This window comes from Pseudomonas sp. EA_65y_Pfl2_P78, from assembly GCF_963970495.1.
Taxonomy (GTDB): Bacteria; Pseudomonadota; Gammaproteobacteria; order Pseudomonadales; family Pseudomonadaceae; genus Aquipseudomonas; species Aquipseudomonas baetica_A.
Genome location: NZ_CAXAON010000001.1, coordinates 341,787 through 392,042, shown reverse-complemented (window position 1 = coordinate 392,042; position 50,256 = coordinate 341,787). Strand labels below are relative to the sequence as shown.

At 56.9% G+C, this 50,256-nt stretch carries 49 protein-coding genes and 2 pseudogenes (1 of these 51 cut by a window edge); 26 read left to right on the top strand and 25 right to left on the bottom strand.

Annotation, left to right across the window (positions count from 1 at the left end):
* The 3 genes from AACY02_RS01810 to AACY02_RS01800 all read left to right on the top strand — a co-directional run.
* Positions 1-695: hypothetical protein (locus AACY02_RS01810; protein ID WP_339430494.1), on the top strand; the 695-nt coding region annotated here is incomplete at its 5' end.
* 374 nt (positions 696-1,069) lie between these two features.
* Positions 1,070-1,513 (top strand): hypothetical protein, encoded by a 444-nt coding sequence (locus tag AACY02_RS01805; RefSeq protein ID WP_339430493.1) that lies wholly within the window; start codon positions 1,070-1,072, stop codon positions 1,511-1,513.
* Between the two features lie 91 nt (positions 1,514-1,604).
* Complete coding sequence (locus AACY02_RS01800; RefSeq protein WP_339430492.1) at positions 1,605-1,841, top strand: hypothetical protein; 237 nt, start codon at positions 1,605-1,607, stop codon at positions 1,839-1,841.
* A 92-nt stretch (positions 1,842-1,933) separates the two neighbouring features.
* Here AACY02_RS01800 and AACY02_RS01795 read toward each other — a convergent pair whose 3' ends face one another.
* Both AACY02_RS01795 and AACY02_RS01790 read right to left on the bottom strand, forming a co-directional pair.
* Positions 1,934-3,535, bottom strand: coding sequence for a hypothetical protein (locus AACY02_RS01795; RefSeq protein WP_339430491.1), 1,602 nt, complete (start codon positions 3,533-3,535; stop codon positions 1,934-1,936).
* A gap of 493 nt (positions 3,536-4,028) precedes the next feature.
* A complete protein-coding gene (locus AACY02_RS01790; RefSeq protein WP_339430490.1) occupies positions 4,029-5,450 on the bottom strand; it encodes a hypothetical protein in 1,422 nt (473 codons plus the stop codon).
* Positions 5,451-5,728: 278 nt separating this feature from the next.
* On the opposite strand from AACY02_RS01790, the gene AACY02_RS01785 reads away from it, so the two are divergent.
* Positions 5,729-6,988 carry an abortive infection family protein gene (locus tag AACY02_RS01785; protein ID WP_339430489.1) on the top strand — a complete coding sequence of 420 codons (1,260 nt, stop codon included), beginning with the start codon at positions 5,729-5,731 and terminating at the stop codon, positions 6,986-6,988.
* 970 nt (positions 6,989-7,958) lie between these two features.
* On the opposite strand, the gene AACY02_RS01780 is transcribed toward AACY02_RS01785, so the two are convergent.
* Genes AACY02_RS01780 through AACY02_RS01760 form a run of 5 tightly spaced genes read right to left on the bottom strand, consistent with a single transcriptional unit; the run spans position 7,959 to position 15,061 of the window.
* Positions 7,959-9,014 (bottom strand): ComEC/Rec2 family competence protein, encoded by a 1,056-nt coding sequence (locus AACY02_RS01780; protein ID WP_339430488.1) that lies wholly within the window; start codon positions 9,012-9,014, stop codon positions 7,959-7,961.
* A gap of 15 nt (positions 9,015-9,029) precedes the next feature.
* Complete coding sequence (locus tag AACY02_RS01775) at positions 9,030-10,316, bottom strand: hypothetical protein (protein WP_339430487.1); 1,287 nt, start codon at positions 10,314-10,316, stop codon at positions 9,030-9,032.
* Entirely contained in the window at positions 10,313-11,440 is a 1,128-nt protein-coding gene (locus tag AACY02_RS01770) for a caspase family protein (RefSeq protein ID WP_339430486.1), read from the bottom strand. The genes AACY02_RS01775 and AACY02_RS01770 overlap by 4 nt, the downstream gene beginning before the upstream one ends.
* Positions 11,437-13,854, bottom strand: a complete 2,418-nt coding sequence (locus tag AACY02_RS01765; protein ID WP_339430485.1) for a S8 family peptidase — start codon at positions 13,852-13,854, stop codon at positions 11,437-11,439. The genes AACY02_RS01770 and AACY02_RS01765 overlap by 4 nt, the downstream gene beginning before the upstream one ends.
* 16 nt (positions 13,855-13,870) lie before the next feature.
* Complete coding sequence (locus AACY02_RS01760; protein WP_339430484.1) at positions 13,871-15,061, bottom strand: AAA family ATPase; 1,191 nt, start codon at positions 15,059-15,061, stop codon at positions 13,871-13,873.
* A 1,101-nt stretch (positions 15,062-16,162) separates the two neighbouring features.
* On the opposite strand from AACY02_RS01760, the gene AACY02_RS01755 reads away from it, so the two are divergent.
* A complete protein-coding gene (locus AACY02_RS01755; RefSeq protein ID WP_339430483.1) occupies positions 16,163-16,792 on the top strand; it encodes a hypothetical protein in 630 nt (209 codons plus the stop codon).
* 455 nt (positions 16,793-17,247) lie between these two features.
* On the opposite strand, the pseudogene AACY02_RS01750 reads toward AACY02_RS01755, so the two are convergent.
* A pseudogene (locus AACY02_RS01750) lies at positions 17,248-18,099 on the bottom strand (YifB family Mg chelatase-like AAA ATPase); the annotation flags it as partial.
* A 291-nt stretch (positions 18,100-18,390) separates the two neighbouring features.
* Here AACY02_RS01750 and AACY02_RS01745 point away from each other — a divergent pair.
* Positions 18,391-18,897 (top strand): nucleotidyltransferase family protein, encoded by a 507-nt coding sequence (locus AACY02_RS01745; protein WP_221730928.1) that lies wholly within the window; start codon positions 18,391-18,393, stop codon positions 18,895-18,897.
* A gap of 434 nt (positions 18,898-19,331) precedes the next feature.
* Here the strand turns inward: AACY02_RS01745 and AACY02_RS01740 are convergent, their stop codons facing one another.
* Positions 19,332-19,592, bottom strand: a complete 261-nt coding sequence (locus AACY02_RS01740) for an accessory factor UbiK family protein (RefSeq protein ID WP_016772581.1) — start codon at positions 19,590-19,592, stop codon at positions 19,332-19,334.
* A gap of 413 nt (positions 19,593-20,005) precedes the next feature.
* Between AACY02_RS01740 and glnK the strand changes: the two genes are divergently transcribed.
* The 4 genes from glnK to sutA all read left to right on the top strand — a co-directional run bounded on the left by glnK (position 20,006) and on the right by sutA (position 22,787).
* Complete coding sequence (glnK, locus tag AACY02_RS01735) at positions 20,006-20,344, top strand: P-II family nitrogen regulator (RefSeq protein ID WP_002555808.1); 339 nt, start codon at positions 20,006-20,008, stop codon at positions 20,342-20,344.
* Between the two features lie 36 nt (positions 20,345-20,380).
* Positions 20,381-21,718, top strand: coding sequence for an ammonium transporter (locus AACY02_RS01730; protein WP_221730843.1), 1,338 nt, complete (start codon positions 20,381-20,383; stop codon positions 21,716-21,718).
* 215 nt (positions 21,719-21,933) lie between these two features.
* The gene (locus AACY02_RS01725) at positions 21,934-22,359 is read left to right on the top strand and encodes a secondary thiamine-phosphate synthase enzyme YjbQ (protein WP_221730842.1); all 426 of its coding nucleotides are present in this window, start codon (positions 21,934-21,936) and stop codon (positions 22,357-22,359) included.
* A 101-nt stretch (positions 22,360-22,460) separates the two neighbouring features.
* Positions 22,461-22,787, top strand: a complete 327-nt coding sequence (gene sutA / locus AACY02_RS01720) for a transcriptional regulator SutA (protein WP_007920420.1) — start codon at positions 22,461-22,463, stop codon at positions 22,785-22,787.
* A 122-nt stretch (positions 22,788-22,909) separates the two neighbouring features.
* On the opposite strand, the gene AACY02_RS01715 is transcribed toward sutA, so the two are convergent.
* The 6 genes from AACY02_RS01715 to lptM are packed head-to-tail and all read right to left on the bottom strand — an operon-like array spanning position 22,910 to position 27,519.
* Entirely contained in the window at positions 22,910-23,617 is a 708-nt protein-coding gene (locus AACY02_RS01715; RefSeq protein ID WP_339430482.1) for an HAD family hydrolase, read from the bottom strand.
* A complete protein-coding gene (gene xerC / locus AACY02_RS01710) occupies positions 23,614-24,513 on the bottom strand; it encodes a tyrosine recombinase XerC (protein ID WP_339430481.1) in 900 nt (299 codons plus the stop codon). The genes AACY02_RS01715 and xerC overlap by 4 nt, the downstream gene beginning before the upstream one ends.
* A gap of 2 nt (positions 24,514-24,515) precedes the next feature.
* Entirely contained in the window at positions 24,516-25,241 is a 726-nt protein-coding gene (locus AACY02_RS01705; RefSeq protein ID WP_221730839.1) for a DUF484 family protein, read from the bottom strand.
* 13 nt (positions 25,242-25,254) lie between these two features.
* A complete protein-coding gene (dapF, locus tag AACY02_RS01700) occupies positions 25,255-26,085 on the bottom strand; it encodes a diaminopimelate epimerase (protein WP_339430480.1) in 831 nt (276 codons plus the stop codon).
* Positions 26,086-26,088: 3 nt separating this feature from the next.
* The gene (lysA, locus tag AACY02_RS01695) at positions 26,089-27,336 is read right to left on the bottom strand and encodes a diaminopimelate decarboxylase (protein WP_339430479.1); all 1,248 of its coding nucleotides are present in this window, start codon (positions 27,334-27,336) and stop codon (positions 26,089-26,091) included.
* A gap of 9 nt (positions 27,337-27,345) precedes the next feature.
* A complete protein-coding gene (gene lptM, locus AACY02_RS01690) occupies positions 27,346-27,519 on the bottom strand; it encodes an LPS translocon maturation chaperone LptM (protein ID WP_007911098.1) in 174 nt (57 codons plus the stop codon).
* Between the two features lie 302 nt (positions 27,520-27,821).
* On the opposite strand from lptM, the gene cyaY reads away from it, so the two are divergent.
* The 3 genes from cyaY to rnk all read left to right on the top strand — a co-directional run bounded on the left by cyaY (position 27,822) and on the right by rnk (position 28,920).
* Positions 27,822-28,154 carry an iron donor protein CyaY gene (gene cyaY, locus AACY02_RS01685; protein WP_339430478.1) on the top strand — a complete coding sequence of 111 codons (333 nt, stop codon included), beginning with the start codon at positions 27,822-27,824 and terminating at the stop codon, positions 28,152-28,154.
* Positions 28,155-28,158: 4 nt separating this feature from the next.
* Positions 28,159-28,380: a DUF1289 domain-containing protein gene (locus AACY02_RS01680; protein ID WP_339430477.1), complete on the top strand. Its 222-nt coding sequence runs from the start codon at positions 28,159-28,161 to the stop codon at positions 28,378-28,380.
* Between the two features lie 129 nt (positions 28,381-28,509).
* Complete coding sequence (rnk, locus tag AACY02_RS01675; RefSeq protein ID WP_221730835.1) at positions 28,510-28,920, top strand: nucleoside diphosphate kinase regulator; 411 nt, start codon at positions 28,510-28,512, stop codon at positions 28,918-28,920.
* Between the two features lie 7 nt (positions 28,921-28,927).
* On the opposite strand, the gene AACY02_RS01670 is transcribed toward rnk, so the two are convergent.
* The 3 genes from AACY02_RS01670 to AACY02_RS01660 all read right to left on the bottom strand — a co-directional run bounded on the left by AACY02_RS01670 (position 28,928) and on the right by AACY02_RS01660 (position 32,752).
* On the bottom strand, positions 28,928-31,771 hold the full coding sequence (locus AACY02_RS01670; RefSeq protein WP_339430476.1) for a class I adenylate cyclase: 2,844 nt from the start codon (positions 31,769-31,771) through the stop codon (positions 28,928-28,930).
* Positions 31,772-31,965: 194 nt separating this feature from the next.
* On the bottom strand, positions 31,966-32,211 hold the full coding sequence (locus AACY02_RS01665) for a TIGR02647 family protein (RefSeq protein ID WP_003229392.1): 246 nt from the start codon (positions 32,209-32,211) through the stop codon (positions 31,966-31,968).
* A gap of 253 nt (positions 32,212-32,464) precedes the next feature.
* Positions 32,465-32,752 carry a hypothetical protein gene (locus AACY02_RS01660; RefSeq protein WP_339430475.1) on the bottom strand — a complete coding sequence of 96 codons (288 nt, stop codon included), beginning with the start codon at positions 32,750-32,752 and terminating at the stop codon, positions 32,465-32,467.
* Positions 32,753-32,879: 127 nt separating this feature from the next.
* Between AACY02_RS01660 and AACY02_RS01655 the strand changes: the two genes are divergently transcribed.
* On the top strand, positions 32,880-33,539 hold the full coding sequence (locus AACY02_RS01655; protein WP_339430474.1) for a glutathione S-transferase family protein: 660 nt from the start codon (positions 32,880-32,882) through the stop codon (positions 33,537-33,539).
* A gap of 105 nt (positions 33,540-33,644) precedes the next feature.
* On the opposite strand, the gene argH is transcribed toward AACY02_RS01655, so the two are convergent.
* A complete protein-coding gene (argH, locus tag AACY02_RS01650) occupies positions 33,645-35,048 on the bottom strand; it encodes an argininosuccinate lyase (protein WP_339430473.1) in 1,404 nt (467 codons plus the stop codon).
* A 332-nt stretch (positions 35,049-35,380) separates the two neighbouring features.
* Here argH and AACY02_RS25920 point away from each other — a divergent pair.
* The 8 genes and pseudogenes from AACY02_RS25920 to rsd form a co-directional block, all read left to right on the top strand.
* A pseudogene (locus AACY02_RS25920) lies at positions 35,381-35,521 on the top strand (sensor histidine kinase); the annotation flags it as partial.
* Complete coding sequence (locus AACY02_RS01645; protein ID WP_339430472.1) at positions 35,518-36,264, top strand: LytR/AlgR family response regulator transcription factor; 747 nt, start codon at positions 35,518-35,520, stop codon at positions 36,262-36,264. The pseudogene AACY02_RS25920 and the gene AACY02_RS01645, both read left to right, overlap by 4 nt.
* Before the next feature lie 138 nt (positions 36,265-36,402).
* Positions 36,403-37,344 carry a hydroxymethylbilane synthase gene (gene hemC, locus AACY02_RS01640; protein WP_339430471.1) on the top strand — a complete coding sequence of 314 codons (942 nt, stop codon included), beginning with the start codon at positions 36,403-36,405 and terminating at the stop codon, positions 37,342-37,344.
* Positions 37,341-38,108: a uroporphyrinogen-III synthase gene (locus AACY02_RS01635; protein WP_339430470.1), complete on the top strand. Its 768-nt coding sequence runs from the start codon at positions 37,341-37,343 to the stop codon at positions 38,106-38,108. The genes hemC and AACY02_RS01635 overlap by 4 nt, the downstream gene beginning before the upstream one ends.
* Positions 38,109-38,124: 16 nt before the next feature.
* A complete protein-coding gene (locus tag AACY02_RS01630) occupies positions 38,125-39,267 on the top strand; it encodes a uroporphyrinogen-III C-methyltransferase (RefSeq protein WP_339430469.1) in 1,143 nt (380 codons plus the stop codon).
* On the top strand, positions 39,264-40,502 hold the full coding sequence (locus AACY02_RS01625; protein ID WP_339430468.1) for a heme biosynthesis protein HemY: 1,239 nt from the start codon (positions 39,264-39,266) through the stop codon (positions 40,500-40,502). Before AACY02_RS01630 ends, AACY02_RS01625 begins: the two co-directional genes overlap by 4 nt.
* Before the next feature lie 218 nt (positions 40,503-40,720).
* Positions 40,721-41,272: a disulfide bond formation protein B gene (locus tag AACY02_RS01620; RefSeq protein WP_339430467.1), complete on the top strand. Its 552-nt coding sequence runs from the start codon at positions 40,721-40,723 to the stop codon at positions 41,270-41,272.
* A 183-nt stretch (positions 41,273-41,455) separates the two neighbouring features.
* The gene (rsd, locus tag AACY02_RS01615; RefSeq protein ID WP_339430466.1) at positions 41,456-41,914 is read left to right on the top strand and encodes a sigma D regulator; all 459 of its coding nucleotides are present in this window, start codon (positions 41,456-41,458) and stop codon (positions 41,912-41,914) included.
* 56 nt (positions 41,915-41,970) lie between these two features.
* Here rsd and AACY02_RS01610 read toward each other — a convergent pair whose 3' ends face one another.
* Positions 41,971-42,636 carry an FKBP-type peptidyl-prolyl cis-trans isomerase gene (locus AACY02_RS01610; protein WP_339430465.1) on the bottom strand — a complete coding sequence of 222 codons (666 nt, stop codon included), beginning with the start codon at positions 42,634-42,636 and terminating at the stop codon, positions 41,971-41,973.
* A 192-nt stretch (positions 42,637-42,828) separates the two neighbouring features.
* Here AACY02_RS01610 and AACY02_RS01605 point away from each other — a divergent pair, with 192 nt between their 5' ends.
* Positions 42,829-43,890, top strand: a complete 1,062-nt coding sequence (locus AACY02_RS01605; protein ID WP_339430464.1) for an AlgP family protein — start codon at positions 42,829-42,831, stop codon at positions 43,888-43,890.
* On the opposite strand, the gene AACY02_RS01600 is transcribed toward AACY02_RS01605, so the two are convergent.
* Positions 43,887-44,351, bottom strand: coding sequence for a TIGR02444 family protein (locus AACY02_RS01600; RefSeq protein ID WP_339430463.1), 465 nt, complete (start codon positions 44,349-44,351; stop codon positions 43,887-43,889). The genes AACY02_RS01605 and AACY02_RS01600 overlap by 4 nt on opposite strands.
* Positions 44,352-44,401: 50 nt before the next feature.
* Between AACY02_RS01600 and AACY02_RS01595 the strand changes: the two genes are divergently transcribed.
* The 3 genes from AACY02_RS01595 to AACY02_RS01585 all read left to right on the top strand — a co-directional run bounded on the left by AACY02_RS01595 (position 44,402) and on the right by AACY02_RS01585 (position 47,634).
* A complete protein-coding gene (locus tag AACY02_RS01595) occupies positions 44,402-46,312 on the top strand; it encodes an ATP-binding cassette domain-containing protein (RefSeq protein WP_339430462.1) in 1,911 nt (636 codons plus the stop codon).
* Positions 46,312-46,893 carry a mechanosensitive ion channel family protein gene (locus AACY02_RS01590; RefSeq protein ID WP_339430461.1) on the top strand — a complete coding sequence of 194 codons (582 nt, stop codon included), beginning with the start codon at positions 46,312-46,314 and terminating at the stop codon, positions 46,891-46,893. The genes AACY02_RS01595 and AACY02_RS01590 overlap by 1 nt, the downstream gene beginning before the upstream one ends.
* Positions 46,894-47,001: 108 nt before the next feature.
* On the top strand, positions 47,002-47,634 hold the full coding sequence (locus AACY02_RS01585; protein WP_221730819.1) for a LysE family transporter: 633 nt from the start codon (positions 47,002-47,004) through the stop codon (positions 47,632-47,634).
* A 63-nt stretch (positions 47,635-47,697) separates the two neighbouring features.
* On the opposite strand, the gene AACY02_RS01580 is transcribed toward AACY02_RS01585, so the two are convergent.
* The 4 genes in view from AACY02_RS01580 to AACY02_RS01565 are tightly spaced (at most 36 nt apart) and all read right to left on the bottom strand, a layout consistent with a single transcriptional unit that may run on beyond the window.
* Positions 47,698-48,441 (bottom strand): penicillin-binding protein activator LpoB, encoded by a 744-nt coding sequence (locus AACY02_RS01580; protein WP_339430460.1) that lies wholly within the window; start codon positions 48,439-48,441, stop codon positions 47,698-47,700.
* Between the two features lie 3 nt (positions 48,442-48,444).
* Positions 48,445-49,032, bottom strand: coding sequence for a penicillin-binding protein activator LpoB (gene lpoB, locus AACY02_RS01575; protein WP_039757415.1), 588 nt, complete (start codon positions 49,030-49,032; stop codon positions 48,445-48,447).
* Between the two features lie 36 nt (positions 49,033-49,068).
* Positions 49,069-49,443: a YcfL family protein gene (locus tag AACY02_RS01570; protein ID WP_339430459.1), complete on the bottom strand. Its 375-nt coding sequence runs from the start codon at positions 49,441-49,443 to the stop codon at positions 49,069-49,071.
* Positions 49,444-49,458: 15 nt separating this feature from the next.
* Positions 49,459-50,256, bottom strand: the 3' portion of a protein-coding gene (locus tag AACY02_RS01565; protein ID WP_339430458.1) for a COG3014 family protein. The gene runs 597 nt beyond the window's last position; 798 of the gene's 1,395 nt are visible here — the last part of the coding sequence; its start codon lies off the right edge, out of view; the stop codon is at positions 49,459-49,461.

Below are 50,256 nucleotides of genomic sequence, written 5' to 3'. Positions count from 1 at the left end.
TGGAAGACAGCAATGAATCAGTTTGCGATTCTTTATGGAGATCGATTTACCAGGTTGAACTGGTGAAAAAAGGGCTTGCCTTACGGCAGGCCGTTACCGGCCCGCACACAAAAAATCTGACACTCCCGCTTTCTCAGGTATCGGGGCCCTGGGCCAATGACTTGTTGGCCAAATATCACCGTTACTTGATCGCCAAATTGAACCTACAAGACATCGAGTTACGATCTGTTCGATTGTCCATTCGTTCGGTTGTAAATCTTTTGAACCATGCGAAGCTCGCCAGCGGTGAGCTACCCGATCAGAGCGTTCTTGAGGCATTTTGGCGACATTCGCCTGGTCAGGTGGCCGCAGTGACGGGCTTTATCAACTTTCTTAACAAGACTCACAATTTGAAGCTCAACCCACGCCCGAGCGAACGCTGGTTGAAAGCCGCTAGGCGCGTGAAGGCGGAAAGAGAACTGGTTGACCTGTTCAAAGACCGCCAAGACGTCAAAGATTTCGAAGGCAAGTGGATCGTGAAGGGGCTCGCTTACTTCCATGGGATTCGGCGGGCAAACCGCAAATCACTTATTTATCAACAGGCCTCTTTCCATGAAGTAGATGGATTCGATGTGGAGATCGGCGGTAATTACCTCTGGATTCCGTCTGCAGACAGCTACACAGTGACTCATTCGTCGAGTAAGGCTGGGAAGTGACGCGATCAGTCTCATCAATGGTCGCTCCGTATTTGGTGCAACATGTTGTTGTAGCGGGCAAGGCTCGTCTCCGCCATTACGCCAGCGGCGTTGGCAAATTTCTCGAAGCTCCTTGCCTTCCGAAATGGAGAGCCACCCTCCTGAGGCGTTGCTGCTGCGGAGTGAGGCGTTGATTCAAGCGTGGCCGCAGCGCCGGCCGCTGATGGGGGCATCCCCGAGAGCGTTGATTCAGCGTTGGTTTCAAAGACGGCATAGGAATTGATGAGCATGCGTTCCAGGTATTTGAGTTGCCCTTTAAAACGTTGCGTCTGCGTAGATATTGAACTTAGTTGTTAATTAGGTCTCGCCGTTCTCGCATTCATTGAGGTTGATTTATGTTTAAGGATATTCTTGATGCATTGGGAAAAATAAAGTCCCGTTCGCTAACAGTTGTATTTTCAGCGCTAGCACTTTCTACCTTTTTCGAAGAGGGGGGAGCAATTGCTCACCCTTTTTCTGTGAGTAGCTTAATGCTGCCTTTACTGGTCATGGCGGCCACGGTTTTCTTGCTCGCTTGGGTCCGATTAATTAATCGACTCAATAGCTATCTGGCCGATCATGACCAAGCGAGCTGGGGGCCGCTATTTGGAGGGGGAATCTTGGCATTTTGTTTGGCTGTCACTTTTTGGTATGTGTCCAGCGTGCCTGATCCATTAAACCTCAAACTCCTGGGCGCGCCGAGTTTCATCCGTATGTTTGCCCTCTACCTGATCGCTATCGAAACCATCAATATTGAGCGCTGCTTTGTTCGAGATACGAGAGCCGCGGAACTTAATTGAGTCAGGGTAGGTAGAACTCTGTAGTGTGTTCTCTTGTGAGGCCGGAGGCACGCTTAAATACTATTTTATGTATACGAACAGGAGATGCTAAATGCTCAGTTGGCTTAAAAGTCTTTCAAATGCTGATATACAAACAATTGTTTCCATTTTAAACACCCAAGGTCGAGTGACGGATGAATATGGAACAGGCATCAGTTCAACCGTTGTGGAGAGGTGGGATGAGAGCTGTACTTCCTATTTACGGTCGCATGGCTATACGGGTGGTGAATTAAGGCGGACTGTCGCGAAAGCAGAAGACGGCAGTATTATTTACATCCTTCAGTCATAGGCCGTTGCAGATTCGAGCTCGGCACTTGTGAAAGCAAGGCCGGTTAGATCTGAGGCGAGCTTAGCAAACCAAAGTTAAGTATGGGGGGGCAGTTATTTCAACGTAACGCCCAGCCCTTTAAAAGCGGTTATTAACGATTGTCTGTATAGAACTTCACTCGTCCCCTTGCGATGATATATAAAATTAGTATCGATTGGGAATAGCCTAAAGATTTTTTTGAATCGACCTGCCTTATACCGAATCTCCAAGCAAATCTGCTCGATAAAAGATCCAAGGTCATCAATGTTGCCTACATGTGATTTGAATACCACTCCGGCATAAGACTCTGGACTCTTTGAAGTCGAGTCCTCTTTATGTTGCACTTCGATTCCAAAGTAGTTGCATTTGTTAATCGTAATGCAGAATACCAAGAGGCCTCGCGTCTCTCCGGTTTTTTTGTCAAGAATACACCAGTTTTTCGCTTCCGAATCCGTCGTCGATTCCTCGTCTAAAGGAGGAAGCTTAATGATTTTTGGAGTGCCGGATGATATCAAACCTTCGGTTGGGGTATACCAACGCAAAGCGGTAACACCGTCTTTGTTTGATTTAGCGATGTGATTTAAAGCGCGCCAAATATCGCGTAGAAAGCCTTGGCTTTCGAGAACGGCATCTGAAATAAACTCAAGCTTGGCAGTGTCTTTTCCACTGCCGATACCTTCACCCGTTGAATGAGTGGAAGACTTCGTCGGTGTTGGACCACGTCGTCCAGTATTGGCCTTTATTGTTCGACGTGTCTTATTCACCCGCCGGTGGGGATTTAGTTCATTGAATGGTGCGGCGTTGACTAGGAGCGTTTCTGAGTGATGATCAGGATCTATGTCGTCGGCGGCGGCGACAAATTCGTCGGCTATGGCAGTTCTAATAGGCCTCGGCATCACCGTTCGCCCAGTGCCGTCCACTCCATCGTCTGTATCAAATTTAAGCCGTTGCCATTCAATGGTTTGCCCCTTTGGAGAGCTGTACCCGCATAGGTCTAAGCACAAAAATGTGTTCCCATCGTTGATCCAATAACCACGTACTTCTATTTCCGCAGGACCTTGAAACCAGGGCGCTACCTTTATTAAAACCTGCTGATTTGGGTCGCTGGACTGTAGTTGGGAATTGATGAATTTTGCTTGGTACGCTGTATATTTGTCATAGAGGAGGTGCGCTAAAAAAATGGCATCTGCATCTCGCATTAGCCGAGTAGGTCTAACCAGCCAATGACTCTCAGCTGGCTTGGGAACCTCATAGAAAACAGACAACGCATCTTCCCAAGGGAGTGAAGTTAAAGCTCTAGGTATTTCAGAGTTTCTTGCGTAGCCGCGTACAAGAAACTCAGTGCAAGGTATAAGGACATTTCGTTCACCCGGCAGCTTGAAATCCAAAAGCCAACATTTGTCATTTTGAGCTCTTGGAAGAGGGTAGTCAGTGTTCGGAAATGATTCAGGTAGTTTTTGTTGTCCCGCGAAATATCTCGAAGTGTGCGACCATCCACTCTCAGAGAAGTTAATCCTAAAGATTTTGGTTTCTTGGAATTTTGAATTTGAAATGCGTTTCCCGTTTCGCCAAATGCTTCCGATTCGGTAATGGAGTAAGTGGCTTAGCGCAATTTTTATCGTAATGAACGTTGATGGAACATCTCTAGCGTCCAATTTTCTGAATACAACACTCACGAGTGGTATTGTTCTTGTTCGGGGGTTTTGCTGAAGTGGTCCATACCACCACACGATAGCATCGCCTGATATTCGTTTTACTTCTGTGTTTTCTCTAACGTCTGCACAAGTGTATGAAAACGGTATTCGGGTGATGGGCTCTAGCAAATTAAACTCCAGACCGGCGCAAGGGTGCACGTCTGCCGCTCAAGGTCATTTTTGGATCCAAGCGGCACATGACGGGCATATTGCCATCTTTTTAGAGAGTGTTGCAGACGTTTGATGAGCTTGGATTCGGCTCCTTGGAAAATTGGTGTCTCCCAGTCCATCGCCCTGATTTTTGGATGTGACCAGGGATTGAGGACATGGGGCCTCTTCCGGCCTCTCAAGTATGCCGTGTGAGTTCTTGTGGGTTTTCTTGGACGGCTGCGTAGGGACGATCCAGCAAAGTCCAGAGCTGTCACCTCAGTGTGTGGCAAGAGTTCGACGTTTGCCTCTCAGCTTCGCTGCTCCATCAGTTGGGCGGAGCGGGAGCCGGGATATCACGAAAGACGGTGTGACCATCCTTACCCTCATAGTGGTGTAAACGTAGCGCGCATTGAATGAGAGCGATGCGTGCCAGGTCTTCACCTACAGAGCGGATTTCTGCAAAGGATTGCAGCCTGTCAAATACGTTGCCATGGAGGATTTTGGAACGACCGTGGTCGTATAGCTCCTTTACCAACCATCGAAGTGAGCGAGGATAGGGGCCGACTTGAAACTCTTTTTCCTCAGTCCACCCGGTTAGGTGGGTCAGCATGTCCAGAATTTTTCCAAACTTCCCCCCCTCCGTTAGGACATCCAAGCTAGTGCCGATTTTCGCGAGGGCGATAGCTTCGTTTATCTCGCGTGTACCTTCTGCAAGCCAATCTAGGGCTGTTGCCCAGCGCATGGTCAGCAATGGATGGGGATGTGAGTTGGGCGAAACGAGACCATCCAAAATGTTTGCAAGCGCAGCTCTAGCCTTGCGAGCGCCTTCTCGATCAAGTTCTTTCTTCACCCCATGGCCGGTCAAAAAGGGAATCTGTGGTGTTAGACCAAAGCCTGGTGTGAGCAAGAACCCGTCCTGCTCAATGATCGTATGAGTAGAAACGGGAACCATCCTCTCATCGGCAAGGGCCTGAATGTGAAAATGGGCTTTGCCACCTAGGATCAATGACAATCCATCCAGCGCCGTTTTACAGATATGTCGAGCCGCTTTTGATGACAGCGAACGCTCATAACCAGACAGTTTGACTCGCAGTATAGAGCGGCCGGTTTTTAGCGGACTGTACATCAAGGCAGCCAGCGACGGCATCGGCTCATAATTGGGAGTTGCAGACTCCTTTCGCCGGGATAGTTCACTGAGCAAGGCTGTCTTCCAGTCTTGATTAGCCTTTTCCCCGTCTAAGGTGTCCTGTTTGGATTGGCTACTGAAATCGACGGTATCGAGCCATTGCTTTCGCGTCATGATGGTGACTGGCCCAATGACAAATGGCTCAACGCATTCCATCTCAGCTGTGCGGGCCGGGAATGAGTGGGTGAAGTCTGTTGTAGTCTGTTTGAGGATTTGCTGAATGTAGTCGTCGATCGCTTGCAAGTTCTTCGAAGCATCCTCAATCAGTTTGCCGTCGGCATGAAAGTCAGCCACCGTTTGGCGCAACAAAGTCACCAGCTCCTTGATCTCTACCCTGATCGAAAGCCGTGGTACCTCTTTCTGCCAGGCGAGCGCCAATGCCAATAAGGCTCGCTTGGCTGCAGAGTTGAAATGCCGTTGACGGCCATTTCGAGCAGTAACGAAATCGAAGGCACCAGCCTCTCTTTCCTTGAGCCCATCATCTGATTGGGCTTTCAAGTGAAGCCGATCTAATTCCTCGACCAGCTTCGCCAAGGCATTCTTTCTGTTCAGTTCATTCATCGTCTTGGATATCAAAGAGTTGATGTGGAAGACCGCTGTCTAGGTTGTTCATGGCAAAGGGTCCGAGTTGGGGGGCGATGGCCGAAGCTTTTCCCTATCGCGAGCAGAGAGCAAAGAGCAGATCAGCGAAGGACCTTATCTCAAATACGCCCCCTTTGACGTCAGCAATAGTAATGGCGCTTTCAATACGCCATACGTCATCCATAATTTGTACTGCACCCGAACAAGGGCGATGCACGGGGGTGTGGAATTCTGCGGCTTAATTGGAAGGGGGTGGCATGGAAAATCAGGAAAAGCTTGAGCCGATCCTAGCGACGGTACATACACTCCTTCGTTCTGAGGGAGCCGACGACGCTGCGGCCATCGTGCGTGAATATCCCGCGCAAGCAGAGCTGACTGGCCATGACAACTGGAATGGTGGTACGGATATCTGGGAAATTCAGTTCAAGATTCCTGCTCCAGAATTCGCTCGACTTGGGGTTAGGCGTAGTCAGATTGAGGAGCAAATTACCGCAAGGCTGAGGATAATACTTGAGCATGAGACTCAGAATTGGTATTCAGCAACCCTAGTACCGGCAAAGGAGTTTCGCGCCGATTGGCGATCGGACAAGTCAGAGCTATCGAAGAGTGTCCGCCAAAACATCCTGGATGGCCTTCGCCTAGATAACGTAAATTGGTATGGTCAATTGGACGATATCGAATTCCTAGGCCGACTCTATGACCTTCAGAAGCTTCCTTCTACAGACAATCGTTACAAAGATGCGGCGGGCGATATCTATCAGCATCGATTCAACAACAACGATTGGGAAAACGATTGGGTCTACAAAGACAGCCGCTTCCAGTTAGTTGACGGTAGCGCTGAACAATTTCTTCGTTTTCTCTGTGAGACCGTTCATCCTGTGGTTCGCCCAATAAGGGACGAAGCACTCAAGCTAGTACTTCACTACAACGACCAACTTCGGGTATCAGGCTGGGAGCTGTTTGAGGAGGAGCTGATTGCCGGTCGGCCTCGCTTCGCCTTTCGCCCTCTTTATAACAATTCGGCCAGAGCAGTACTACGAGCAAAAACCGTTGCGGAAGCACTCAACGCGGGGTGGATGGCCAAGGAAATAGAAAGGTTGGAAAACGCTGTCGAACGCGATCCTGCGCTGGCCATCGGCACAGCGAAAGAGTTGGTCGAAACTTGCTGTAAATCGATACTCACTAAGCGTGAAATTCCGTTTACCAAGACGGATGACCTAGGGGATTTGACCAAAAAAGTCGCTAAGGCACTTCAGCTTGTTCCAGAAGGCATCAGTGAAACCGCCAAAGGTGCAGAGAACATCAAAATGATCCTGCGCAATTTAACTCAGCTCACAAGCAATCTGGCTCAGTTGCGTGGCTTGTATGGCACCGGGCATGGCAGAGACGGGCAACATCGAGGTCTCCAACCAAGACATGCCAGGCTTGCCGTTGCGTCTGCTGTTGCTTTCATCGATTTTGTCTCCGAGACCTATCGGTACCGTGAAAGCATGAGTGGCGGCGAAGCTTCGAAATAGCATGTGGATAAACGTCACGCCATTTTAACTGAGAAGCCGTGGCACGGTGTGGTCATCTAAGTAGCCCTTCAAGCAGCTTAAACATTCTGAAAAGTGGTGCTTGGGTGAGCTGTGGTTGACCCTGGCAGTAAGGAGAGCTCAAAGCCAGTATTCTGATTAATTTCGAAAACCGACAAAATCCGGGGTGATTCAGTGTGGGAGCTTTTCTTTAAAGCGGAGCGCGCTGGGTTAGCTGAAAATTTTGGGTGGCTACAGACCACCAGCCCCCGCGAGATTCGCCCTATTACCGTCTTAGCTCCCTGGTTGTGATGGCGAAGGACCGGAACCGATGTCTCAAGGGGATTTCGTAAAGGGTCCAGCGTGTGGTATACAGAACCTAGAGTTGACCAGAGGTGAAAAGGATGAATGCCCATATTTTTGAAGCATGCCTTCGAGGCGAAGCGCCAGAGATCTCGCACCTTCCTATATTGACGACGGCATTCAATGCGCTTCCCATAATGGAACTATTCAATATAAGCATTAAGTACAGATTGCATCCATTGGTAGCCAAGATAATCAACAAAATCATTGGGGAAAAAGTAGCCAAGGCAAATTTAAACAACGCCCTGGATAGTATTTTGGCCCGGTACCAAGCTTCTCGCAGAACACTGAAATATTAAACTTTGTCAATCGAAGAGTTCGGAGGCGATTAACTTTAAAGTACAGCGGTAGAAAATTCTTCTCGCCTCTTTATCAGCCGGCTCCGTGCAAATTTCTTCGTGGCATGATTAATATACTTTTAATCTTTGGAGGGAAAAGTCCCATTTGCGGAGTTTTCCTATTAACCCGATATCCCCATTCGCCTGACTTTTTAGAAATAACAGCTTAATCCTATAACACAACAAGCGTATCGTTTGGCGAGCAAACGGTAAAATTGCCTAGCTGGTGCAGGCGAAGCATTTCAGATCGCGCGGTAGTGAATGCAGCTTAGTCACACGGGAGTAGTAATTTCACCATCTACACCATAGTCCGTTGAATACTTGAATAGTGATTTTAGGATGGGATTATCCCACATCTCGGAGTGTGGGGATCTGTAGTTGAACAGTAGTAGAGGCTTTGTGCTGTACTTGATAATGCGAGATACAGCTGGCTTTGATGGATGTTTATAAATTGAGCCGTTCGAGCTAATTAAGTATTTCTGGCATTCAAGAGACTCTATAAGCTCTCTGGATACGTTGTTCTCGCTGCCGTGATGCGGTACTTTTACAAGGTCAAATTTGTAAGGTGGGGGGCCTGCTATTTGTCTTAGCGATTGAAGTATCCTCGACGGATAGGCATCGGCACCAAAAAGGATACGCTTCCCTTTGTATTCAAAAATAAATGCAATGCTGCTGCCATTGGCTTCGCTGGAGTCTTCTAGAAATATTTGGCTGGCCATGGCATTAATGTCTAGTGTGACGGGGCCGAACGCTTCCAGGCCTTCTTTGCCAAAAAACTCTGTTTGAGCGAGCATGTCAGCGTAAAGGTCAGCTTCTCCACAAACCTTTACCCAGTTGGCCCGCAAGCGCTTTAGTTGATCAGTATCCGGGGAGAGAAGCGTGATTCGGGATCCGCCCGGGAGTTCGAATGTCGGGCAATGATCAGGAGAGACAAAAATTCCGCCGTTTTTTTGCTCTACATTCCACGGGGTTTTCTTCTCCAGAAGCAAGTTGGTTAAACGCTCCCCTTGCTTCTCGCCAAACGCTTCGAGACCCTCAGGTGCAGGGAGGTGTCGAAACCCGTTGAACCATACGTCGCGCACTGGGACCCCATAGAAGTCATTTTGAAGCAGTGTCAGCATGCCACCTATGTGATCCCGGTCGACATGAGTCACCACAACCAGTTCAAGATGGCCTCCTTTGGCTGCCAATTGCTGTAAGCGGGACTTGAGGGGCTCTGGCGCAGACAGTCCCGCATCTATGAGTATCACGCTGGGATCCGTTTCTGCCCCGTATTCTAGCCACAAGCAATCACCATATAGGGCAGGTAGTGCGGTCAATTTCATCATTGGCAGCTCCACGTGCTAGGGGCGTTTAATGGGTAAACCGAGATATTTGGGAATCTGCAAAGTTGTAAAAGGTTCTGTTCTGACGCACGCAACATCGGCTGCTTTTGCTGCCGCAAGCATCCCTAGAACTTCCTGATCATCAGGGTCGACTTGGGAAAGTAAAGTCAAAGCATCAACTAAAATATGCAGTCCTATTGTGTAGTACGGCAGACCACGAGAGCAGGCAAGCGAAAAAAGTTCTCTGGCCTTTTGCCAAGCTAGCACATCATTGTCGCCGTCGTAGAGTGTCTTCCAACCTAGTGCGATTGCACTATCAGGAAGCCAGTCATGCCTTTCGCTGAGATTGCTCATCCATGTTTTGTGGGCGGAGTCTTCGTTGCCGTCTAGTGCGAAAATATAAGCGGCAGCGGCTGCAGAGAAGGGGTTTTTCTCTTTCTTGTATAAAGCGGTGACGGCCCTGCCTCGTTCGCTTTCTGATATGAGACGTGATGAAAAAATATCGCGCCGGGTCAAGTGTTCCACCATGGAGCCATATATCGGATCCATTAGCTTGAGGGAGGTTGTCCACCTACAGGTGTCATGTCGCTCTTTGTTCTTATATCTTATCAAAAACTTGAAGGAAACATTGCTGCCACTGCTCCAGCCCTCGGGGTACGCAACCAGGGTTTGCGATCTACCTTTCGAGCGCATCATTATCCACTTGCGTTTGGGGTGGAAGTCGGGTGGCATGGAGTACTCCCACCATGGGAATCGCAAATTTATTTCGTGGACTAATTCATCGGTGTTATTTCGTTCGAATATATTATTATCGTCTTGTGTCTTTACTGTGTCGGTAAGAAAGTCGTACAAGCCGCTGAGAGGGATGTTTTTGTCTTGAGTAATAATGTTGACTTCTAGCTCGTTTTTTTTCTTAGTGCTGCGTTTTGCAGCCGCGCTTATAACTTTAGGCAGCCAGCTGAGATCGTGTTCTTTTTTGGGTGTTGGGGGCATTGCTCTTCTTTTTTGTGTACCCAACACTAGCCGATAAGGCTGGCCAGATTTTACTGAAATTGTGGTCCGCTGCGATTGTCCATTTGGGTACCCAATGTCTATGAGGTACGAGCCTTCAGCGGGTAGCGTCAATATGGAGTCTGTCTCATCGCTTGTAGGTTCCCCGATGAGCATCATGTGGTTTGAAAAGACGGGATCACCAATTTTCAGATCACCACCGTCCATCGATACCGGCCATACCGAGCAGAGGAGTTCGCGCGGGGCACGAGACAGTTCTTTGGAGTTCGCTTCTATGATTATGGTCGGATTCATACAACCTCCAGGGTGATATTCTGGAATGGAGGAACCAAAAAAATATCCTGTGGTTCAGAAGTCAGCTTGGTTTCTGGTTGAAATAGCGCCGCAACTGAGCACTGGCCGTGTGGTACGAATGTTCGCCAAGGATGTGATAAGTCAGGTCGTACCTTTCGCAAGCTTGTAGAGGTATAACTTATCTCGGCCGAGTGATGTACATCTTCATTATTGAGGCGCACGTGGATCAGCACCTCTGGCACAGTTTTCAGGACATGAATGGGGAAGCCAATTCCTGATAGGCCATCGGCAGGGCAGGCGGGGCCGTCGGTTGACTCGTCCATGATCGCTGCGATTGCTTGCTGTAACTGCAGGGGTGCGACCGCCCAGCGTTGATTATTGACTCGAAAAACAGCGCACCTATTGAGCCCATCCAGTAGAGCTGCAGTGAAGATGCTAACTTGTCCTGGGGCGCCATACGCTTGCTTATCCATCTGTGCTGCGTAAAGGACAGGGTTCGTTCCTTTGAACACGGTCAGCACGGTTGGTCTCTGCAAGCCAGACTGACTGATGTCATTAGGGTCCAGCACCACGGCGAGGTCTAGCGTTCGGCAGGCATCGATAAGGTATAACTGATTCAGTGCCCGGCAATCTCTCATTGATAGCCTGAGCGCATTGACTTGGAAAGCGTCTCTGAGCAAGTTCGCCGTATGCCCAGCATCTTCTGTCAAAAGATACGTATTAACACCATTCCCTAGCCCGTGCCCACAGAAGTAGAAGATAGCGACGTTTTTTGGGTCGGAGCTAGCTCGAGTCTTCCAAGCCTGGACTGACGCTTCGTAATTACCCCAGGTTGCAGGATCGATCTGCTGGCTTAAGCCATCCGCATCTGTGTATTCGGCTTGGCCGACTTGTGAAATCAATACTTCAATCGATTTCAGAGGAGCGTCAGGGTTGTATAGCGTGGTATCGACCCAGTTGAGCATGGCCATCGCGGATACAGGAGGAGACGTCAGTTGCCCCATCTCGCGGTGGTCGGGCGATGTTCTTCCTGACCCATCCTTGAGGTAGGGATAATCTCCCACTCCAATGATGAAAACGTGCGTACCTGGACCTTCTGTCTCTTGATGTCTGAAAGTGGTCATCGAGCGCGTGCTCTTGCTTGAGTTCGTACATCACGCAAGCTTACGCCTCTGGCCATGAGTGACCTCCTAGCGCTCGAGAAGACTGCGGCTTCTTTGTCCGGGTCTGAAATTGTCAGGATGACCGCAAATTGAACACCTGAGGATGGGTAGTCTGTGCCGGCGCGCGTGAGCGATTCCACTACTAAGCGCCAGTTGCTAGTACCTTCCAATCGCGTGAAGGTTCGACTGTAGCGTTTGACCGGCCACCACTTTGCACCATGCGCAATCAGGTGTTTTTCATGAATCCCAGGATGGTCGGGTTTGAGTCGACCGGCATAGGAGAATTTCTTGGTTTTCTTGTTCATGGTCTCCTGACGCAGATATGCATCTAGATTGACCCGAGAAAATTCAGCTTGGTGTCGGCGGTCAAAGGGTGGTGAGTAGACAATGGTGAGCTCAACGGCGCCTCGTGTTGCTCCGTTTTCGACTAAAACCGATGGCCATTCAAAGTCGAACGATAGCTCTAGTCGATCCTTGAGTACGTCTTGGAAAACAAGCGTGATCGAAGAGTCATCGGTTGCAAGCATGTCGTCGACGGCTGCGGGGATACCAAACCCCGCGAAGTCTTTGCTGACGTCATTGAGCAGCTTGTCATTAAGCAGCGCGGGCATTCTCGCAAAATGGTACATCAGTGCCATCAGCACATCCCGAGGTTGTTCCCCCTCTATGCGATGATCGAGTAAAGCGATTGTTTTGGCCACGAGAGGGGCTGCGAAACTCGTTCCCTCGTCCGGAATCAATGACCCGGAATGATCGATCGAATTGAGTGGATTATTGGTGGCTAGGCACCCGCCTACATGGGCGAAGTCGGGTTTGATGCCTGCCGATGTAGCCGGCCCCCGTCTCGAATAGCGTGCTGGCCTGGTTTTTCCAGAGCCATCCAAAGGCTCCAGTGCTCCAACGGTAATGTTTCTGGCCGTTTCGCCAGGTACGTAGATGCGGTCGGCTCCAAGCTGTCTATACGTGGCGAGCTGTTGCAGCGCGGGTGTAGCGCTGTCGGGCCAACGGCTTCGTGTTTGCGCACCGTCCAAGTTGCCGGCTGAGATCACGAAGATCACGTCATGCCTGTCAGCAATCTCATCAAGAATCGCTGCATACGGGCTGTAGCCATTTTGATCGGTCATGGTCTCGGGGTTGAGGCTGAGGTTAATCACTCTCATCCCCACGGGGTGGTGGTTTTTCAGCTCAAGGTCCAGTTGGCGCATCATGTCGATGAAGCCATGCTGAAAATTGTCTTCAAATTTCTCTTCGTCCTCCGTGAAGAGGTCGTAATCGAAGAACATGCACGGGTCTTGCTCGATGGGTTGCGACGGGTTGAGAGTTGCGCCGTTGATCAACAAGCCGGCAATGAAAGTACCGTGATCCCTATCGACATCTGCCTCTCGCATGAAATCCACAGTTCCTGCGGACCATGCTGAAATTGAGCTGTCTCGGCTGATGCCGGCGTCAATTACGCCGATAATTGGGTAGTCCAATTCCGGCTGCGGTTGGGGTAAAACAACCTTCGCGGAACTTACGGTAGCGTTGGATGCGCGTGCAGTTTGCTGGCCGCGGGTGACAACCGCCCCTAGCGCATAACGGCGAACAAGGGGAGAGCGATCCAGGAAACCCATCACGGACACGAGCGTTTCTGCGAACCCAGCGCTTTTGACGATGGCAGCGGGAATCTGCACGGTTGTGATGTGCAGGGCTTGCCACTCATCGCCAGATGCCCAAATTTTTAGTTCCGGTGAGAACGCCTCAATCCCTTTTCTAAATTTTCGAAGCTCACTCTGCGCTGCAGATCGCGATTTGGCTGCCCCCGGAAGAGATTTTTCATCCACGAACAGTTCTACCGTGAAGTAGCGAGCTCCCGGCCATTTTTCAAAATGGTTTGAAGCCTGCTCTAGGCTAAACGCACGTTTATCTTGCGAAGAGGGTAAGACGATCTCTTCGATCGCCCCGGTTTCTGATCGAGCGGGACTCGCCTTTGGCTTATTTTTGTTGTCACGCTTGGTGACCGTCTCCTCAGCTCCGCTAATGGCCTCCGCTACCGAGCCCAAGGTCTCTGCTGTCACTTCGAAATAAAGCTCACCCAGCGCACCTGAACCCACCAGCGGCAGGCTCTTAGGCTTGAAGAGCGCGTCTACAGGTCTATGAGATTTCGCCAGTGCGTTAGACTGGAGTCTGACCTTGACGTAGCCAACTTGATGGTCCCCCGCTCGGGACAAAACAGTGCGAATGGATTCGACTTGCTTGAGGAGTTGCTGCTTGTGGCGCTTGAACTCTTCGTCGCGGTCTTCGTAAAAATCCTTTGCGCCACCGCCGCCGCCACCTTCTGGTAGCTTCATGTATTGGTCGGTCTGAAGGACGACCTGAACGGGGTTGTTAGCCATACTAAATTCCTTTTAGCTAGGCTCGCTCAGCAGACTTTAGCAGCCGGCTTACCTTCGATTGGGTTGACTGGATCGCGTCAGCGATATCCGCTTGAACGATTTTTATATCCTTGTAAGTCAGGACCTGGCTCATCCACGTGTTTTCACCTCGAGAAATGGCATCTCTGGCTGGGGATGGGTCGCTGGTTGCAGAAAGATCCAGAAAAAGTTGTACCGAATCTATCACTGATGGCTTATTGCTTGCACGTAGAGTCATGTGTCTTTTTAAAAAGTCGCACATGGTTTCGATATCCGAACCACTGTAACCATCAGTTAGCCAAGCCAGAACTTTCACTGCCCCAGGCTTGATGCCAAAACCTTCTGTGTAGCGTTCAATGATTGCCACACGACTCTCCGCATCGGGCATGCCAATCTCAATCCGCGCATCGAAACGCCGCCATACCGCTGGATCTAGCAGCGTTTCATGGTTGGTGATGGCAATAGTTAGTCCGAGTGGAGAGCGCGCATCGATAGCCTGCAGCACAGCATTGACTACTCGCTTCACCTCTCCCAGCTCTTGAGGGTCATCACGCAGCTTTGCAATGCCATCGAATTCGTCCAGCAGCAGCAGGCACTGGTAGCGATTCGCAAAGTCAAAGAGCGCTCGAATGTTCCTAGCGGTGGTGCCTAAATACGAGCTCATCAAGCCATCTAGGCGCGCAAGGACTACCGGTAAATCCAGCTTTGAGGCGGCCCATAAGGCAAGCCGAGTTTTGCCAGTGCCGGGAGGTCCGAAGAACAGCGCTGTACGCGGAATCTTGATGCCAGCCGCTTGGAGCTCGGCGGCACCAATCCATTGCTCCTGTAGATGCTCAGTGGCGCGAACAAGTCGCTCGTTCAGGATTGGAGCTGTGAGTTCCGCGAGCTGCTCAGGGAAAAAAATCTCAGCAAGAGGCGTGCTGGTTTCCTTGTCCACCGGGAGGGCCGTGTTCGGTGTGATCATCTCGCCAGCGGACACGACTCGGGACTTAATGACGCGCGATGGAACGAGTTTGCCTTCGCTTGTCTTGCGTGTACTGCTCAGGACTTCGCTCAGTGCTTGAGCTTGGTCTGAAGCGCCAGCTTTCTGAAGTGCCTCAAGCAAGCGTTCTGCGTGCTGAATGACAGCGCTGGATTTGTCCCGGATGGATGCTCTCAAGAGAGCCAGGACGATAGGGAAGTTCTCCATTATGGAATCTCTGATGGGTATGCTGTTTAATGGTTATTATATATGGTTTTCGGATTTTTCGATGCGAATTTGTCCATATAAATGCATAAATATTAATTTAATATGCATTTCTTGTGTTTTTTACGCTTTTTTCTTGCCCTTACTCATTTTTAGCTCAGAGTTGGCGCCGATTCGAGGGCCCTTGCGTTGGTCGATGCTGACTGGGGCTGCGGTGCTATTTCGCATAACCAGAGAGGTTGAGGCAGGTAGCCCTCTGATCTCTATAGGCGTGATCACACCAATCGAGTCCAGGTAAGGCGTGAAGTGAGGCGTCGCGTCTCCAATGCAGCGATTCTTAGTCGATCCGATGGGTATGCGCGCTGGCACGGATATCGGCTTAGCGCATTCGGATAGACCGACCGCCCAGACCTAAAGCCAAAGCGGCATTAGAAGCGCAAGCCCGCCTCGAAACTGAAAATGAACAAGTAAAAACCTAGCCATCAGCCTCGTCAGTGGGGGGGGGGCTACGCTATGAAGATGCTCTGTGAAAGGAAAAGTTGCGTGTGCCCATTTCAGTTGCGGATGGCTTTAAATTGTGTACAGTGTGCGCACTGTGCGAAATTTGTTCGCGAATGGGTTCTCTGCTAAACCCACCTTGAGGAGTCTGAGATGACACCATCTGATGCTGAAGTTTTACGATCTGTTCGGTTGAGCCACAGGTTGACCACCACCCAAGCCGGGCGACTCGTGGGAGTTACCAAGCGAGCTTGGGAGCATTGGGAAAGTGGAGCTCGCCGTGTTCCCCACTCATCTTACGAACTCTTTATGGCTAAGTGTCGAGGAGTTATTCCTCCCGAGATGAGTCCAGAATCTGATCGTGGACTGTACGTAGTGACCAATGCTAATGGCGAGCCGGTTATTGTGTTGGGGCGAGGGAGTTGGATCGACGTAAAGGGCGTAGATATACCCAACAAGGTTATAGTGAGCTCGTTTGTCGTGGATTTCGCAGCCGGGAGACGAGATCAGATACAGACTCTGGTGGACTTAAAGTTTAACCCCAATTTGCTGGATACCTTGAGTCGTTGGAAGTCTCTGGACAAAGACTTGGATGAAGAGTGAAAAATGGATATTGAACCGCATCACAGGGAGCGAGCGAGGACGCTGGCACAGCACGAGATAGGGCATTACGTTGTCGCAAAAGTGATGGGCTTTGGGACCGGCGAAGTCACAGTGGAACTTACAGAGTCCGGAGGCCATAAAGCCGGAGCTGAAGTTTTCCTAGACCTTCCCATCACTGACATTGGTGCAGTAGTCAGCTATTTGGAGAGGCGGGTCGTTGTCTTGTTTGCTGGAGCGTTGGCGGAGACTCTACCTCCGTGCCACGAGATGCAAAATCGAGGCGTGAATAACGAAAAGGCTTGCGAAATATTTCATTCTCCAATTATGGGCGCTTTTCAAGACAGCGTTAGAACTAGCGAGGCCTTGATCATGTTGCGCAGCGTACTGAACCAAGCGCCGTGCTCTCTCGATGAGGTTGATCGACAGATTTCAGCGATTGGCAACCGCCTTTGGGCTCGAACCACTAACCTTGTGGAGCAGTTCGAAGATGTGATCGTCGGAGTTGCGGGTCGTCTCACCCAAGAGCTTAAAGTTTCCGGTTCCATCTTCAATCCGATTATCCGCGCTTCCTTGAGCCTGGAAACATTGTCCAACATTCCGGATCTACAAACGTTGCCCCTGCTTGATCCCTGATGAAAAATAAGTCTGTCAAGCAAGCGCTGGGTATTGGAGCAGGATGGGGCAAGGTCATTCCAACGGATAACTTCTGCTACCGATTTCAGCCGATTTCTGGCGGAGTAATTGGTTGGCAAGCGGAGCATTGGATTTGTTGGCCGTCCATTATTGGGTGCCAACGCTTCTCCTTACACAGGGCGTGTGATGTCGCTTCGTAGGCGATGAGTCTCAGTCGCATCTAATTTGAAGGACCACACAGCCAGCCTCATCCCGAGACTTACAATCCAGGCGATCAACCACGTAGCGTTCTACCTCAGAACCGGCTTGTAGTTGGGTTTGTGCATGCACCGCACAGAGCTTTGTCGTCTTCGAGCCTTGCCTCAATCAAGGCGTTCTTCTGCCGGATTCATCGTGAATGGGGGCTGCCGTCAGTAATCGCATTAATTTCGAAAAAATCTCATTTATTTCGAAAACCGACAGCTGCCACCGACCAGTGCCGGGCCGGACGCTGAGTGATGGGGTTGGCGAAACGGTCGCTGTGGCCAATGGGTCAACGGGATGCCGCTGGCCACCGACTGAATCGCTGCCACTTCCAGCGCTTCGCATTCAGACAGCGGCGGCAGCAGCCCCGGCAAGCGACTCGCCAGCAAGGTCTTGCCCGTCCCCGGTGGCCCGCTGAACAACAGGTTGTGCGCGCCCGCCGCTGCAATCAGCAGGGCGCGTTTGGCCGACAATTGTCCCTGCACTTCATTGAGGTCGGGGTAGGGTTTGGCGGCATGGATCAAACCGTCAGAAACGTAAGGCTCGACCGGCGTATGCCCATTGAAATGGGCGACTGCCTCCAGCAAATGATCCACCGCAAACACCTTCAACCCTGAAGCGAGACACGCCTCCTCGGCATTTGCCCGTGGCACCACCAGCGCCCGCCCGGCCTTGCGCGCCGCCAGCGCTGCCGGCAACACTCCTCGCACTGGCCGCACGGCGCCGGACAATGCCAGCTCACCGAGACACTCCACATCGTCCAGCGTGAGACACGGCACCTGCACACTCGCTGACAGAATCCCCAAGGCAATCGCCAGATCAAACCGCCCGCCATCCTTGGGCAGATCCGCCGGCGCCAGATTCAAAGTGATCCGCCGCGCCGGAAACTGCAGTCCGGAATTGATGATCGCGCTGCGCACGCGATCCTTGCTCTCCTTCACCGCCGCCTCGGGCAGGCCGACCATGGTCAGCGACGGCAGACCGTTGGCCAGATGGACTTCGACGGTAACGGCGGGAGCATCCACGCCAATTTGGGCGCGACTGTGGACGATGGAGAGGGACATGGTCGTTCCTTGAGCTGAATCGGGAGCCGCTTCCTGCGGGCTTTTTTAAGGGTAGTAGGGGGCGGGAGAGTTGGAGGGGGGGGGGCGTGGGTAAACTTTCACGGGATGTTGCGAACGTATGGCTCTGGTCGCAACCGGGAAATGACTATTGGATGTCGTCTTGTGGCCGCCAGCCTTGAACCTGCGGTGGTTACACTGGCCTGTGTCGAAATCGTGAAGAGTTGAAACGTGACAACGGCCGTGAAACAGATAGAGCAAATCCAAGTGCTAATCGAGGCGGATCCAGTGCGTATGCGGATATTGCGTCTGGTGCAGAGCCTTGGATTACCTGATTGCTGGATAGGGGCGGGATTTCTGCGTAGCGCCGTATGGGATCGATTACACCAGCGCGTTTATTCGCCATTGCCATCGGACATTGATGTCATCTGGTTCGATCAAGAGCGGGCCACTGCTGAATCAGACACTGAACTGGAGGCTTGCTTACGGAATATTGACGCCTCATACAACTGGTCAGTGAAGAACCAGGCGCGTATGCATCTGCGAAATGCTGATGCGCCTTATGCGAGCGCAATTGATGCCATCAGGTTCTGGCCGGAAACAGCGACGGCAATTGCCATAAGGCTCGGTACGCAGGGCGTTCTGGAGGTCGCAGCACCGCTTGGTCTGGATGACCTCTTCGATCTCGTTGTTCGGCCTACTGCGAGATTCCAAACCGAGAAGCATGCAGTTTACCTGGATCGTTTACGTACCAAGGATTGGCTGGGTGTATGGCCAAACCTGAAGGTTATCGACTACTGACAATTGTTTGCAGGCCTCAACCATCAGGGCGGGTGAAGCTGTAAGGCGTTAGGTAAGTGTCATCTTGATTCATCGAACAGCTCCTCTTGCTTTAGGGCTGCCCTCGATCGTCGCCAAACGATCGGGTGGCAGTTGTACGCGGGTTGGCGAGCCGGAGCAAAAGGAACCCGGCAGACCCGAAGATCTCCCACGCACAACCGCCATAACTCGATGAGGCGTTACATCTAGCCGCCATCAGATGGTGGTCGTGCGCCTTAAGCTTTCCAGGTCGCCAAACTCAGTGCTGAATATTCAGCATAGGGTGAGCTTAGGAACCGGGGCTTTTCGGCGCAATCGGACGGCGGTCACTCAGGTTGTAGGACGTTGCCGAGATCATTGAAGGGCTGAAGATCAAAAGATCGCAGCCTTCGGCAGCTCCTACAGGGGGAGCAGGGTTACTCGGCTGGCGGATTCAGCTTCGCTTCCATCTCGGCCACCTTCGCTTCGAGGCTCTCAAGGCGAGCGCGAGTGCGCGCCAGCACAACCATCTGGCTATCGAACTCTTCACGGCTGACCAGATCGAGTTTGCTGAAGGCACTTTGCAACAGCATCTTGAACTGGCTTTCGATTTCGGCTTTCGGCAGCGGGGTGTCGCCGCTGAACAGGCGAGAAGCGGTGCCGCTCAGGGCGTCGAGGAAGTCTTTGGGCGCGAGCATGGGAAGTGTCCTGGAAACAATGGCCGGCAGTGTATCACGCAGTGTCTATAGTCAATCTCGCAGGCCGGGATGCACGCTTTTCGCGCAAGAGCATGGGCGGCAGCGCACCGTTGTTGTGCGTAACCGGATGGCCTTTTGCACGAAGGTGCTTGCGACAGCGGCCAAGCGATTGAAATCAGTGGGTTTTGGCGAGATGGCAAGGTTTCTGCTTAGTGACCTGTGACCCATGCACTGATGCAGTCGCTGTGACGAATGCAGTGCGGCAGGCGGAACGGGGAGTTTCGTCTGATGCGGTTAGCTGGCGTCAGTCGGGCAGTCAAGGCCGACGATGCGTTACAAAGCCAGGCACTGCGCTTAGACTTGAGTCGGGTTTGTTTTCCTGGGGCAAGTCCACCAATTCGGGAGAAAGTTTCATGAAGCTAGTCACTGCCATCATCAAGCCGTTCAAGTTGGACGACGTGCGCGAGTCGCTGTCCGAAATCGGCGTGCAGGGCATTACCGTTACTGAAGTCAAAGGCTTCGGCCGGCAGAAGGGTCACACCGAGCTGTATCGCGGCGCGGAATATGTGGTCGATTTTCTGCCCAAGGTGAAAATCGACGTGGCCATCGACGACAAGGATCTGGATCGCGTTATCGAGGCGATAACCAAGGCGGCCAACACCGGCAAGATCGGTGACGGCAAGATCTTCGTGGTCAATCTGGAACAGGCGATTCGTATCCGTACCGGCGAAACCGATACCGACGCGATTTAAGCCGCCACAAACCCCAACGCCCCAGGAGAAAACAATATGACTCTGCGTAAATTCGCAGGGCTAGGAGCCCTGTTGTCCATCGTAATGCCAAGCCTTGCAATGGCGGCAGACGAAGTGGCGGCCCCAGTCCTCAATTCCGGCGACACGGCCTGGATGCTCACCTCGACAGCCCTCGTGCTGTTCATGACCATCCCGGGCCTGGCGCTGTTCTACGGCGGCATGGTTCGCTCCAAAAACATTCTTTCCGTGATGATGCAGTGCTTCGCCATTACCGGTCTGATCAGCATCCTGTGGGTCATTTATGGCTACAGCATTGCGTTCGACACCACCGGCATGGAGCAGGGCGTCGTCAACTTCAACTCGTTCTTCGGCGGCATGGGCAAAGCGTTCCTCGCTGGCGTTACACCTGACAGCCTGACCGGCCCGGCCGCGCTGTTCCCTGAGGCGGTGTTCATCACCTTCCAGATGACCTTCGCAATCATCACCCCGGCGCTGATCGTCGGTGCGTTCGCCGAGCGGATGAAGTTCTCCGCGATGCTGATCTTCATGGGCGTGTGGTTCACCCTCGTTTATGCGCCGATCGCACATATGGTCTGGTCCGGTAACGGCGGCCTGCTGTGGGACTGGGGCGTACTCGACTTCGCTGGCGGCACCGTTGTGCATATCAACGCCGGTATCGCAGGTCTCGTGGCGTGCCTGGTGCTGGGCAAGCGCAAAGGCTTCCCGACCACTCCAATGGCTCCGCACAACCTCGGTTACACCCTGATGGGCGCGGCGATGCTGTGGTTCGGCTGGTTCGGCTTCAACGCCGGTTCCGCTGCGGCGGCCAACGGCACCGCCGGTATGGCGATGCTGGTCACTCAGATCGCTACCGCTGCGGCGGCGCTGGGCTGGATGTTCGCCGAGTGGATCACCCACGGCAAACCTAGCGCATTGGGCATTGCCTCGGGTGTGGTGGCCGGTCTGGTTGCGATCACTCCGGCTGCCGGCACCGTGGGCCCGATGGGCGCACTGGTCATTGGTCTGGCGGCGGGTGTGGTGTGCTTCTTCTGCGCCACCACCCTGAAACGCAAACTCGGTTATGACGACTCCCTGGATGCGTTCGGCGTACACGGTATCGGCGGTATTCTCGGCGCGATCCTCACCGGTGTGTTCGCTGCACCGTCGCTGGGTGGCTTCGGCACTGTCACCGACATCGCCGCTCAAGTATGGATTCAGTGCAAAGGCGTCGGCTTCACGGTGATCTACACCGCGATCGTCACTTACATCATCCTCAAGGTACTGGACGCCGTGATGGGGCTGCGTGTGACTGACGAAGAAGAGTCGGTGGGCCTGGATCTGGCACAACACAACGAACGCGGCTACAACCTGTAAGTACGCGCACTCAAGAATTTGCCCGGTTCGCCGGGCATTTTTTTGTCTGGGATTTGTCATTGAAGGACAAGCTGAAAGGATTTTTCGTACGGCTTTTGTCGTGTTTATGAAGGGTGTTTTTCTGCGGGCAATGGCTTACACCATTGCAGGAATATTAGGGCCTTTGTTTTTTCCCAGAGCGCGCTAGAATGCGCCCCGAACGTGCGGAGAACTGTATGTGGCAGCAGACTCTGATAACCCTGCGGGCGCGACCCCGGGGCTTTCATCTGGTAACGGACGAGTTGATCAATGGCCTGCCTGAACTCAAGGCGTGCCGGGTCGGTCTTTTGCATCTGTGGCTGCAACATACCTCGGCGTCGTTGACCATCAACGAGAACGCCGATCCGGCGGTCCGTCGCGACTTCGAACGATTTTTCAATCGTCTGATCCCACAAGGAACAGACGGCTATGAGCATAACGACGAAGGCCTGGACGACCTCCCGGCGCACTTCAAGGCCAGCGTGCTGGGTTGCCAGATCAGTCTGCCGGTTTCGGCAGGTCGACTGGCACTGGGCACCTGGCAAGGCGTTTATCTGGGCGAGCACCGTGATCATGGCGGTGCCCGTAAAGTCCTTGCCACCTTGCACGGTGAAGGGGCATAGCCGCTGATCAGCAGCGGCGAATGATTTTTTAACGGCGACTTTCGACAGTTGCCAAAGCTGGTCTATAACTAATCTGCTTTTCGCAAGTCATGAGGTAGAACATGAGCGACGATGATCTGGAAAACGACGACCTCGAAGTAGGCGACGAAGACGAGGCCGAGGAAGGCCTGGAAGCAGCAGCGGAAGACGTTGCTGACGACGATGGCGGTGACGATACGCCGGCCCCGGCTGCCAAAGGCAAAGCCAAGGCTGCGGTGTCGGTTGACGAGTTGCCGAGCATTGAAGCCAAGAACAAGGAGCGCGACGCCCTGGCCAAGGCCATGGAAGAGTTCCTGTCGCGAGGCGGAAAAGTGCAGGAAGTGGAGGCCAATGTGGTCGCCGATCCGCCCAAGAAGCCGGACAACAAGTACGGCAGCCGCCCTATCTGAGGCGTGCCGCTTGCTTGCTGAAAAAGCCCGCCGTCGCTGCGGGCTTTTTCATGTCTGAAATAAAGTTTTTTGGGTGCGCCGCTATCCCTCGCGGGAGCGGGCTTGCTCGCGAATGCGGTGTGTCAATTTGAGGAAGCATTCCAGCGTGCGAGCACCGCCGGCAAATCAGTCAGGCTGCGAATTTCGGCATCCGGCAAATGCTCCGCTTCCCAGACTTTGCCCGCCGGGTTGAACCATACCGCGCGTAATCCCGCTTGCTGCGCCCCGGCGATGTCGTCGCCTGGATGATCGCCAATGTGTACGGCCACCTCAGCGCTCACGCCACCACGCTGCAAGGCTTCGTGAAACAGCCGCGCATCTGGTTTGGCAATGCCGATGTCCTCGGCGCACAGCGCGAACTTGAAGTAATCCGCCAGCCCTAAACGACGCACATCGGCATTGCCGTTGGTGACCACGCCGAGGGCGTAATGGTTGGCGAGAATCTCCAGCACCGGCTCGACCTCGGGAAACACTTCGATCTGATGCCGTGCATGCAGAAACACTTCAAAACTCTTGTCCGCCAGAACCGAGGCTTCGCCGTGGGTGTATCCCGCTTCTTCCAGGGCATGGAACAGCACTCGCCGACGCAGCGCGCTGATGCGGTGTTTGAGGCCCGGTTCATTGGCCAGCACCCGCTCGCGGATCGACCACAAGTGTTCCACCGGCAGCGCGCCCAGATTCGGTGCGTGTTCGCTCAACCATTCGCGTAAAACCGCTTCGGCGCTGGCGATCACCGGAGCGGTATCCCACAGGGTGTCGTCGAGGTCGAAGGTGATCAACTGAATGCTCATGAATCATCGCCTTTCATGCGTTTGGCCCGTGGATGGGCGCTGTCGTAGACCGCCGCCAGGTGCTGGAAGTCCAGATGGGTGTAGATCTGCGTGGTCTTGATGTCCGAGTGGCCGAGCAGTTCCTGCACCGCGCGCAGATCCTGCGAGGATTCCAGCAAGTGGCTGGCGAAGGAGTGCCGCAGCATGTGCGGATGCAGGTTCTGCCCCAGTTCGCGTTCGCCGGCGAGTTTGACCCGCACCTGAATCGCTCGCGGGCCAAGGCGCCGGCCTTGCTGGCTGACGAACACGGCGTCGTCAGCGGGGTTGGTCATCGCCCGCAACGGCAGCCAGTGCTCCAGTGCTTCGCGGGCCTTTTTACCCACCGGCAGCAAACGGGTTTTGCTGCCCTTGCCGCGCACTTGGACCATGCCGTCGGCGAGGTCGAGCTGATCGAGATTGAGCCCGGTCAGCTCGGAAAGGCGCAGGCCGGAGGAATAGAACAACTCCAGAATCGCCTGATCACGCCGTGCCAGAAAATCATCCTCAACGGCGCCTTCAAGCAGTTGCAGTGCGCGGTCGGTGTCGAGGGTTTTCGGCAGGCGGCGTTCGCCTTTCGGGGGCGCCAGACCGGTGGCCGGGTCGTGGTCGCAAAGGCCTTCGCGATTGAGATAGTGATAGAGCCCGCGCACTGCCGACAACAAGCGGGCGAGACTGCGCGAAGACTGGCCCTGTGAATGCAGGCGAGCGACCAGGCTGCGCAGGCGCTGGATGTCCAGTGCGCTCCAACTGGCGATGTTCTGCTTGATGCACCAGCCGAGCACTTTATCGAGGTCGCGGCGGTAGGCCGACAGCGTGTGCGGCGACACCTGTCGCTCACTGCGCAGGTGTTCGCAGTAAGCGTCCAGTTGCCGTTCCATGCTCAGCGTACCGAGCGCAGGGAGCTGTTGACCCGTGGCAGCACGCGGCCCATGACTTCGGCGATGTAGCTTAAGAACAGCGTGCCGACCGAACTCTTGTAATGCTGCGGGTCGCGGCTGGCGATGGCCAGAATCCCGTGGATACCTTGATGGCTGACGGCGACCACGGCGGTGGAGCCGATCTGCTTGCGCTGTTCTTCGCCAAACAGGAAGTCCAGCTCATGTTCACGCAGGGTGCCGCTGACACTTTTGCCTTCGGTGAGCAAGCCGCCGATGGCGGTTTGCGCGTCGGCGTGGCTGACCCAGCGGCCGACCGGGGCCGGGTTGTCGCCAAGCAGGATGAGGCTGACAAAAGGCACCTGAAAGTCCTGGCGCAGGCTATCTTCGACGCAGATGACCACGTCTTCGAGGCTGCTGGCGTCCATCAGGGCGAGGATCAGGCGGCGGGTCTTGTCAAACAGCCGGTCGTTGTCGCGGGCGACGTCCATCAACTGCGAAAGGCGATGACGCATCTCGATGTTGCGGTCGCGCAGAATGGTCATCTGGCGTTCGACCAGCGACACGGTGTCACCGCGTTGGTGGGGAATGCGCATCGCCGGCAGCAGTTCCTGGTGTTCGACGAAGAAGTCCGGATGAGCCTCAAGGTATGCGGCAACCGCTGCCGCCTCCAGGCTCTCGGACGCTGATTCGTCGGACTGTCGGGCGGGTACCTGAGGCTTATCGGTCATGGCTTCTGCTCACTCAAAGACGCACTTGTCCTTCGTATACACGTACTGCCGGACCGGTCATCAGCACCGGTTGGCCAGGGCCTGCCCATTCAATGGACAGACGCCCGCCGGGCAAGTCGATCAACAGCGGCGAATCCATCCACCCCTGACTGATTGCAGCAACCGCCGCGGCACAAGCGCCGGTGCCGCAGGCCTGGGTTTCCCCGGCGCCACGTTCCCAGACGCGCAACTGCGCGCGGTGGCGGTCGATGACCTGGAGGAAACCGACATTGACCCGCGCCGGGAAGCGCGGGTGGTGTTCGATTTTCGGCCCCAGTTCATGCACCGGTGCATTGTTGATGTCCTGCACACGCAGCACGGCGTGTGGGTTACCCATCGACACGGCGGCCAGTTCGACCGTGGTGCCGTCGACTTCGAGCTGATAGCTGATAGCCTGCGCCGGTGCTTCGAACGGAATGTCCGCCGGCACCAGGCGTGGAGCGCCCATGTTCACACCGATCTGGCCGTCGTTACGCACGTCCAGTTCGATGATGCCGCCCTTGGTCTCGACGCGGATCTGGCGTTTGGCGGTCAGGCGCTTGTCGAGCACGAAGCGGGCGAAGCAGCGCGCACCGTTGCCGCACTGCTCAACTTCGGAGCCATCGGAATTGAAGATCCGGTAGCGGAAATCCACGTCCGGATTGCTCGGTGCTTCGACGATCAGCAACTGGTCGAAACCGATGCCGGTGTGCCTGTCGCCCCACTGCTTGGCGTGTTTGGGCTGAATGTGCGCGTGCTGGCTGACCAGGTCGAGAACCATGAAGTCATTGCCCAGGCCGTGCATTTTGGTAAAACGCAGCAGCATGGGTTACTCCGGCAGCAGGCTTTCGCCGGCAAACAGCTCGGCCACGGTTTCGCGGCGGCGCACTTCAAATACCTTGTCACCGTCTACCAACACTTCGGCGGCACGGCCACGGGTGTTGTAGTTGGAGCTCATCACGAAGCCGTAGGCACCGGCCGAATGCACGGTCAGCAAGTCGCCTTCTTCCAGCGCGAGCTCACGGTCCTTGGCGAGGAAGTCGCCGGTTTCGCAAATCGGGCCGACGATGTCGTACTTGCGCGCGGCCGTGTCGCGTGGTTTGACGGCGGTGACGTCCATCCAGGCCTGATACAGCGCCGGGCGGATCAGGTCGTTCATGGCCGCGTCGACGATGGCGAAGTCTTTGTGTTCGGTATGCTTGAGGTATTCGACCTGCGTCAGCAGCACGCCAGCGTTGGCGACGATGAAACGGCCCGGCTCGAACACCAGCGCCAGATCGCGACCGTCCAGGCGCTCGCGCACGGCTTTGATGTAGTCAGCGGCCAATGGCGGCTCTTCATCGCGATAACGCACACCCAAACCACCACCGAGATCGATGTGGCGCAGGTGAATGCCGCAATCGCCGAGACGGTCGACCAGAGCCAGCAAGCGATCGAGCGCGTCGATGAAGGGCGGCAGCGTCGTCAGTTGCGAGCCGATGTGGCAATCGACACCGATCACTTCCAGGTTCGGCAGATGCGCGGCGCGCACGTACACGTCTTCGGCGTCGGCAATGGCGATGCCGAACTTGTTCTCTTTGAGACCGGTGGAAATGTACGGGTGGGTGCCGGCGTCGACGTCCGGGTTCACACGCAATGAAACCGGGGCGCGAACGCCCAGCTCGGCGGCGACGACTTGCAGGCGTTCGAGTTCGTCAGTGGATTCGACGTTGAAGCAGTGCACGCCGACTTCCAGGGCACGACGCATGTCGTCACGGGTTTTGCCAACGCCGGAGAACACGATCTTGTCGGGGCTGCCGCCAGCGGCGAGTACGCGCTCCAGTTCCCCACGCGAAACGATGTCGAAACCGGCGCCGAGGCGGGCCAGGACATTCAGAACGCCGAGGTTGGAGTTGGCTTTGACGGCAAAGCAAACCAGGTGCGGCATGCCGGCCAGCGCATCGGCGAAGGCCAGATACTGGGCTTCGATGTGTGCGCGCGAATAAACGTAGGTGGGCGTACCGAAACGGTCGGCGATGGCGGACAGCGCCACACCTTCCGCGAACAGCTCCCCGCCACGGTAGTTAAAAGCGTCCATGGCGATCCCTTATTGGTAAACGTCGTGCTTGTGTGCTTTGGACGGCTGCTTTTGCGAAGACTGGGCTTGCTCGGCCGGGTCCTGATCGTCATCCGGCAGGTACAGCGGGCCTTTTTGACCACAGGCCGAAACGAGGCAGGCAACCGCGACGAGCGCAGCAAGGGAAGAGATCAGGCGCTTCATGGCGAAATCCTTGAAAATGCGTTAATTGCGCCGGAGTATACCGGCCACCCGGCAGCTTGCCTATGCGACGGGGTTCCCGTCCGGCGGGGGCACGGATACGCATCATGCCCTGTGGGAGTGGGCTCGCTCGCAAAAGCGGTGTGTCAGGCCGAGAACAGGTTGAACTTGCCGGCCTCTTCGCGAGCAAGCCCGCTCCCGCCGGTAGTGCGTTTGGTCCTTGGTCGTTATCCTTTGCAATCGGCCGGCGGCGTCCGTATCTTTCGGCGCTTGAGCCTGATCAGACATTTTTTGAGGTTGCCGCAATGAGTTTGTCCGAAGCCCGTTTCCACGATCTGGTCGATGAAACCCAGGAAAAACTGGAAGACATCTTTGATGAAAGTGACCTGGATATCGATCTGGAAAGTTCGGCCGGCGTGCTGAGCGTCAAGTTCGAAAACGGCTCGCAGCTGATCTTCAGTCGTCAGGAGCCATTGCGTCAGCTATGGCTGGCGGCCGTGTCCGGTGGTTTCCACTTCGACTACGACGAAGAGAGCGAGCGCTGGATGTGCGACAAGAGCGAAGAGCAGTTGGGCGAAATGCTCGAGCGCATCGTCAAGCAGCAGGCCGGTGCCGAATTCGACTTCGAAGGTCTGTGATTCCGTGACTGACACCGCTCCCGTTCGTCCGCCCAAGCCGCTCTACAGCAACATCAGTCCGGCGGTGCCTTCGCCGTGTAGCGGGGTGTGCCGGCTGGACGAACAAAAGGTCTGCCTCGGCTGTTTCCGGCATGTCGAAGATATTCGCGAGTGGCGTTCGGCAGACGATGAGCGGCGGCGGGTGATTTGCGCGCAGGCACAGCAACGTCGCGCCACAAGGGCGTGACTTGTATATTTTTTGAGCTGTGATAGTGTCCGAACACGCCTCAACCCATCGAGGCCTGATGAAAACCCCGTCTTTTTTTGGCGGGGTTTTGCTTTTTTTGTGTGCAGAAGAAAGGAGTCTGCTCGGATCATGACCGCACCTTCCATCACCCTTACTCGTCTGGACGTGCAGCGTCTGGAGCGCCTGATCGACAGCCTGGACGACACGCTGCCGGGCGTTATCGCGCTGCAAACCGAACTGGATCGCGCCGATACCCTGGTCAGCCACGAAGAAGTGCCTGCCGATGTCGTCACGATGAACTCCCGCGTGCATTGCCGCGAAGAAAGCAGCGGCAAGGATTATCACCTGACGTTGGTCTATCCCAAGGATGCCAACGCCGATGAAGGCAAGATCTCGATTCTGGCGCCGGTTGGCAGTGCGCTGCTGGGCCTGAAGGTCGGTCAGCACATCGACTGGCCGGCACCCGGTGGCAAGACCCTGAAACTGACCTTGCTGGAAGTCGAATCGCAGCCGGCCAACGGCGGCGATTTCCGCGAATAAGCCTGCCTCAGACCTGTTCGAGCGCCTCGTTCAGGGCGCGCTCCAGATCCGCCTTGTAGCGTAGATACAGATTGCTTGAACTTTGCCCATCACCGAGCAGGCCCGACAGGTCCAGGTCGGTGATGTAGCAGCGATAGCGCTCGGTCTCGCGGCGCTGTTCGACGATTTCCCGGGCGACCACGCTGAACAGTTGGTCGCCATGTTCCAGCTCGCTGAATTCCCGTTGATTGCAATACAGCGTGACCTGCACTTGCCCCGGTGCGGCTTTGCCGACAATTGCCTGCACGTCGTAGAACGGTTTGTTGATCGGTGTCTGCGGTGCTGGCCGCGCTTCGACCCGCCGCGCCCGTCCCGGGCCAGACGGCAATAACTGGTAATACAACGTCTCGAAGCTGGCAGCGGAGCCGGCATCCATCGGCAGCACCGCTTCACGCCGGAACTGGATCGACTGCAGGAATCGTTGCAGCGGCACCAGCAGACTCTGTTCGTCGTGATACGGCAAATGTTGTTGCCACAATGCGTTGAACTCATCCAGCACGTACAACTCGGCCTGTTGCTCGGTGATCCGGTAGAACACCTGAATGGACTCGGGCTGACCCATCGGCAGGATCAGCGCCAGGTCATGTTCATCGAGCGCCATCGGGTCCAGATGCAACGGACTGTAGCTCGGCTGTTCTTCGCCGAGGTAGTCGAGCAAGGCGGGCAGGGTGGCAAGGGCGACATGGTTGACCTGGCCGGGCACCAACTCCAGAACGTGATAGTGCTGCTGCACCTGAATCAGGTAGCGGTGATTCAACTCGCTGAGCAACAGATGCTGTGCCGTGTCGACGATTTCTTCAACACGGCGGGCGATGAACTGCGCGCGGTTGTGGCAGAAACAACGCACCTTCAGCGACGGTTGCATCGGCCCGCGAGGCAGGTTGTTGAGATAGTCGCGCAGGCAATCAAGCAAAGCATTAGGGCCGTCGAAGCGGTTGACCAGCACTTCGTTCCAGCTATTGAGCGTGACCTGATCGAGGGTCAGCACGAGGTTTTCGCGTACCCCGGCGTAGCTCAGCGAGTCGGTGCGTTCGGTGGTCATCACGATATTCAGGTCACGGTGATGCTTGAGCGGGTCGACGCCGACATTGACCAGAATCAGCACTTCGCCGGGCACGGCGGCGCGCAGCAAGGGCTCTTCCGCCACCGTGGGCAAGGGCAGGGCGATGCTCTGTTGCAGGCTGCCGAGCAGGTTGAACAGCTCGAACTCGCTCAGGTCACTCGTGCCCGGGTGCAGGGCCAGTCGGGTACTGCTGTCAATCACGCCGTTGCGGTGGCACCAGGTCAGCAGTTCGAGTAGCTGGCGACTGCGCTTGATCGGCGCGAAGTGTTCCCACTCAAGTGCCGTGAGGCTGCCGTTGTACAACCCCCACTGGGTTTGCCCCGGCTCTTTTTTGTTCGGCGACTGCACCAGCGTCAGGGTGTCTTCGGCCAGATCGGGGGCGATGCCGGGGTTGATGAACTCGACCTTGTCAGCCTTGCGCTCGAAGGCTGCATATAGACGACGACCGAGAACGTTGAGGTCGCGTTTGTTGATCAGGCTGACGGTCTGTTCGGTACGGGCGAACTGGGTCAGGAAGCGATAGCTGTAATTCAACTCGTTGACCAGCGCCCGGCGTTCGGCGCTGACCTGACGGACTTTCCACTGGCTACGGCTATCGAGCAGCGCCAGTTGCCGTTGATCCCAATGCCACTCGCTGGCCAGACGTTCGAGCAAGGCGCGCTGCCAACTCTGAGTGCGGCTATTGCCAGTGAGTTTGCGGTTGACCTTCAGGTACAGCGCTCGGCGCACCAGTTCCAGGCGCTCTGGCTCGTTGCGGGCGGTAAGGTATTCCTCGATGCGCCGGTACACGACCATGTACGGGTCCAGTTCATCCAGATCCAGCCGGTTGGCGAACACCGCTTGCTTGAAGCGCAGGCTCAGGCAATGCACCTTGGGGTGTTCGCTGGCGTAGACCTCGGTCAGCAGCAGTTTGAGCACCGACTTGTAGGGTGACTCGATGCCCTTGAACAGCTGCCACAACCCGGCGCCGATGAACTCCCCCGGCGGAATCGTCGCCAGATGTCCGAGGTCGAGGGTCTCGTCGGCGCGGATGAAGCGCTTGGAAATCAGCGTGTGAGTGTAAGTATCGTAGGCCGTTTCTTGGTAAACCGGCACCAGCCACCAGATTGGCGTGCGCCCGGCCAGCCAGATTGCGGTGCGGTAGAACTCGTCCAGCAGCAGATAGTGCTGAGTGGTGCCGCAGTCTTCGGAACTGAGCTGGGTGTCGCGCTCACCTTTGACGAAGCGGACCGGATCGATCAGGAAAAAATGCGCCTCGGCGCCCTGGGTAGCCGCCCAGGTTTCCAGCAGCTGACATTTTTTGCGCAACTCGGCGAGTTCGCTTTCGTTCAGGTCCGGCGCGTGGCAGACCCACACGTCCATGTCGCTCTGATCGGCCTGGGCCAGCGTGCCGAGGCTGCCCATCAGGAACAGGCCGTGAATCGGGCGCGGTGGATTACTGCCGTGGCGCGGCTTGTAGGAGAACGATCGGGTCAGGCGTTGGGCTTCGGCGAGGGCGTTGGCGTCTGGCTCGTAATTGGACAGGCCCGCCGGCGTGCTGCCTGAAACGTAGCCCGGCAGCAGCGGATGATTGACATGAAAGAACAGCGGCAACAGCGTCAGCACGCTTTGCTGGCGCGTCGACAGACCTTCCAGTGCGCGGCCCAGACGACCTTCATTGAGTTTGAGAAAACGCGCACGCAGTTGGCTGAGGACCTTGCGGTCAATTCCCTCGTCCAGGTCGGGGCGGATTTCGTGGGTGCGCGTCATGTCAGCTCAAACCGGCTCGCGGGCTCGGACGTTAAGGGACTCGGAATTTGGGGCAGTTTAGCCTTTGCGCAGAGGGACTTTTAAGCTGAATTTGTTTTTTGACGTCAGATTTATATCGCGAGGTGACGGCTGGCGAACGGATGGGCCCGCGGAAATCCCGTGGCAGGAGTTCCCGTGGGCAAAGTCGGGAAGGGTCAGGCGGTTTCTTGCTCTCTCAGAATCGTCAGCACGGTTTGCACGTTTTGCGCAGCATCGCGACCCAGGCTGGTCAGATACCCGCCATCAGGCTGGTCGGTCAGTTCTTTTTCGAAGAGGCGTTTGGCAGCGGCGATGTGTTTCGGGGCAGCGGTCTGATGAATTTTCAAACCTTCCTGGGAACTGTCCAGGTTGAAGAGTGCGAGGACTTCCAGTTCGGCAACCAGCTCAGGGGTAAGCGACATAAGGACTCCAGACTTTCTAGGAATTGGACGACAGCGCCCCTAAGGTGAACCTGCCGGCGCGGACTGTCCAGTGTGCGCGTCAGGGTTTTTGTCTGGGGGCGAATTCCAGTGTAGTCAGGGGCTGGCAGAAGGCCGGATGGAGGGGTGAGAAATTGTGTGTGAGCGAGCCTGCTCGCGAATGCGGCGCGTCAGGCACCGCATATTTCCAATGGTTCGGCCTTTTCGCGAGCAGGCCCCACAGGGCAAGCGGCGACTATTGCTTTTCGGGTGGCAACTCAGGCAGCGCACGCAACGCGGTCTCATACCATTCGGTATTGAAGGCGCGGTCGTCATCGAGCATGGCGTCGATTTCGTAGGCCAGAACGTGGGCCATCAAGTTGAGGATATCCTCACGCTCGTAACCGACCAGGGTCAACTTGTTGAAGGTTGCCTTGGCCGCAGGCGGGTTGTCGCTTTCGATCTGGTTTTCGATGGCTTCGATCAGCGTGGACTCGGTGAACTCTTCGTCGTCGTCAGTATTGATGTCTGTCGGCTCGCTCATGGCAGGCTCCTCAAGGAAAGTCGCCAGTTTACCCGCATTCAGTGGCGTGATGCTGCTGGCGGGAATCGCGTATGCGATCTATAAACAGGCACTGCCCACTCCCCCCGCACGGCCTGGAGGCTATGTGATGTTCAAGCTTTATGGATTCTCTGTCAGTAACTACTACAACATGGTCAAGCTGGCGTTGATGGAAAAAGGCCTGCCGTTCGAAGAGGTCACGTTTTACCCCGCGCAGACCCCGGATTCGCTGGCGATCAGCCCGCGCGGCAAAGTGCCGGTGCTGGGCGTCGACGGCGGGTTCATCAATGAAACAGCGATCATTCTCGAATACCTCGAACAGACGCACAAAGGCACGCCGCTGCTGCCAAGCGATCCATTCGAGCGCGCGCAGGTGCTGGCGATTGCCAAAGAGATCGAGTTGTATATCGAGCTGCCGGGACGCGCCTGTTATGGCGAAGCCTTCTTCGGCATGACGCTGCCGGAGGCGATCAAGGAAAAGACCAGGACCGAGTTGCTGCTGGGTTTTGCGGCGCTGGGCCGACATGGCAAATTCGCCCCGTATGTGGCCGGCGACAGCCTGAGCATCGCGGATTTGTACTTCCTCTACAGCGTGCCGTTGGCCTGCGCAGTAGGGCAGAAGTTGTTCGGCATTGATTTGCTGGCAGAGATGCCGCAGGCGAAAGCGCTACTGGAGCGGCTTGAGCAGAATCCGCATGTGCAGAAAATTGCGGCGGATAAAGAGGCGGCGATGCCGGCGTTTTTGGCGATGATCGCGGCTGAGAAGTAGGGTTTGTAGCGTTTTCAGGTCACTTTCGCGAGCAACTCCGCTCCCGCACAGGCACTTTGGTGAACACCATAAGTACCTTGTGGGAGCGGGCTTGCTCGCGAAGCTTTAGGCTTTTTGGCGGCTGGCGATCAGTGCCTGTCCGCGCGCAACCGCTGCCTTGACCTGCGCTGGCGCAGTGCCGCCGATGTGGTCACGGGCATTCACCGAGCCTTCCAGGGTCAGCACGGCAAACACGTCCTGCTCGATCTGATCGCTGAACTGACGCAGTTCTTCCAGGCTCATCTCGGCCAGATCCTTGCCGGTGTCGACGCCGTACTTCACGGCGTGGCCGACGATTTCGTGGCAATCACGGAACGGCAGGCCACGGCGTACGAGGTAGTCGGCCAGATCGGTTGCGGTGGAGAAACCGCGCAGCGCCGCTTCACGCATGATCGCGTGTTTCGGCTTGATCGCCGGGATCATGTCGGCGAACGCACGCAGCGAATCGCGCAGCGTGTCGGCGGCGTCGAACAGCGGCTCTTTGTCTTCCTGATTGTCCTTGTTGTAGGCCAGCGGCTGGCCTTTCATCAAGGTCAGCAAGCCCATCAGCGCACCGAACACACGGCCGGTCTTGCCGCGCACCAGTTCTGGCACGTCGGGGTTTTTCTTTTGCGGCATGATCGAACTGCCGGTGCAGAAACGATCCGGCAAATCGATGAACTGGAATTGCGCGCTGGTCCACAGCACCAGCTCTTCGGAGAAACGCGACAGGTGCATCATCGCGATGCTCGCGGCCGAACAGAATTCGATGGCGAAATCACGATCGGATACGTTGTCCAGCGAGTTGCCGCCCACGGCGTCGAAGCCCAGCAGTTGCGCGGTGTATTCGCGGTCGATCGGGTAGGTGGTGCCAGCGAGTGCTGCGCTGCCCAGGGGCATGCGGTTGGTGCGCTTGCGGCAGTCGACCAGACGTTCGTAGTCGCGGCTGAGCATTTCGAACCAGGCCAGCATGTGGTGCCCGAAGGTCACTGGCTGTGCAGTCTGCAAATGGGTGAAGCCCGGCATGATGCTCGCGGCTTCGCGCTCGGCTTGCTCCAGCAGGCCTTTTTGCAGGCGGGTGATTTCGGCGAGGATCAGGTCGATCTCGTCACGCAGCCACAGGCGGATGTCGGTGGCGACCTGGTCGTTGCGGCTGCGCCCGGTATGCAACTTCTTGCCAGTGATACCGATGCGATCAGTCAGGCGCGCTTCGATGTTCATGTGCACGTCTTCGAGTTTGATGCGCCACTCGAACTGGCCGGCTTCGATTTCGCCCTGAATGGTCTTCAGGCCGTCGATGATGCTCTCGCGCTCGGCATCTGTCAGCACACCGACCTTGGCCAGCATGGTGGCGTGGGCGATCGAGCCTATGATGTCGTGGCGATACAGGCGCTGGTCGAAAGTGACGGAGGCGGTGAAGCGGGCGACGAAGGCGTCGACGGGTTCACTGAAGCGGCCGCCCCAGGACTGATTGGTCTTGTCAGTGCTCATGAATTCGCTCGTATCGGCTTGAAGAAAAAGGCGTGAAACGCTGGCGCGGATAATAACAGGGTTGCCATTGCTGTCGCTGACACTGGTCGATACGTTTTTTTCTCATCTGCTCGTCCATAGTCGTCGCGGTCGCCGGGGGATTTGCGCAAGGATATTTTCCGATTGAGCAATATCGGCCCGACGAGCGTCTACAGTTGGACATAAGGGTCGGCGCGAGTGCAGATCGCGAAAGGGTCTGGCCGCCGACTGATAATAAGGGGGTGGGTGTATTGTCCTTGGACAAACGGCGTGAAAAACGCGGGAAACAGCGGGCTTTGAGCAGTACGACCCGGACACTGGCAAATATTGCTGGCCGACGTACGGCACTTTTTGGTGCTCGGACTAGTCTTAGCGTGGATCGCGGTGACGGACGTCACTCCACCTGTCTACGCTATCCTTGTGCGAGACTCACGCAGGAATCCAGCGCAATATGAATGTCCTGATCGTTGATGACGAACCACTGGCTCGCGAGCGCCTCAGCCGAATGGTGAGCGAGCTTGAGGGTTATACAGTCCTGGAGCCCAGCGCTACGAATGGCGAAGAGGCGTTGGCACTGATCGACAGCCACAAACCGGATATCGTGCTGATCGATATCCGCATGCCGGGCCTGGACGGCCTGCAGGTCGCTGCCCGTCTGTGCGAACGAGAAACGCCGCCGGCCGTGGTGTTTTGCACCAGTCCCGATGAATTTGCCGTGGAAGCCCTGCAGGCCAGCGCCGTGGGCTATGTGGTGAAACCTGTGCGAACCGAACACTTGCATGACGCCCTGAAACGGGCTGAGCGTCCCAGCCGGGCGCAACTCTCGGCCCTGACCCGTCCCGCTGCCGAAAGCGGCAACGGCCCGCGCAGTCACATCAGCGCTCGCACCCGCAAAGGTATCGAACTGATCCCGCTGGATCAGGTGGTCTACTTCATCGCCGACCATAAATACGTGACCTTGCGCCACGAGTCTGGCGAGGTGCTGCTGGACGAACCGCTCAAGGCCCTTGAAGACGAATTTGGTGAACGCTTTGTGCGCATCCACCGTAACGCGCTGGTCGCCCGCGACCGGATCGAACGTCTGCAACGCACGCCGCTGGGGCATTTCCAGCTCTTTCTGAAAGGGCTCAATGGCGACGCGTTGATTGTCAGCCGCCGGCATGTGGCGGGTGTGCGCAAAATGATGCAGGGCCTGTAACCTGGCCTTTCCGGGCGGTTCACATTTCTCTTTACCGGGCATCGCAGGCCAGGGAGGCCGCGCCGTTTCTGATTCAAGTCAAAGTGGATTTGACTGAGCTGTTATTATCCGCCGTATCTATTCAGTACGGATTGATCCATGTCTTCTCGCGAAATCCGCATCGCCACCCGAAAAAGTGCACTGGCCCTTTGGCAGGCCGAATACGTCAAAGCCCGTCTGGAAGCGGCCCATCCGGGTCTGCTGGTGACGCTGGTGCCCATGGTCAGTCGCGGCGACAAGCTGCTCGACTCGCCGCTGTCGAAGATCGGCGGCAAGGGCCTGTTCGTCAAGGAACTGGAAACCGCGCTGCTGGAAAACGAAGCCGACATCGCCGTCCATTCGATGAAAGACGTGCCGATGGACTTTCCTGAAGGTCTGGGACTGTTCTGTATCTGCGAGCGTGAAGATCCGCGCGACGCTTTCGTTTCCAATACCTATGCCAGTCTTGATGCCTTGCCAGCCGGTAGCATCGTCGGCACCTCCAGTCTGCGTCGTCAGGCGCAGTTGCTCACCCGCCGCCCGGATCTGGAAATCCGTTTCCTGCGCGGCAACGTCAACACTCGCCTGGCCAAGCTCGATGCCGGGGAGTATGACGCGATCATCCTCGCGGCGGCCGGGCTGATTCGCCTCGGTTTCGAAGACCGCATCACGTCGGCCATCAGTGTCGACGACAGCCTGCCGGCCGGTGGTCAGGGCGCGGTCGGCATCGAGTGCCGCAGCGCCGATACCGAAATTCACGCTTTGCTGGCGCCACTGCATCACGCCGATACCACTTCGCGTGTCACGGCCGAACGCGCACTCAACAAACATTTGAATGGCGGCTGCCAAGTGCCGATCGCCTGCTACGCCGTGCTCGAAGGCGAGCAATTGTGGTTGCGTGGTCTGGTGGGCGAACCGAGCGGCGGCAAGCTGCTCAGCGCCCAAGCCCGGGCGCCGCGCGCGGATGCCGAAGCCTTGGGCGTGCGGGTCGCTGAAGACCTGCTCAGCCAGGGTGCCGCTGACATTCTCAAAGCGGTGTACGGCGAGGCAGGTCACGAGTGACCGGTTGGCGCCTGCTGCTGACGCGCCCTGCCGATGACTGTGCGGCGCTCGCCGAGACGTTGGCCGCGCAGGGGGTTTTCAGCAATTGCCTGCCGCTTTTGGAAATTGCACCACTGCCGGTCTCTGACAAAATACGTCAGGCGATTACGAGGCTGCCCGGTTGCAGCGCGGTGATCGTGGTGAGCAAACCGGCGGCAAGAATTGCAGTGGATCTGCTCAAGGCCCATGGCATGCAGTCTCTGGCGATGCCGTGGTTTAGCGTCGGTGCGGCGACTGCGCAGATTCTCAAGGATCACGGCCTCGATGTGAGCTTCCCGGCAGAAGGCGATGACAGCGAAGCCTTGCTGCAATTGCCGCGTCTGGGTGAAGCTGTGGCCCGGCCCGGTTCGCAGGTTTTGATCCTGCGTGGGGAGGGCGGCCGCGAGCTGCTCGCCGAGCGCTTGCGCGAGCTTGGTGCTAGTGTCGAGTACTTGGAGTTGTATCGACGCGATCTGCCAGCGTATGCGCCGCGAGAGTTGCCGTGGCGTATCGAAGCGGAACGCTTGAATGGGCTGGTGGTCAGCAGTGGACAGGGTTTTGAGCATCTGCGCCGGATGGCCGGTGATGCATGGCCTGCGATTGCGCAGTTGCCGTTGTTTGTTCCAAGCCCAAGGGTCGCCGAGCTGGCAGTTGCCGCCGGGGCCCAAACAGTTGTGGATTGTCGCGGCGCGAGTGCCGCGGCTTTGCTGACGGCGCTACGGGAGCATCCCGTGCCCGTTTTCTAATGCAAAGGATGGATACGTGAGCGAAACAGCCTTGCCTAAAGATGACGTCCAGCCTGTGCTTGAAAAGCAGGTTGAAACCCCACCGCCGGCCAAAGAGCCGCGCCGAGGCAATGGACTGGCCATCGTCGCCCTGTTGCTCGGTGCTGCCGGTGTTGCGATCGGTGGTTGGGGTGTCTGGCAGGTGCGTCACCTGCAAACCAACACTGAGCAGCAGTCGGGTCAGGTCCAGGCGTTGAATGATCAAGCGCAGAGCCTGAAGCTCAGCGAGCAGCGGCTGAGCGAGCGTCTCGCGCAGTTGCCGGGCGCCGACGAACTTGCTGATCGCCAGCGGCTGGTGGCTCAGCTTCAGGGTGATCAGCAACGACTGAGTCAACGTCTGGAAACCGTCCTTGGCGCCAGTCGCAAGGATTGGCGTCTGGCCGAGGCCGAACACCTGCTGCGTCTGGCCAGCCTGCGTCTTTCGGCGTTGCAGGACATCAGCAGCGCTCAAGCCCTGGTGCAGGGCGCCGACGAAATTCTTCGCGAGCAAAACGACCCCGGCTCTTTCGCTGCTCGTGAGCAAGTGGCCAAAACCCTCGTCGCATTGCGCAGCACCGAGCAGCCGGATCGCACCGGGTTGTTCCTGCGTCTGGGTGCGCTGCGTGATCAGGTCATCGGCCTTACCGAACTGGCGCCGGAGTACAAGGATCGCGGCGAGTCGCTGCTCGGCCTGACGGCCGATGGTGACGGCGCCAGTCGCTGGGCACAGTGGTGGGATGAGGTCTCTCGCTACATTCGTATTGATTTCAACGCTGACAAGAATGTGAAGCCACTGCTGGCCGGGCAGAGCCTGAGCCAGGTGCGCCTGGCGCTGAGCCTGGCGCTGGAACAGGCGCAGTGGGCGGCGCTCAATGGTCAGGCGCCGGTGTACAGCCAGGCGCTGACCGAGGCGCGGGACGTGTTGCATGGCAACTTCAACCCGGACAATCCGCAAAGCAAAGTGATGCTTGAGCAGGTTGCCGAGCTGAGCAAGGAGCCGGTCACGGTCAACACCCCGGATCTGACCGGCACCCTGAGTGCGGTGCAAGCCTATCTGGAGCGGCGCACTGTCAACGCCGAGGAATCGGTGAAACCCTTCGCCAAACCTGCCGCCAACACCGCGCAGGAGGCCACACCATGAAACGTCTGTATGTGATCGTGTTTCTGGTGATCGCCGCGACGGCAGCATTGGGCCTGGCGATTGCCGAGCATTCCGGTTACGTGCTGGTGGCCTACAAGTCCTTCCGCTACGAGTCGAGTCTGTGGGCGACGTTGGCGCTGATCGCGGTGTTGTGGTTGCTGGTCTGGGGCATCAAGGCGTTGGTCGAGTTGGTCATGACGTCCAGTGGCGTGGTCAATCCATGGTCACGGCGCAACCGCAGTCGGCGGGTACAGGTGGCAATCGAGCATGGCCAACTGGATCTGGCAGAAGGTCGCTGGGCCAGTGCTCAGCGTCATTTGTATCGTGCTGCCGAAGCCGAGCGCCAGCCTCTCCTTTACTATCTCGGTGCTGCCCGCGCGGCCAACGAACAAGGCAATTACGAGGATTGTGATGGCCTGCTGGAGCGCGCTCTGGAGCGTCAGCCACAAGCTGAGCTGGCGATTGCTCTGAGTCATGCACAGTTGCAGACCGACCGCGGCGATACCGACGGCGCGCTGGTGACATTGCAAGCGATGCACGAGCGTCATCCACACAATGTGCAGACGCTGCGCCAGTTGCAGCGCCTGTATCAACAGCGCGGCGAATGGTCCGCGGTGATTCGATTGCTGCCTGAACTGCGCAAGGACAAAGTCCTGCCACGCGCCGAGCTGGCTGAACTGGAACGCCGTGCCTGGGGTGAGAACCTGTCGTTGGCTGCACAGCGCGAAGAGGATGGCTCCGTGGGCCTGCAGTCCCTCAATCGCGCCTGGCAGCAACTGACTTCGGCGCAGCGCCAGGAGTCGCCGCTGGTGTTGGCTTACGCCGAGCAATTGCGTCAGCTAGGTGCTCAGGTGGAGGCAGAAGAAGTGCTGCGTACGGCCCTCAAACGCAATTACGACAGCCATCTGGCACGTCTTTATGGCCTGGTTCGCGGCAGCGATCCGGCGCGTCAATTGCAAACCGCTGAAGGCTGGCTAAAGGATCATCCGAACGATCCAGGCCTGCTCTTGACGTTGGGGCGTCTGTGTCTGCAAACCAGTCTATGGGGCAAGGCGCGGGATTATCTGGAAAGCAGCCTGCGTGTGCAGCGCAATCCGGAAGCCTGTGCGGAACTGGCGCGCTTGCTCGCGCAACTGGGCGACACTGATCGCAGCAATCAGTTGTTTCAGGAAGGACTGGGGCTGCTGGACGAGCGCCTGCTGGCCGCGCCTCTGCCGGTCCCGGCGCACGTCTGAAGTCACGAGGGAGGTCGCTCCCTCGTCCCCGTTTGGCGACCGAAAATTTAACTTCAAGGCGCGTCAGGGGCAAAGTCCTACAGTGGACTACACCTATTCCTCTCGAACCTGTCGGGTTTTCCCTACACATCTGGTGAACTGTCGGCAGGGCGTTGCCTTGAAAGGCTGACACGCTTTCCTCTACCGTAACCGTCTGTCTCTACTGTTACGGAAAAGCCATGTCGTTGGCCTGCTCACGCTCCTTGTTCTTCATGGCTTTCACTGCGGGGGCCTTTGCTCTGGGAGCTTCCTATTATCTTGAATACGCGGTCGGCCTGACGCCGTGCAGCCTATGCCTGGTGCAGCGCCTGTTCCTCACGCTGCTGTGCGCCTCTTGTGGTCTGGCGGCGGTGCACGGTCCCAAACGTGTCGGTCTGTGGCTCTACTGGCTGTTTGCGCTGGGCGCGAGTCTGGGGGGCACCACAGCGGCCTGGCGGCAAGTATTGATTCAAAGTGATCCTGTGCTGCAAATGCTCAATTGTGCCCCGCCGCCGGAAACGATGTTCAGCGCTTTGCCGTGGATCTGCGCGTTGCAAAAGATGTTTAACGGCGGTGCCGATTGCGCCGAAATCTCCTGGACCCTGTTCGATCTGAGTATCCCGGAGTGGAGTTTGTTGTTCTTTGTAGCGGTGTCGATTCTTGCCGTTTATCAATTGTTGCGGCTGGTCTGGAGTGCTCTGCAACGACCGCCCGGCGGCGAAGCGTCGCACCGGAAGCTGATCAGGGATTAAACACTTGTATGAACTTTATCTCCTGCGTACCTTGAAGCCACAGGCGTGCGGGCATAATCTGGCCCCCACGTGTCATTGGATTTATGTTGCTCGATGACGCTCTGCCCGGCCGTCCCCCAAGCCAAAACCAAAAGCGGGACGCGGGTGTAGAGCAGCATGACCCACAAGGGAAGAGAGATCGCCATGCTCGAAAGTTGTCAGAATGCTCAGGAACGTTGGGGTGGAGTTCATCTGCTGATCGACCGCTGGTTGCAAGAGCGTGAGGAGCTGATTGGCGCCTACGACAAGCTCGGTGCGGAGCCTCAGGCGTTGTCCGAGAATCGCAAACCCTTGCAGGAGTTCTGCGGCGTGCTGGTCGACTACGTATCGGCTGGACACTTCGAAATCTACGAACAGTTGACCGGTGAGGCCAAGGCATTCGGCGACACTCGCGGTCTTGAACTCGCCGAAAGGATCTATCCGCGCATTGATGTCATCACTGAAAAACTCCTCGCGTTCAACGATCTTTGCGATGACGGTAAATGCGTTGCAGAGAAGTTCAAGGAGCTCGGTGGACTGCTTCACGAACGCTTCGAGCTGGAAGACTGCCTGATTGAAGTGCTGCATACCGCACACAAAACAGAGGATCCGGTTCAGGCCTGATTGGCTTTTTCAATAAAAAACGGTGCGCCCAAAGCGCACCGTTTTTTTATGCCTGATCAACTCGTCGCACCGCGCAATTCGACTTCAAACACCAGTGGTGTGAATGGCGCGATCAAGTCGCCAGCACCATCGGCGCCATAGGCTTGATCCGATGGAATCACCAGTCGCCATTTGGCACCCACCGGCATGTTCTGCAAAGCGGTGCGCCAACCGGCAATCACGCTGTCGAGGTTGAACCATTGCGGCTGAGTGTTCTGATCGAACACCGTGCCGTCTGGCAAACGACCGATATACAACACCTGCACTTTTCCATCGGGACCAGCCTTGGCGCCGGTGCCGTGCGCAAGCTCGGTGAGCAGGATGCCGTCGGCGAGTTCCTTCACCCCCGGTTTGGCTTTTTCGGCGGTCAGAAAGCGCTGCTCGTTTTCCATCGCGGCGTCGCTCGTAGGCATCGCGGCGTGCTCGGCATTCTGCGATTCATGATCGGCCAGAATCTGTTCGATCCGCGCTTCACTCAACGCCAGCGGCTTGCCTTGATAGGCCTGTTGCAAGCCGTCCACCAGCGCCTGGATCTGCAACTGTGGGACTTCCTGGCGCAAGCGTTCGCCCAGGCTGGCACCGAGGCTGTAGGCCAGATCATGAGCGTCGTTCGCGGTGGTTTTTTCGTCGGCGTGGGCCGCTGAAAAAATCATGCAGAGGGATAAAAAAAGGTAGCGCGACATAGGCACTCTCCGACCTGAGATGCGGTGGATTATGCCAGCGCGAACGTCTGCAACGGTGAACTGCTTTTGACTTAACGCAGAACATTTTCACTTCGGTGCAACGCAGCGCTTTCCTTACTGTCAAGATGACCTAGCGGCGGTAGCAGCAGAGGTCTAGTATGAGCCGCACTCACGTCAGCCAGGAGGTAAACCATGTCGGCCACCAAGAAGCCTGTAAACACTCCGTTGCACTTACTCCAACAACTCTCGGGCAGCTTGCTCGAGCATCTGGAAAACGCTTGCTCCCAAGCCTTGGCTGATGCTGAAAAACTGCTCGCCAAACTGGAAAAGCAACGCGGCAAGGCGCAAGAAAAACTGCACAAGTCGCGCACCAAATTGCAGGACGCTGCCGCCGCCGGTAAAGCCAAGGCACAGACCAAAGCCAAAGGCGCAGTGAAAGAGCTCGAAGAACTGCTCGATGCTCTGAAAGAACGTCAGTCCGACACGCGCAACTACATTCTGCAACTCAAGCGCGATGCTCAGGAAAGCCTGAAACTGGCCCAGGGTGTTGGCCGTGTGCAAGAAGCAGTGGCCAAGGTTCTGTCTTCCCGTGAAGCGAAGCCTGCTGCAGCACCTGCGAAGAAAGCAGCAGCCAAACCTGTCGCTGCCAAAGCACCGGCGAAAACGGCTGCAGCCAAACCCGCTGCAAAGCCGGTAGCTAAGCCGGTTGCAAAAGCACCTGTGAAAGCGGCTGCGAAACCTGCGGCGAAAAAACCGGCTGCGGCAAGCGCTGCAAAAACGACTGCTGCAAAACCAGTTGCGGCCAAAACCGTTGCTGCGAAAGCCGCTGTAAAACCAGCCGCTGCCAAAGCTGCTCCAGCTAAACCCACAGCAGCAAAACCAACCGCTAAACCGGCGGTAAAAACCGCTGCTAAACCGGCTGCCAGGACTGCCGCTAAACCGGTAGCCGCCAAACCAGTTGCCAAAGCTGCGGCGAAACCCGCCGCCAAGTCAGCTGCAAAACCAGCAGTTAAACCCGCCGCCAAACCGGCTACTGCTGCCGTCAAGCCAGCAGCCAAACCGGCTGCCAAGCCTGCCGTGAAAAAACCAGTTGCTGCCAAACCAGTCGCTGCAAAACCGGCAACCGCTGCGGCTGCCAAGCCTGCTGCGCCGACAGCCCCGGCCTCGTCGGCCGCCAGTGCTTCGACCACCACGACCGCACCAACGCCAGCCGCTGCATCGAGCAGCACCAGCAACCCGACCAGCGCTTCCTAAGTGCCGGCTGCCGCGACGCGCAGCCTTTGCAGCGCGTCGCGGTTCAGCCTGGCGGCGGTTGTCGCCAGGCTCTCCAGCCATTCTCCCGCCCCTGGGGCGTCATGCAACGGCCAGTCCTGCGCCGTTTGCTCCAACTGCCACAGCAGATGCCGTTCGGCTTCCAGCTCCAGCGCCTTCATTTGATCGCGCAGCCCCTTGAGCACCGGATCTTCCTTCGCCAGGCTTTTCCATTGAGTGCGCAATGCACGCAGTGGCTGCACCACCTCCGCGTCCCAAGGCTCCACCAGCATTTGCAGTTGCCGCACGCGTTGCTCACTGCAGGTCACCCCGCGTTGTTCCAGCCATAGGCCGCAAAGCAGCAAGCAGACATTGGTGCCCGCCGCTTGCATGTGCAGGCAGGTGTTTTCCACGCCCGGGCGGGCGTAGGTGGCAAGGGAAAAGCTCCACAGGTCAGAGGACATCGTGCTACTCGCGCCAGTTGTGAGCGAAGCTGGTAGACTCCGCCGCCATTATGATCCGACTTCAGAACCTGACTTTACAGCGTGGCCCGCAACGTCTGCTAGAAGACGCCGAGCTGACCCTGCACGCCGGCCACAAAGCCGGCCTCATCGGCGCCAACGGCGCCGGCAAATCCAGCCTGTTCGCCTTGCTGCGCGGCGAGTTGCACCCGGACTCGGGCGATTGCCTGCTGCCGGCCGACTGGCGGATCGCGCACATGCGTCAGGAGGTCGACACGCTCGAACGCCTGGCGGTCGACTATGTGCTCGATGGCGACCTGCGTCTACGCGAAGTGCAGCGAGACCTCGCCGCGGCCGAAGCGGCCCATGACGGCGTGGCGCTGGCCCGCCTGCACGCCGAGCTCGACAGCGCCGACGGCTACACCGCCGATGCCCGAGCCCGCAAGCTGCTGGCTGGCCTGGGGTTTACCAACGAACAGATGGATCGCCAGGTAGGCGATTTCTCCGGTGGCTGGCGGATGCGTCTGAATCTGGCGCAGGCTTTGATGTGTCCGTCGGATTTGCTGCTGCTCGACGAACCGACCAACCACTTGGACCTCGACGCCATCATTTGGCTCGAAGAGTGGCTGAAAAGTTACCCGGGCACCTTGCTGCTGATTTCCCACGACCGCGATTTCCTCGACGAAGTCGTCGACCATGTGGCTCACGTCGATCAGCGCAAACTGACCCTCTACCGTGGCGGCTACACCGCGTTCGAACGCGCCCGTGCCGAGCGTCTGGCCCAGCAGCAACAGGCCTACGAGAAGCAGCAGGCGCAACGTGCGCACATGGAAAGCTACATCGCCCGCTTCAAGGCCCAGGCCACCAAGGCCCGTCAGGCCCAGAGCCGGATCAAGGCGCTGGAGCGCATGGAGGAACTGTCGGCGGCCCACGTCGATTCGCCGTTCGATTTCGTGTTCCGCGAGTCGACGAAGATTTCCAGTCCGCTGATCGATCTGTCCGATGCGCGTCTGGGTTACGGCGACAAAGCCATCCTGGAGAAGGTCAAGCTGCAACTGACCCCGGGTGCGCGCATCGGCCTGCTTGGCCCGAACGGCGCCGGTAAATCGACCCTGATCAAGAACCTCGCCGGCGAGCTCGAACCGCTGGCCGGGCGTCTGACTCGTGGCGAGAACACCGTGGTTGGTTATTTCGCCCAGCACCAGCTCGACTCGCTCGATTCCAAGGCCAGCCCGTTGCTGCACTTGCAGCGTCTGGCGCCAACCGAGCGCGAGCAGACCCTGCGCGACTTCCTCGGTGGTTTCGACTTCCGTGGTGCGCGGATCGATGAGCCGGTGCTGAATTTCTCCGGTGGCGAAAAGGCCCGTCTGGCCCTGGCGTTGATCGCCTGGGAACGCCCGAACCTGTTGCTGCTCGACGAACCGACCAACCACCTCGACCTGGAAATGCGCCTGGCGCTGACCATGGCGTTGCAGGAATTCAGTGGCGCGGTACTGGTGGTGTCTCACGATCGGCATTTGCTCAAGAGCACCACCGATAACTTCTATCTGGTCGCGGACGGCAAGGTCGAGGAGTTCGATGGCGACCTCGAAGACTACGCCCGTTGGCTGGTCGAATACCGTCAGCGCAACGCGCCGGTCAGCAACAACCCGGTGAACCCGGACAAAACCGACAAGAAGGCCCAGCGCCAGGCCGCTGCTGCGTTGCGTCAGCAACTGGCACCGCACAAGCGTGAAGCCGACAAGCTTGAAGCCGAACTGGGCAAGCTCCACGAGAAACTGGCCAAGGTCGATGCCAGCCTCGGCGACAGCGACATCTACGAGCCCGCGCGCAAGAACGAATTGCGTGATCTGCTGGCCGAGCAGGCCAAACTGAAAGTGCGCGAAGCCGAGCTGGAAGAGGCGTGGATGCAAGCCCTGGAGACGCTGGAAAGCATGCAGGCGGAGCTGGAGGCGCTGTCCTGATGGACGCGTTCAGGCTGTCGCTTCCGGCCATGTGGGTCGAGCCGATCTGGCTCGGCGTGCAGATTCTGCTGATCCTGCTGGCCGGCTACCTCGCCCAGCGCTTTGTCGCCAAATGCCTGACCCGTCTGGGTGAGCGCTATCCGTTTCCGCCGCAGTTGCTGATGCCGCTGCGCGGTGGCTTGCGCTGGCTGATCATGGGCAGTGCGCTGATCTTCGTGCTTGAGCGCCTTGGCGTATCGGCGACGGTGTTGTGGACGGCGCTGTCGGGATTCGTCGCGGTGGCGGCGGTGGCGTTCTTCGCAATGTGGAGTGTGCTGTCGAATCTGCTCTGCGCGATTCTGATCTTTACCGTCGGGCCGTTTCGGCTCGGTGATGTGGTCGAGTTGGTGGACACCACCGACAAGCCCGGTGTCAAAGGCCGGGTGGTGGCGATCAATCTGCTCTACACCACGCTGATCGAGGCTGAGGAATTGGGCACGGGTAGCGCGATGGTGCAGGTGCCGAACAGTCTGTTCTTCCAGCGTTCCGTGCGGCGCTGGCGCGGCAGTGATGTGTTTGCTTCGAGCAGTTTCGAGAAGTAGCCCGCCAATACGGGGTTGCGTCCGTAACCTCCTACAAAAAAACGATAGTCATCCGCCTGAAACCACATTAATTTGCACGTTTGGTACGAGTCCGAGTCGAGGTGTGCGATGGAGCTTCAAACATGGCTGGCATTCTTTGCCGCCTGCTGGGTGATCAGTCTGTCCCCGGGCGCCGGCGCCATTGCGTCGATGTCCAGCGGTCTGCAATACGGTTTCTGGCGTGGTTACTGGAATGCCCTCGGCCTGCAAATCGGCCTCGCGGTGCAGATTGCGATTGTCGGCGCCGGTGTCGGCGCAGTCCTCACCGCCTCGGCTACGGCGTTCCATGCGATCAAATGGTTTGGTGTGGCCTACCTGGTTTATCTGGCGATCAAGCAATGGCGCGCGCTGCCCATGGACATGAGTGATGACGCGGCGGTGCGGCCGATCGGCAAGCCGCTGGCACTGGTGTTCCGTGGTTTTCTGGTGAACATCAGCAACCCCAAGGCACTGATTTTCATGCTGGCGGTGCTGCCGCAGTTCATCAATCCCCACGCACCGCTGCTGATCCAGTATCTGGTGATCGGCGCGACCATGATCTGCGTCGATCTGATCGTCATGGCCGGCTACACCGGTCTGGCGTCGAAAGTGCTGCGGTTGCTGCGCACGCCCAAACAGCAGAAACGCATGAACCGCACGTTTGCCGGGCTGTTCATCGGTGCGGCGGCGTTTATGGCGACGTTGCGCAAAGCAGCGGTTTAAAAACCCGCAGGCATAAAAAAGGCGACCTATTGAGGTCGCCTTTTTCATTTGTGGCAGGGGGTTTTAGCGCAAAATCACCGGCGCGGTATCACGCGGCAGATTGTTGCGCGGCTGCGGCTCGCGCGGCTGCTCGTAACCGCCACCGCCGAGCTGTTGGCTCAGTTGCCCGGCCACGTCCTCACCCAGCGCCTTCGACACCTCACGCACCACCCGTGGGCGGTTCAGCGAGACCTTGATGTCGCGGTGGTTCACCAGTTTGGTGTCCTGCGCTTCACCCATCGCCGTGAAGGCCGACGTGATCTCAAAGGTCTTGGTGTTGATCAGGCTGAAGTCCGCCACCAACGTCAGGCCCAGCACTGCCGAATAGCTGTCGGTGTGCGCCAGCTCGTTCATGTCCTGGGTGAAGTCGATGTCCGACACGGTACCGAACAGAACATAGTCGGCGCCCTTGAAGTTACCGGCCTTGATCCGCTTGATCACGTCGTAGATGTCACCCTTGGACGACGCGGTGTACGGCGTGCCTTGCACCAGCTGGAACATGCCGGTGCGCAGGATTTCACCTTTGATGTCGCCAGTGAATTTACGCAGTTCGGTTTGTTCGATGTAGCTGGTGGTCGCTTCGAGCTCGTTGTAGTTCGAAGAACCGCTGGAGCTGTAGTAACCCTCGCGGTAATTGCTCTGCGCCGAAACGATGTGGATGTATTGCTCCACACGTTCCTGGTACGCCAGATCCGTCACCGCGACTTTCGGGGCCGCTTGCACGCTGAGCGCGCAAGCCAGGGCCATCATGCCAATCCATGTGCGCATCGATTAACGCTCCGTGGTTTTGCGGATCTCTTTTTCGTCCATCCACTCGGCCAGACCGCTTTCAACGTCGATCAATTGCAGGCTGAATTTGTAGAAGACGTCCTTGTAATCGCTGCTGCGCTTGACGATCGAGCTGATCGAGCCTTCGATGCGGTACTTGGCGGCGATCATGTTACCGGTCTTGGCCACGGTGCTCTTCTTGTACAGGCCGCTCTGGTTTTGCAGCTTGAGCTGGTCAACCTGGCTCTGCATCGCGTTGTTGTCGCTGGCAAAGCGCGCAACGCCAGTCTTCATCAGTTGGGTCTTGATGCTGGTGGTGATTTCGCGGGTGTCGATGTACTCGCTGGTCTTGTTCTTCACGTCGTAGACCTGAACCACCGGACGGCCCTGCAGAATGCCGGACTGGGCCAGGGAGCGGGTCATCGACTCGGCGATCATTTGCAGGTCGGTCGAACCGAATTCGTTGGTCACGGTTTCAACCGCTTTGGTGTCGCCGTAGCTGATGTTCTTGCTGCCCAGGGTCGGCGAAGTATTGGCGCAACCGGAGGCCAGCAGGGCGATGACGGCGATGCAGGAAAAGCGTGCAAACATGGGAATGCTCTCTAAAACAGGAAGAGTGGGTCGGGCTTAAGGCGTCTTGAGTTCCAGACGGAAGTCCACGGCTTTCGGGGTCGGGGCGATGCCCTGGATGAAGCTGGTCTGCGCGCCGTACATCATCTGGCTTTTCCAGACTTCTTCCTCGGCAATCGGGAAACCTTCCGGGCCGAGCCAGGCGAAGCGGTAGTAGAACGTCTTGTTGCTGTTGAGGGTGTTGCTCAACTGCACGTTGACGGTCATGAAGCCGTTTTCGCGCGCGACGCGCATGGCGCCGACGACGATGTGTTTCTGCGGCCCCATGGCCACGACCTTGCTCGCGGCGCTGCCCGGCTCCGGTGGCGGCGGGGTAGCGCAGCCGGTGGCCAACAAGGCGAGGGCGGCAACGGCGATGAGTTTGAAGTGCATGCAAAGACTCCGTTCTTAAGGTTGTTTGATGCTGGCGACGTTGGTCGCGCCGGCGCTCGGGATCACGTGGGCGGCGAGACCGCCGGCGAACACCTGATTGCCCACGGCGCGCAGGCTGATCACCTGATAACGCTGATCAACAGTGACCTTGACCACTGAACCGCCTACGGCACTCGGCAGGGTGACTTGGTGTTCACCTTTCTTCAAGCGCAGACGCACCACTTGGGTGTTGTCCGGCAAGGTGCGCCACGTACGGGTATCGGCACCTTCGAGCACCGCTGAAGAGATACCGACGGCCAGACCGGCCAGCGGGTTGGTTTCGTTGATTTTCTTCTGCGCCACACCTTTGGTGATCGCACGCACGGTGGTGCGCAGGATGATCCCCGGCATGTCATCGCGCAGAGCACGGCGGGACATGGCGGTGGTGCTGTTGAGGGCCGTCAGGTTGACCTGCTGGCCGTCGACACCGATCTGTGCGAACGGCGCGGTGGAGGTGTCAGGTTTGATGATCGGGAACGACAAAGGCGTGATCACCACGTTGTTGGAGATTGGCAGTGGCAGCGGCACGCGGATGGAGTCGCGCGATGGCGCCAGACCGCTTTGCACCACGATCAGGATGTCGCTGTCGTCGCTCTTGGTCGGCTTGTCGAGGTTGACCAGCGCCTGTTCCAGCAGCGGGGTGTTCGGGCGCAGTTCGGCCGCTTTGCGGTAGCCCGGCGCAGCCAGGTCTTTTTCACCCAGGGCTTCGTAGACGAAACCGGCCAGGTAATGGCTGAACGCACTCTGGTAGCTGTTCTTCAGGCTGACCACTTC

Excerpts from the sequence above, each read along its gene's own strand:
- AACY02_RS01805 (WP_339430493.1), top strand. The coding sequence starts at position 1,070 with ATGTTTAAGGATATTCTTGATGCATTGGGAAAAATAAAGTCCCGTTCG.
- AACY02_RS01800 (WP_339430492.1), top strand. The coding sequence starts at position 1,605 with ATGCTCAGTTGGCTTAAAAGTCTTTCAAATGCTGATATACAAACAATT.
- AACY02_RS01790 (WP_339430490.1), bottom strand. The coding sequence starts at position 5,450 with ATGAATGAACTGAACAGAAAGAATGCCTTGGCGAAGCTGGTCGAGGAA.
- AACY02_RS01785 (WP_339430489.1), top strand. The coding sequence starts at position 5,729 with ATGGAAAATCAGGAAAAGCTTGAGCCGATCCTAGCGACGGTACATACA.
- AACY02_RS01780 (WP_339430488.1), bottom strand. The coding sequence starts at position 9,014 with ATGATGAAATTGACCGCACTACCTGCCCTATATGGTGATTGCTTGTGG.
- AACY02_RS01775 (WP_339430487.1), bottom strand. The coding sequence starts at position 10,316 with ATGAATCCGACCATAATCATAGAAGCGAACTCCAAAGAACTGTCTCGT.
- AACY02_RS01770 (WP_339430486.1), bottom strand. The coding sequence starts at position 11,440 with ATGACCACTTTCAGACATCAAGAGACAGAAGGTCCAGGTACGCACGTT.
- AACY02_RS01765 (WP_339430485.1), bottom strand. The coding sequence starts at position 13,854 with ATGGCTAACAACCCCGTTCAGGTCGTCCTTCAGACCGACCAATACATG.
- AACY02_RS01760 (WP_339430484.1), bottom strand. The coding sequence starts at position 15,061 with ATGGAGAACTTCCCTATCGTCCTGGCTCTCTTGAGAGCATCCATCCGG.
- AACY02_RS01755 (WP_339430483.1), top strand. The coding sequence starts at position 16,163 with ATGGATATTGAACCGCATCACAGGGAGCGAGCGAGGACGCTGGCACAG.
- AACY02_RS01745 (WP_221730928.1), top strand. The coding sequence starts at position 18,391 with ATGCGGATATTGCGTCTGGTGCAGAGCCTTGGATTACCTGATTGCTGG.
- AACY02_RS01740 (WP_016772581.1), bottom strand. The coding sequence starts at position 19,592 with ATGCTCGCGCCCAAAGACTTCCTCGACGCCCTGAGCGGCACCGCTTCT.
- glnK (WP_002555808.1), top strand. The coding sequence starts at position 20,006 with ATGAAGCTAGTCACTGCCATCATCAAGCCGTTCAAGTTGGACGACGTG.
- AACY02_RS01730 (WP_221730843.1), top strand. The coding sequence starts at position 20,381 with ATGACTCTGCGTAAATTCGCAGGGCTAGGAGCCCTGTTGTCCATCGTA.
- AACY02_RS01725 (WP_221730842.1), top strand. The coding sequence starts at position 21,934 with ATGTGGCAGCAGACTCTGATAACCCTGCGGGCGCGACCCCGGGGCTTT.
- sutA (WP_007920420.1), top strand. The coding sequence starts at position 22,461 with ATGAGCGACGATGATCTGGAAAACGACGACCTCGAAGTAGGCGACGAA.
- AACY02_RS01715 (WP_339430482.1), bottom strand. The coding sequence starts at position 23,617 with ATGAGCATTCAGTTGATCACCTTCGACCTCGACGACACCCTGTGGGAT.
- xerC (WP_339430481.1), bottom strand. The coding sequence starts at position 24,513 with ATGGAACGGCAACTGGACGCTTACTGCGAACACCTGCGCAGTGAGCGA.
- AACY02_RS01705 (WP_221730839.1), bottom strand. The coding sequence starts at position 25,241 with ATGACCGATAAGCCTCAGGTACCCGCCCGACAGTCCGACGAATCAGCG.
- dapF (WP_339430480.1), bottom strand. The coding sequence starts at position 26,085 with ATGCTGCTGCGTTTTACCAAAATGCACGGCCTGGGCAATGACTTCATG.
- lysA (WP_339430479.1), bottom strand. The coding sequence starts at position 27,336 with ATGGACGCTTTTAACTACCGTGGCGGGGAGCTGTTCGCGGAAGGTGTG.
- lptM (WP_007911098.1), bottom strand. The coding sequence starts at position 27,519 with ATGAAGCGCCTGATCTCTTCCCTTGCTGCGCTCGTCGCGGTTGCCTGC.
- cyaY (WP_339430478.1), top strand. The coding sequence starts at position 27,822 with ATGAGTTTGTCCGAAGCCCGTTTCCACGATCTGGTCGATGAAACCCAG.
- rnk (WP_221730835.1), top strand. The coding sequence starts at position 28,510 with ATGACCGCACCTTCCATCACCCTTACTCGTCTGGACGTGCAGCGTCTG.
- AACY02_RS01670 (WP_339430476.1), bottom strand. The coding sequence starts at position 31,771 with ATGACGCGCACCCACGAAATCCGCCCCGACCTGGACGAGGGAATTGAC.
- AACY02_RS01665 (WP_003229392.1), bottom strand. The coding sequence starts at position 32,211 with ATGTCGCTTACCCCTGAGCTGGTTGCCGAACTGGAAGTCCTCGCACTC.
- AACY02_RS01660 (WP_339430475.1), bottom strand. The coding sequence starts at position 32,752 with ATGAGCGAGCCGACAGACATCAATACTGACGACGACGAAGAGTTCACC.
- AACY02_RS01655 (WP_339430474.1), top strand. The coding sequence starts at position 32,880 with ATGTTCAAGCTTTATGGATTCTCTGTCAGTAACTACTACAACATGGTC.
- argH (WP_339430473.1), bottom strand. The coding sequence starts at position 35,048 with ATGAGCACTGACAAGACCAATCAGTCCTGGGGCGGCCGCTTCAGTGAA.
- AACY02_RS01645 (WP_339430472.1), top strand. The coding sequence starts at position 35,518 with ATGAATGTCCTGATCGTTGATGACGAACCACTGGCTCGCGAGCGCCTC.
- hemC (WP_339430471.1), top strand. The coding sequence starts at position 36,403 with ATGTCTTCTCGCGAAATCCGCATCGCCACCCGAAAAAGTGCACTGGCC.
- AACY02_RS01625 (WP_339430468.1), top strand. The coding sequence starts at position 39,264 with ATGAAACGTCTGTATGTGATCGTGTTTCTGGTGATCGCCGCGACGGCA.
- AACY02_RS01620 (WP_339430467.1), top strand. The coding sequence starts at position 40,721 with ATGTCGTTGGCCTGCTCACGCTCCTTGTTCTTCATGGCTTTCACTGCG.
- rsd (WP_339430466.1), top strand. The coding sequence starts at position 41,456 with ATGCTCGAAAGTTGTCAGAATGCTCAGGAACGTTGGGGTGGAGTTCAT.
- AACY02_RS01610 (WP_339430465.1), bottom strand. The coding sequence starts at position 42,636 with ATGTCGCGCTACCTTTTTTTATCCCTCTGCATGATTTTTTCAGCGGCC.
- AACY02_RS01605 (WP_339430464.1), top strand. The coding sequence starts at position 42,829 with ATGTCGGCCACCAAGAAGCCTGTAAACACTCCGTTGCACTTACTCCAA.
- AACY02_RS01600 (WP_339430463.1), bottom strand. The coding sequence starts at position 44,351 with ATGTCCTCTGACCTGTGGAGCTTTTCCCTTGCCACCTACGCCCGCCCG.
- AACY02_RS01595 (WP_339430462.1), top strand. The coding sequence starts at position 44,402 with ATGATCCGACTTCAGAACCTGACTTTACAGCGTGGCCCGCAACGTCTG.
- AACY02_RS01590 (WP_339430461.1), top strand. The coding sequence starts at position 46,312 with ATGGACGCGTTCAGGCTGTCGCTTCCGGCCATGTGGGTCGAGCCGATC.
- AACY02_RS01585 (WP_221730819.1), top strand. The coding sequence starts at position 47,002 with ATGGAGCTTCAAACATGGCTGGCATTCTTTGCCGCCTGCTGGGTGATC.
- AACY02_RS01580 (WP_339430460.1), bottom strand. The coding sequence starts at position 48,441 with ATGCGCACATGGATTGGCATGATGGCCCTGGCTTGCGCGCTCAGCGTG.
- lpoB (WP_039757415.1), bottom strand. The coding sequence starts at position 49,032 with ATGTTTGCACGCTTTTCCTGCATCGCCGTCATCGCCCTGCTGGCCTCC.
- AACY02_RS01570 (WP_339430459.1), bottom strand. The coding sequence starts at position 49,443 with ATGCACTTCAAACTCATCGCCGTTGCCGCCCTCGCCTTGTTGGCCACC.